Origin of the sequence: Pyxidicoccus caerfyrddinensis, from assembly GCF_010894405.1 — a bacterium.
GTDB classification, from domain to species: domain Bacteria; phylum Myxococcota; class Myxococcia; order Myxococcales; family Myxococcaceae; genus Myxococcus; species Myxococcus caerfyrddinensis.
In genome coordinates, this window is sequence record NZ_JAAIYA010000002.1 from 1 (window position 1) to 55,749 (window position 55,749).

52 protein-coding genes and 2 pseudogenes (1 of these 54 only partly in view) are annotated in these 55,749 nt (G+C 70.5%); 30 read left to right on the forward strand and 24 right to left on the reverse strand.

Going from position 1 to position 55,749, the window contains the following annotated elements; translation table 11 throughout:
- The 5 genes and pseudogenes from G4D86_RS03575 to G4D86_RS03595 form a co-directional block, all read left to right on the forward strand.
- Positions 1-182: pseudogene (locus tag G4D86_RS03575) on the forward strand (outer membrane lipoprotein-sorting protein); the annotation flags it as partial.
- 166 nt (positions 183-348) lie between these two features.
- Positions 349-738 (forward strand): DUF2089 domain-containing protein, encoded by a 390-nt coding sequence (locus tag G4D86_RS03580; protein WP_205519450.1) that lies wholly within the window; start codon positions 349-351, stop codon positions 736-738.
- A gap of 5 nt (positions 739-743) precedes the next feature.
- Entirely contained in the window at positions 744-1,769 is a 1,026-nt protein-coding gene (locus G4D86_RS03585; protein WP_163989420.1) for an SHOCT-like domain-containing protein, read from the forward strand.
- A gap of 39 nt (positions 1,770-1,808) precedes the next feature.
- Complete coding sequence (locus G4D86_RS03590; protein ID WP_163989422.1) at positions 1,809-2,738, forward strand: J domain-containing protein; 930 nt, start codon at positions 1,809-1,811, stop codon at positions 2,736-2,738.
- Positions 2,739-2,801: 63 nt separating this feature from the next.
- Positions 2,802-3,314, forward strand: coding sequence for a DUF421 domain-containing protein (locus tag G4D86_RS03595; RefSeq protein WP_163989424.1), 513 nt, complete (start codon positions 2,802-2,804; stop codon positions 3,312-3,314).
- A 12-nt stretch (positions 3,315-3,326) separates the two neighbouring features.
- Here G4D86_RS03595 and G4D86_RS03600 read toward each other — a convergent pair whose 3' ends face one another.
- From G4D86_RS03600 to G4D86_RS03610, 3 genes are all read right to left on the reverse strand, one after another.
- Positions 3,327-4,307, reverse strand: a complete 981-nt coding sequence (locus G4D86_RS03600; RefSeq protein ID WP_163989427.1) for an endonuclease/exonuclease/phosphatase family protein — start codon at positions 4,305-4,307, stop codon at positions 3,327-3,329.
- Between the two features lie 231 nt (positions 4,308-4,538).
- On the reverse strand, positions 4,539-4,949 hold the full coding sequence (locus G4D86_RS03605) for a DUF3037 domain-containing protein (RefSeq protein WP_163989429.1): 411 nt from the start codon (positions 4,947-4,949) through the stop codon (positions 4,539-4,541).
- Positions 4,927-5,712: a HipA family kinase gene (locus G4D86_RS03610; protein WP_163989430.1), complete on the reverse strand. Its 786-nt coding sequence runs from the start codon at positions 5,710-5,712 to the stop codon at positions 4,927-4,929. The genes G4D86_RS03605 and G4D86_RS03610 overlap by 23 nt, the downstream gene beginning before the upstream one ends.
- Positions 5,713-5,813: 101 nt before the next feature.
- On the opposite strand from G4D86_RS03610, the gene G4D86_RS03615 reads away from it, so the two are divergent.
- The 3 genes from G4D86_RS03615 to G4D86_RS03625 all read left to right on the forward strand — a co-directional run bounded on the left by G4D86_RS03615 (position 5,814) and on the right by G4D86_RS03625 (position 7,486).
- Positions 5,814-6,317 (forward strand): MarR family winged helix-turn-helix transcriptional regulator, encoded by a 504-nt coding sequence (locus G4D86_RS03615; protein WP_163989432.1) that lies wholly within the window; start codon positions 5,814-5,816, stop codon positions 6,315-6,317.
- 17 nt (positions 6,318-6,334) lie between these two features.
- Positions 6,335-6,772 (forward strand): organic hydroperoxide resistance protein, encoded by a 438-nt coding sequence (locus G4D86_RS03620; protein ID WP_163989434.1) that lies wholly within the window; start codon positions 6,335-6,337, stop codon positions 6,770-6,772.
- Between the two features lie 168 nt (positions 6,773-6,940).
- A complete protein-coding gene (locus G4D86_RS03625; RefSeq protein WP_163989436.1) occupies positions 6,941-7,486 on the forward strand; it encodes a GNAT family N-acetyltransferase in 546 nt (181 codons plus the stop codon).
- Positions 7,487-7,537: 51 nt separating this feature from the next.
- On the opposite strand, the gene G4D86_RS03630 is transcribed toward G4D86_RS03625, so the two are convergent.
- On the reverse strand, positions 7,538-7,858 hold the full coding sequence (locus tag G4D86_RS03630; RefSeq protein ID WP_163989438.1) for a DUF4286 family protein: 321 nt from the start codon (positions 7,856-7,858) through the stop codon (positions 7,538-7,540).
- Positions 7,855-9,114, reverse strand: a complete 1,260-nt coding sequence (locus G4D86_RS03635; protein ID WP_240360020.1) for a DUF6068 family protein — start codon at positions 9,112-9,114, stop codon at positions 7,855-7,857. Before G4D86_RS03635 ends, G4D86_RS03630 begins: the two co-directional genes overlap by 4 nt.
- Before the next feature lie 126 nt (positions 9,115-9,240).
- Here G4D86_RS03635 and G4D86_RS03640 point away from each other — a divergent pair, with 126 nt between their 5' ends.
- Both G4D86_RS03640 and G4D86_RS03645 read left to right on the forward strand, forming a co-directional pair.
- The gene (locus G4D86_RS03640) at positions 9,241-11,256 is read left to right on the forward strand and encodes a hypothetical protein (RefSeq protein ID WP_163989442.1); all 2,016 of its coding nucleotides are present in this window, start codon (positions 9,241-9,243) and stop codon (positions 11,254-11,256) included.
- 172 nt (positions 11,257-11,428) lie between these two features.
- Complete coding sequence (locus G4D86_RS03645; protein ID WP_163989444.1) at positions 11,429-11,920, forward strand: hypothetical protein; 492 nt, start codon at positions 11,429-11,431, stop codon at positions 11,918-11,920.
- Between the two features lie 15 nt (positions 11,921-11,935).
- On the opposite strand, the gene G4D86_RS03650 is transcribed toward G4D86_RS03645, so the two are convergent.
- The 4 genes from G4D86_RS03650 to G4D86_RS03665 form a co-directional block, all read right to left on the reverse strand.
- Entirely contained in the window at positions 11,936-12,733 is a 798-nt protein-coding gene (locus G4D86_RS03650; protein ID WP_163989446.1) for a hypothetical protein, read from the reverse strand.
- Between the two features lie 259 nt (positions 12,734-12,992).
- Positions 12,993-13,562 carry a hypothetical protein gene (locus G4D86_RS03655; RefSeq protein WP_163989448.1) on the reverse strand — a complete coding sequence of 190 codons (570 nt, stop codon included), beginning with the start codon at positions 13,560-13,562 and terminating at the stop codon, positions 12,993-12,995.
- A 379-nt stretch (positions 13,563-13,941) separates the two neighbouring features.
- Positions 13,942-15,642 (reverse strand): amidohydrolase, encoded by a 1,701-nt coding sequence (locus G4D86_RS03660; protein WP_163989450.1) that lies wholly within the window; start codon positions 15,640-15,642, stop codon positions 13,942-13,944.
- A 156-nt stretch (positions 15,643-15,798) separates the two neighbouring features.
- Positions 15,799-16,572: a rhomboid family intramembrane serine protease gene (locus G4D86_RS03665; RefSeq protein ID WP_163989452.1), complete on the reverse strand. Its 774-nt coding sequence runs from the start codon at positions 16,570-16,572 to the stop codon at positions 15,799-15,801.
- Positions 16,573-16,753: 181 nt separating this feature from the next.
- On the opposite strand from G4D86_RS03665, the gene G4D86_RS03670 reads away from it, so the two are divergent.
- Positions 16,754-17,278: a hypothetical protein gene (locus G4D86_RS03670; RefSeq protein ID WP_163989455.1), complete on the forward strand. Its 525-nt coding sequence runs from the start codon at positions 16,754-16,756 to the stop codon at positions 17,276-17,278.
- Positions 17,279-17,282: 4 nt separating this feature from the next.
- Here G4D86_RS03670 and rnz read toward each other — a convergent pair whose 3' ends face one another.
- A complete protein-coding gene (gene rnz / locus G4D86_RS03675) occupies positions 17,283-18,206 on the reverse strand; it encodes a ribonuclease Z (RefSeq protein WP_163989457.1) in 924 nt (307 codons plus the stop codon).
- Positions 18,207-18,320: 114 nt separating this feature from the next.
- On the opposite strand from rnz, the gene G4D86_RS03680 reads away from it, so the two are divergent.
- From G4D86_RS03680 to G4D86_RS03695, 4 genes are all read left to right on the forward strand, one after another.
- On the forward strand, positions 18,321-19,022 hold the full coding sequence (locus tag G4D86_RS03680; RefSeq protein WP_163989459.1) for a DUF2293 domain-containing protein: 702 nt from the start codon (positions 18,321-18,323) through the stop codon (positions 19,020-19,022).
- A 185-nt stretch (positions 19,023-19,207) separates the two neighbouring features.
- Positions 19,208-19,981, forward strand: a complete 774-nt coding sequence (locus G4D86_RS03685; RefSeq protein WP_163989461.1) for a TetR/AcrR family transcriptional regulator — start codon at positions 19,208-19,210, stop codon at positions 19,979-19,981.
- A complete protein-coding gene (locus tag G4D86_RS03690) occupies positions 19,978-21,084 on the forward strand; it encodes an efflux RND transporter periplasmic adaptor subunit (RefSeq protein ID WP_163989463.1) in 1,107 nt (368 codons plus the stop codon). The genes G4D86_RS03685 and G4D86_RS03690 overlap by 4 nt, the downstream gene beginning before the upstream one ends.
- A 36-nt stretch (positions 21,085-21,120) precedes the next feature.
- Entirely contained in the window at positions 21,121-24,237 is a 3,117-nt protein-coding gene (locus G4D86_RS03695; RefSeq protein ID WP_163989465.1) for an efflux RND transporter permease subunit, read from the forward strand.
- 616 nt (positions 24,238-24,853) lie between these two features.
- On the opposite strand, the gene G4D86_RS03700 is transcribed toward G4D86_RS03695, so the two are convergent.
- Positions 24,854-25,600, reverse strand: a complete 747-nt coding sequence (locus G4D86_RS03700; RefSeq protein ID WP_240360021.1) for a hypothetical protein — start codon at positions 25,598-25,600, stop codon at positions 24,854-24,856.
- 31 nt (positions 25,601-25,631) lie between these two features.
- Positions 25,632-26,384: a hypothetical protein gene (locus tag G4D86_RS03705; RefSeq protein ID WP_163989467.1), complete on the reverse strand. Its 753-nt coding sequence runs from the start codon at positions 26,382-26,384 to the stop codon at positions 25,632-25,634.
- Between the two features lie 54 nt (positions 26,385-26,438).
- Between G4D86_RS03705 and G4D86_RS03710 the strand changes: the two genes are divergently transcribed.
- The 3 genes from G4D86_RS03710 (at position 26,439) to G4D86_RS03720 (ending at position 28,162) form a co-directional block, all read left to right on the forward strand.
- Positions 26,439-26,987: a DUF2378 family protein gene (locus G4D86_RS03710; RefSeq protein WP_163989469.1), complete on the forward strand. Its 549-nt coding sequence runs from the start codon at positions 26,439-26,441 to the stop codon at positions 26,985-26,987.
- Entirely contained in the window at positions 26,977-27,474 is a 498-nt protein-coding gene (locus G4D86_RS03715) for a hypothetical protein (RefSeq protein WP_163989471.1), read from the forward strand. The genes G4D86_RS03710 and G4D86_RS03715 overlap by 11 nt, the downstream gene beginning before the upstream one ends.
- Positions 27,475-27,625: 151 nt before the next feature.
- The gene (locus G4D86_RS03720; protein WP_163989473.1) at positions 27,626-28,162 is read left to right on the forward strand and encodes an NUDIX hydrolase; all 537 of its coding nucleotides are present in this window, start codon (positions 27,626-27,628) and stop codon (positions 28,160-28,162) included.
- A 76-nt stretch (positions 28,163-28,238) separates the two neighbouring features.
- Here the strand turns inward: G4D86_RS03720 and G4D86_RS03725 are convergent, their stop codons facing one another.
- The 3 genes from G4D86_RS03725 to G4D86_RS03735 all read right to left on the reverse strand — a co-directional run bounded on the left by G4D86_RS03725 (position 28,239) and on the right by G4D86_RS03735 (position 29,714).
- Complete coding sequence (locus tag G4D86_RS03725) at positions 28,239-28,673, reverse strand: hypothetical protein (RefSeq protein WP_163989475.1); 435 nt, start codon at positions 28,671-28,673, stop codon at positions 28,239-28,241.
- 168 nt (positions 28,674-28,841) lie between these two features.
- A complete protein-coding gene (locus G4D86_RS03730; protein ID WP_163989477.1) occupies positions 28,842-29,408 on the reverse strand; it encodes an endonuclease dU in 567 nt (188 codons plus the stop codon).
- Between the two features lie 102 nt (positions 29,409-29,510).
- On the reverse strand, positions 29,511-29,714 hold the full coding sequence (locus G4D86_RS03735) for a cold-shock protein (protein ID WP_163989479.1): 204 nt from the start codon (positions 29,712-29,714) through the stop codon (positions 29,511-29,513).
- Positions 29,715-29,979: 265 nt separating this feature from the next.
- Here G4D86_RS03735 and G4D86_RS03740 point away from each other — a divergent pair, with 265 nt between their 5' ends.
- Positions 29,980-30,534 carry an SPW repeat domain-containing protein gene (locus tag G4D86_RS03740; RefSeq protein ID WP_240360022.1) on the forward strand — a complete coding sequence of 185 codons (555 nt, stop codon included), beginning with the start codon at positions 29,980-29,982 and terminating at the stop codon, positions 30,532-30,534.
- On the forward strand, positions 30,531-30,851 hold the full coding sequence (locus G4D86_RS03745) for a transcriptional regulator (protein WP_163989481.1): 321 nt from the start codon (positions 30,531-30,533) through the stop codon (positions 30,849-30,851). The genes G4D86_RS03740 and G4D86_RS03745 overlap by 4 nt, the downstream gene beginning before the upstream one ends.
- Before the next feature lie 85 nt (positions 30,852-30,936).
- Here the strand turns inward: G4D86_RS03745 and G4D86_RS03750 are convergent, their stop codons facing one another.
- Both G4D86_RS03750 and G4D86_RS03755 read right to left on the reverse strand, forming a co-directional pair.
- Positions 30,937-33,465, reverse strand: a complete 2,529-nt coding sequence (locus tag G4D86_RS03750) for a sodium-translocating pyrophosphatase (protein WP_205519451.1) — start codon at positions 33,463-33,465, stop codon at positions 30,937-30,939.
- A 301-nt stretch (positions 33,466-33,766) separates the two neighbouring features.
- A complete protein-coding gene (locus tag G4D86_RS03755) occupies positions 33,767-35,017 on the reverse strand; it encodes a hypothetical protein (protein ID WP_240360023.1) in 1,251 nt (416 codons plus the stop codon).
- Between the two features lie 948 nt (positions 35,018-35,965).
- Between G4D86_RS03755 and G4D86_RS03760 the strand changes: the two genes are divergently transcribed.
- The 4 genes from G4D86_RS03760 (at position 35,966) to G4D86_RS03775 (ending at position 43,030) form a co-directional block, all read left to right on the forward strand.
- Entirely contained in the window at positions 35,966-37,036 is a 1,071-nt protein-coding gene (locus G4D86_RS03760) for a substrate-binding domain-containing protein (protein ID WP_163989485.1), read from the forward strand.
- A 120-nt stretch (positions 37,037-37,156) separates the two neighbouring features.
- Positions 37,157-38,209 carry a Vgb family protein gene (locus G4D86_RS03765; RefSeq protein ID WP_163989487.1) on the forward strand — a complete coding sequence of 351 codons (1,053 nt, stop codon included), beginning with the start codon at positions 37,157-37,159 and terminating at the stop codon, positions 38,207-38,209.
- A gap of 196 nt (positions 38,210-38,405) precedes the next feature.
- The gene (locus G4D86_RS03770; protein ID WP_163989489.1) at positions 38,406-41,141 is read left to right on the forward strand and encodes a hypothetical protein; all 2,736 of its coding nucleotides are present in this window, start codon (positions 38,406-38,408) and stop codon (positions 41,139-41,141) included.
- Positions 41,142-41,203: 62 nt separating this feature from the next.
- Positions 41,204-43,030, forward strand: a complete 1,827-nt coding sequence (locus tag G4D86_RS03775; protein WP_163989490.1) for a DUF4397 domain-containing protein — start codon at positions 41,204-41,206, stop codon at positions 43,028-43,030.
- Positions 43,031-43,104: 74 nt separating this feature from the next.
- Here the strand turns inward: G4D86_RS03775 and G4D86_RS03780 are convergent, their stop codons facing one another.
- Both G4D86_RS03780 and G4D86_RS03785 read right to left on the reverse strand, forming a co-directional pair.
- Positions 43,105-43,611, reverse strand: a complete 507-nt coding sequence (locus G4D86_RS03780; RefSeq protein ID WP_163989491.1) for a hypothetical protein — start codon at positions 43,609-43,611, stop codon at positions 43,105-43,107.
- 99 nt (positions 43,612-43,710) lie between these two features.
- Entirely contained in the window at positions 43,711-45,054 is a 1,344-nt protein-coding gene (locus tag G4D86_RS03785; protein WP_163989492.1) for a short-chain fatty acid transporter, read from the reverse strand.
- Between the two features lie 828 nt (positions 45,055-45,882).
- Here G4D86_RS03785 and G4D86_RS54245 point away from each other — a divergent pair.
- Positions 45,883-46,005, forward strand: a pseudogene (locus G4D86_RS54245) (helix-turn-helix domain-containing protein); the annotation flags it as partial.
- A 20-nt stretch (positions 46,006-46,025) separates the two neighbouring features.
- Here G4D86_RS54245 and G4D86_RS52560 read toward each other — a convergent pair.
- Positions 46,026-46,178, reverse strand: coding sequence for a hypothetical protein (locus G4D86_RS52560; RefSeq protein ID WP_163991615.1), 153 nt, complete (start codon positions 46,176-46,178; stop codon positions 46,026-46,028).
- An 839-nt stretch (positions 46,179-47,017) separates the two neighbouring features.
- On the opposite strand from G4D86_RS52560, the gene G4D86_RS03795 reads away from it, so the two are divergent.
- Together G4D86_RS03795 and G4D86_RS03800 are read left to right on the forward strand one after the other, a co-directional pair.
- Positions 47,018-47,758: a hypothetical protein gene (locus G4D86_RS03795; RefSeq protein ID WP_240360024.1), complete on the forward strand. Its 741-nt coding sequence runs from the start codon at positions 47,018-47,020 to the stop codon at positions 47,756-47,758.
- A 12-nt stretch (positions 47,759-47,770) separates the two neighbouring features.
- Positions 47,771-49,063, forward strand: coding sequence for a DUF2075 domain-containing protein (locus tag G4D86_RS03800; RefSeq protein WP_163989495.1), 1,293 nt, complete (start codon positions 47,771-47,773; stop codon positions 49,061-49,063).
- Between the two features lie 17 nt (positions 49,064-49,080).
- Here G4D86_RS03800 and G4D86_RS03805 read toward each other — a convergent pair whose 3' ends face one another.
- From G4D86_RS03805 to G4D86_RS03815, 3 genes are all read right to left on the reverse strand, one after another.
- Positions 49,081-49,629, reverse strand: a complete 549-nt coding sequence (locus tag G4D86_RS03805) for a hypothetical protein (RefSeq protein WP_163989496.1) — start codon at positions 49,627-49,629, stop codon at positions 49,081-49,083.
- A 55-nt stretch (positions 49,630-49,684) separates the two neighbouring features.
- Positions 49,685-50,377 carry a hypothetical protein gene (locus tag G4D86_RS03810; RefSeq protein WP_163989497.1) on the reverse strand — a complete coding sequence of 231 codons (693 nt, stop codon included), beginning with the start codon at positions 50,375-50,377 and terminating at the stop codon, positions 49,685-49,687.
- A gap of 170 nt (positions 50,378-50,547) precedes the next feature.
- Positions 50,548-52,128, reverse strand: coding sequence for a PAS domain-containing sensor histidine kinase (locus G4D86_RS03815; RefSeq protein ID WP_163989498.1), 1,581 nt, complete (start codon positions 52,126-52,128; stop codon positions 50,548-50,550).
- Between the two features lie 187 nt (positions 52,129-52,315).
- Here G4D86_RS03815 and G4D86_RS03820 point away from each other — a divergent pair, with 187 nt between their 5' ends.
- From G4D86_RS03820 to G4D86_RS03830, 3 genes are read left to right on the forward strand one after another with little or no spacing between them, the layout of a single operon-like run.
- Positions 52,316-53,788: an ATPase domain-containing protein gene (locus G4D86_RS03820; RefSeq protein WP_163989499.1), complete on the forward strand. Its 1,473-nt coding sequence runs from the start codon at positions 52,316-52,318 to the stop codon at positions 53,786-53,788.
- A gap of 28 nt (positions 53,789-53,816) precedes the next feature.
- Positions 53,817-54,182, forward strand: a complete 366-nt coding sequence (locus tag G4D86_RS03825; protein ID WP_163989500.1) for a response regulator — start codon at positions 53,817-53,819, stop codon at positions 54,180-54,182.
- A 10-nt stretch (positions 54,183-54,192) separates the two neighbouring features.
- A complete protein-coding gene (locus G4D86_RS03830; protein WP_163989501.1) occupies positions 54,193-55,011 on the forward strand; it encodes a hypothetical protein in 819 nt (272 codons plus the stop codon).
- A 15-nt stretch (positions 55,012-55,026) separates the two neighbouring features.
- On the opposite strand, the gene G4D86_RS53700 is transcribed toward G4D86_RS03830, so the two are convergent.
- On the reverse strand, positions 55,027-55,749 hold the 3' portion of the coding sequence (locus G4D86_RS53700) for a hypothetical protein (protein WP_163989410.1). Its footprint extends 198 nt past the window's final position; only the last 723 of its 921 coding nucleotides appear in the window; its start codon lies beyond the right edge, outside the window; the stop codon is at positions 55,027-55,029.

Sequence of the window (55,749 nt, forward strand, 5' to 3'; positions counted from 1 at the left end):
CGCGCTGGAAGAAGCTCTTCAGCGAGTCCAAGGGCGCCGACGTCTGGTTCCCCGAGGAGATTCGCATCTACGACGAGGTGGAGAAGGCCAACTCCACCGTCATCCTCATCAAGTCCATCGACCTGCGCTCGCTGGAAGCCAACCTCTTCACCAAGGCGTGGCTCGAGAGCAAGAGCCGATGAGCCCGAGGACCCTCACCGGGCCGCGGCGCTGACCGCGGCCCTCGCCGGCGCCCCCGCGCTCGCCTGGTCCTGCCCGGGTTTCTTGCAAACGCCCCGGGAACTCAATATTATCAATGTCGATATTGATTTTACGGTGAATATGGCACCTCGGACCTCGATTCATCCCATGCCGACCCGGTGTCCCGTCTGTGGCGAGGGCACGCATGTGGAGCGTGTGCGCTGTGGGGCCTGTGACACGGCGGTGGAGGGGCGGTTCACCACGGGCTGGGTGCAGGGGCTGTCGCCCGAGCAGCTCGCCTTCGTGCGCGTGTTCCTGAGCTGCCGCGGGAAGATCAAGGACGTGGAGCAGGTGCTGGGCCTCTCCTATCCCACGGTGGTGTCGCGGCTGGACGCCGTGGTCGCCGCGCTGGGCGAGGACGTCCCGCCCGCCGCGCCGCCACCCCCTTCGCATCCACCGCGCGGCGGTCAGCGTCGCGCCCAGATTCTCGATGACCTCGCGGCCGGGCTCATCGATGCAGACGAGGCCGCACGGCGCCTGAAGAAGGCCCAGGAGTGAAGGCCATGTTCGAGTCGGAGCCCTCCCCGCAGTCCTCCGAAGCCACGTCGGATACGCCGCCCGGTGCCTCGTCGCGTCCAGGTGAGCGCCACCTGATTCCGTGGGGCCAGCGGGCCGAGCTCGAGCTGCACGCGAGCGCGGCGGCCCTTACGCTGACGCCCCTTCCCGAAGGCGAGAAGCCCTACCTCGTGGCGCACGGGCCGGTGGAAGTCCAGGTGCGCGAGCGCGGCAGCAGCACGAGCGTGGAGCTGAACATCCGCGAGAGCGGTTTCTGGTCCTTCCTGTGGCGGAGCATGCCGCAGGTGGAGCTGTTCCTCCCCGCCAACGCGAAGGCCCGGCTGAAGCTGGATGCGGGCACGGTGCGCGTGGCGGGGCTGAAGGACTGCGAGCTGGACGTGACGACGGACGCGGGCACGGCGGACGTGCGTGACGTGCACGGGAAGCTGACGCTGCGCACCAGCGCCGGCAGCATCTTCGGCCAGCGGGTGGGCGGGACGTTCGACGTCCAGGCGGCGGCCGGCTCGGTGAAGCTGGACGTGGACGCGCTCACGCCGGGCGAGCACCGCTTCGTGTCGCAGATGGGCGCGGTGGACGTGCGGCTGGTGCCGGGGCTGGACGTGTCGATTGAAGCGCGCACGTCGCTGGGCTCGGTGCGCAACAGCTACCCGTCGCGTCCGGGCGCGCCCACACTGCTGCGGCTGGAGACGGACCTGGGCTCGGTGCGCGTACGCGAGTCCCACAAGCCGGGGCGCGAGGCGGACGGCGAGGATCGGCACGGTTGGGAGCACGACGCCCGGCGCTGGCAGAGGCAGACGGAGCGGTGGCAGCGCCGCGCGGAGCATCACGCCGAGCGCTGGGCGCGGAGCGGGGACGGCCGGCCGCCGTGGGCCGGGCATGGCCGTCCTCCGGAGCCCCGTCCGACGACGGCGGGCATCCCCGACGAGGAGCTGCGCCGGGTGTTGCAGTTGGTGAGCGAGGGGAAGGTGAGCGTGGAGGACGCGGAGAAGCTCCTGCGCGCCATGCAGCGCTGAGAGGCGCGACGCGCTGGCAGCGGGTAGGCTCCCGTCACCGTGCAGTCCGTCCTCTTCTTCTCCGACAGGCAGGTGCGTGAGGCGCTCTTCGCCCGGGTGGACGGGACGCGCGGGCTGCTGCTCGTGACGGGGGTGCGGCACGGGCCGGCCATGCGGACACCGGAGGCGCGCGAGCCCTTCGCCACGCTGGAGCGCCTCCACGGTGACGTGCTCTCCCAGGTGCTCGTCGCGGACGAGGGCACCACGGAGGGCATGTGGAGGGACCCGCTCGGCGACCTGGGCGACCGGCTCTACCCGGCCAGCCGCGATGACGCCTACGCCGCGTCCACGGGCTACCTCCTCCTGGAGGACGGCCGCCCGCGCGCGGTGGTGCGCAAGCACGGCACGCCGGCCGAGGACCTCTGGTTCCTCCAGGAAGCGCTGAGCCGCCTCACCCCGCGCGTGCCGGCACCGGACCCGGAGAAGCGCCCCGGCCATCGCAAACCAGAGCCTCCGCCCCGCTCGCCCCGGCGTCCCGCCAGCTCGGGCGCGCGCGAGGAGGAGTTCGCCTGGGACGGTGATGCAAGACGTCCCGGCGCGCGGAGCACTGGCGCACGAGACGCGGACACACGTGACGCCGACGCGCGGAGCACCGGCACGCGAGACACTGGTGCGCGAAACACCGGCGCACGGGCCTGGGACGGCGAGGCCACGCCGCCCCGGGGCACCCGGGTGCCTCCCCCGCGCCCGCCCGCCGCGGTGAAGGACGCCTGGACGGTGCTGGGCCTCTCCCGGGACACGCCGCTGGACGAGGCGCGCAAGGCCTTCCGCGCGCTCATCACGCAGTACCACCCGGACAAGGTCGCCCACCTCGCGCCCGAGTTCCACGAGCTGGCCGAGCGCCGCACGCGCGAAATCCTGGACGCGTGGGACACGGTGGAGCGCGCCCTCTCCGGCAAGACCGAGGACGAGGACGAAGGCGGGAGCTGAACCCCCTGCCTGCCTCACGGCCGGGCGCGCCGAGGCCCGCTGTGCTGTGAACATCTTCGGGGCATGCCGCCCTTCGACTGGCAGAGCATGTGGACCCCGGACCTCAACCTCTTCGAGGTGGTCTTCCGCGCCTCCGCCGTCTACCTCTTCGCGCAGCTCGTGCTCCGGGTCACCGGGCGCAAGGAGCTGTCGCGCTCGTCCACCTTCGACATCGTCCTGCTGCTCATCATCTCGGTGTGCCTGCGCAAGAGCATCGTCGCGGATGACAACAGCCTGACGTCGGCCTTCGTGGCCTTCGGGACGCTGGGGGCGTGGGACCGCTTCTTCTCGTGGCTCGCGATGCGCAGCGAGAAGGCGGCGGAGGTGCTGACGGGCAAGCCGGTGGAGCTGGTGCGCGAGGGCCGCGTCAACGAGGCCAACCTGCGCAAGAGCCTGATGTCCCGCGAAGAGCTGCTCAGCCGCCTGCGCGAGCACGGCACCGAGTCCCTCCGCAAGGTCCGGCTCGCGTACCTCGAGCCGGACGGGAAGGTGACCTTCATGATGAAGAAGGACAGCGAGGGCTCCACGCTCCAGTGAGCGGAGCGTCCCTCAGCCCGCCGACGACACGGAGGCGCCAGGCGCGGCGTCCAGCGTGAAGCGGGCGACGATGGGCATGTGGTCGGACAGCCCGTGGAACCGGCTCTGCGCGTCTCCGAACGGGCAGGTCTCCTGCGTGTCCAGCCAGCGCACGCCGCCCCCGGAGAACATGTGGTCCAGGTGCATGCGCATGTGCATGAAGCCCGCGGTGGGGAAGCCGCGCGACGCGTTCGGGTCAATCTGTCCCACGGCGGCCTGGGCGCAGGTGAGGCACGCCTCGCCCGTGAGGTAGCGGAACACCGGTGACGCGGGCGGTGAGTTGAAGTCCCCGCAGACGATGTACGGCTCGTTGCCCGAGTGCACGCGCATGAACTCCGCCAGCTTGCGCGCCTCGTGCAGTTGGTTGGGGCCGCCGCCCATCTTGTCCTTCGTCGCCCAGAACTCCTTCGCGAACGGCGTAGGCAGGCTCAGGTGGGTGTTGAAGATGTGGAAGCCGCGCCCATCCTCGCGCCGCACCAGGCGCATGTGCGCGCAGATGCGGCTCTGCTTGCGGTCCTTCAGTCGCTGCACGTGGTGGTGGGTGATGTGCTGGGGCGCGTCCACGTTGTGCGTGTCCACCTGGAGGGTGCGCGTGTTGATGAGCACCGCGAGCCCGGTGGTGTAGAGCGACACCTCGCCCAGCTTGTAGTGGTGGGCGCGGAAGTAGAACGCCTCGTAGGGCATGTCCCGCGCCTGGGCGCCGAACGTCTCCACCATGCGGTCCATGAAGGCCGCCAGCTGTGTCTCCCCCGGCTGCTTGGGCCGGTGGGCGATGGTGCTGCGCAGCGAGGAGGTCTCCACCTCCTGCAGGCAGACGATGTCCGGCAGCGGGTCCAGCGAGGACAGCGCGGCGGCGACCCGGCGCTTGGGGCCCACCGTGCTCGCCAGGCCGCGCAGCATGTGGCCGAAGTAGCGGACGTTGTACGTGACGATTCGCAAACCGGAGTCGTTCATACGCAAGTGGGGCCCGTGCCGGGCCGTACGGTGAAACTACCAACCGCGAAGCCGCGTGGCCCTGGCCCCGAGCCCGCTTGTGCACATTCCGGACATCTGCCTGCCTGCTCGCTCCCGCGTCCGGGCGCGCCTGGATGCGCTCCACCCGACACCCGCCGCTCCCGAATCCGGGGCCTGCCCGCCCGGTGGCCCGCCGGGCAACGTCACGGTCCAGCAGCGACGAGCCGCGCCCTACGCGGAGCGCTTCACGCGCACCACGGTGTCCAGCAGGTGCTCCAGCGCCATCCCGGGCTCCGGGTTCGGACCCTTGCACAGGCCCGAGTGCACCGGGCCCGTCTGGATGATGGTGCTGCGCGGGGCGACCAGCCAGTGCCACCGGTCCTTCTGCGGCAGCCGGCCGATGGGGCCCGAGTCCTTCCCGCCGTCGCAGACGCGGCGGAAGCTCTCCAGGTGGCTGCGGACGCTGTCCAGGTCCACGTCCGGCGCGAGCGCCTTCAGCCGCGCCTCGTCCAACTCCACGCGCGCGCCGAGGTAGCGCTGGGTGGTGCAGAAGAGGACGACGCCCGCGTTGATGAACTCCTCGCGCTCCACGCGGGGGACGACGCGGATGATGGCGTAGTCAAACGAGCTGGGCGCGGGCACGGGCCGCCTCCTCGAGGAACGCCGGCAGCGCGTCCACGCGCTTGAGCAGCCAGGTGACGTACGCCGCGCGGTGCGCGTCGGCGGTGGGGAAGGGGGACTCGGTGCCCGTCAGCCACGCCTCGGGAATGGCGGCGATGGTGCGCTCCACCACCTCGCGCGTGAGGGCCGTGCGCAGTGTGGCCTCCACCGCGGACAGCGCGCTGGCCCACGGCAGCAGCACGTGGTCCTTGATGGGGCCGAAGCGGCTCTGGCTGCGCTCCTCCCAGTCCTCCCACGAGTGGTGGAAGTAGAGCGACGCCCCGTGGTCGATGAGCCACAAGTCCCGGTGCCACGTCAGCATGTTGGGGTTCTTCGGCGTGCGGTCCACGTTGGTGATGTATGCGTCGAAGCCGACGATGGCCGACGCCACCACGGCCTCCGGGAAGGGGCCGGCCACCGGGTCGAACGTCACCGAGCCGGGCAGGTAGTCCAGCCCCAGGTTGAGCCCCGCGCTCGCCTTGAGCAGCTCGCGAATCTCGGAGTCCGGCTCGTTGCGGCCCAGCGCCGGGTCCAGGTCCACCAGCACCACCTCCGGCACCCGCAGGCCCACCACGCGCGCCAATTCCCCGGAGATGAGCTCCGCGATGAGCGCCTTGGCGCCCTGGCCCGCGCCCCGGAACTTCACGACATACAGCCCCGCGTCGTCCGCCTCGATGATGGCGGGCAGCGAGCCGCCCTCCCGCAGGGGCGTCACGTAGCGCGTGGCTGTGACAGTCCTCAACATCCCTTGGCTCCCGTCCTCGCCCGGCCCGTCCCCGACGACGGCCGCGCGTCGCCCTGTAACACGCCGTGGCCCGTCGCGGCATCCCGGGACGTCCCGGCTCCATGTTCGAATTGGTTGCGCACAATTTAATTGTGCCCTATTCATTGGCCATGTCGGTGGATGACCCGCTCAGCCTGGACGCGCAGCTCTGCTTCCCGCTCTACGCGGCGGCCAGGGCCGTCACGCAGGCCTACGCGCCGCTCCTGTCGAAGCTGGGGCTGACGTACCCGCAGTACCTGGTGATGCTGGTCCTGTGGGAGACGGATGGGGTGACGGTGAAGGGGATGGGGGAGCGGCTGTTCCTCGACTCGGGGACACTCACGCCGCTGTTGAAGCGGATGGAGGCCCAGGGGTTGGTGAAGCGGGAGCGCTCCACCGAGGACGCGCGCTCGGTGCACGTCCACCTCACGACTCAAGGGCGCGCGCTGAAGCGCAAGGCCGTGTCCATTCCCGAGGCGATGGTCTGCAAGATGGGCCTGTCGCTCGAAGAGCTTTCACGCATGCGCCGCGACGTCCAGCGGCTGTTCGAAGCGCTGTCGAAGTCCCAGTCTGAACCCTCGAAGTGACTCCCAAGGAGCATTCCATGGCCCCCGTTTCCGTCAGCCCCCTGTACACCACCAACGCCACCACCCACGGCGGCCGCAGCGGCCACGTGAAGTCCGCCGACGGCGTCATCGACCTGCAGCTCGCCCTGCCCAAGGAGATGGGTGGCCCGGGCGGCGCGAAGGCCAACCCGGAGACGCTCTTCGCCGCGGGCTACTCCGCCTGCTTCGAGGGCGCGCTGCGCCTCGTGGCGCGCATGCAGGGCAAGACGCTGGGCGAGGGCGTGGGCATCACCGCCGCCGTCACCATCGGCAAGACGCCGGACGGTGGCTTCGGCCTCGCGGTGGCGCTGACGGGCATCCTTCCCGGCATGCCCCGCGACGAGGCCGAGAAGCTCATGCACGCGGCCCACGAGGTGTGCCCGTACTCCAAGGCCACGCGCGGCAACATCGACGTGAAGCTCTCCGTCGCGCAGTAACGCAGTCACCTCGGGCCCGGGGCCACAATCCCGGGCCCGTGCGCCGTGCTCACACACCGGTGCCGGACCCACGTGCAGGTTGCCGTCGGGTTTCAGTTCTTTTGAATAATGGCACGTCCCTTGAAGTCGACAGTGCGCAGGGGGACGAACCCAATGCATGAGCGCCAATTGATTCCCATCGAAGTCGCGGGGAGCGCCATCTCGAGCGCGGTGGACCTGCTGCTCGAGGACCCGGACATCGGCGAGGTCTTCTGGTGGCTGCGGCCCGAGTCGGGCGCGCCGCTCGCCGGCCCCATCCGCGGCACGCGGCTGTTCGCGGTGGCGGAGAAGGGCTGCGGCATCATCGGCCTCGCCGCGCTCTCCAACATCGACAGCGAAGCGCAATACGCACGGCTGAGCTGCGCGGTGGCGGCGCCGTACCGGCTCGCGGGCGCGGGCCACTGGGCCGCCACGGAGACCATCCGCCGAGGCGTCCGGCTGGACGGCCTGCGCCACGTGGAGGCCTTCGTGCGCGCCGGCAGCGACACCGCGCGCCGCGTGCTGGAGTCCCTGGGCTTCCGCGCGCGCGAGTCCTCCTTCTCACCCGTGGACGTGCCGCCGCCCGGTCACCTCTGTCTGCGGCTGGACTTGCCCACCGACTCGAAGGGCCACTTCCTCATGGCCGGCAGCGCCCGGTCGGCTGCCCGGACGTTGTCCGCCGCCCTCTCCGCCTGAGCGGACCGCCGCGAGTCGCGGCGGCCCCATGGGAAACCCATTTCCCGAGAATCAGAAACGTTTGACCTCGGTGAGTACCTGGCGTGAGTAGCGCGCGACAGTGCCGAAGCGCGTCAGGGCGTCTTCCCTCAGGCGCTTCCCGGCCTCGCTGCTCGCGTAGCGGCGCATGGCCTCCAGCTCCGTCAGTTCGTAATGGCACACGTAGCGTGCCCAGCCGTCCGGGGCGGGCTCGGTGTCGCGCCACTTGCGGCAGGAGCGGAAGCCCGGCTCGCGCAGCACCTCGGGGACGTGGATGTCCTCGTGCCACCGGTTCCATGCCTCCTCGGAGGCGGGGTCCACCTCGATGACGACGACGTAGAGCGCGAGCGTCATGGCTTCGTCCCCGGCACCCAGGTGCCCCAGTCCACCAGCCTCGTGCCGTCCACCGGCTCCCGCTTGCCGCGCTGGGGGGCGCGGAAGAGGGTGTCGCTCAGCGCCTGGAAGCGGGCCTCCTGCGCCAGCCCGGCCAGCGAGGCGTCCCACGGGTCGGCGGCATACGTCACGACGCGAGCCCCCCGCGTGCCGCCCACGTCCTCGGGCGTCTCGCGCTGGAGCACCGACACCTTGTGCCCGTTCAACTCCTGCGTCCCGCGCATCGCGGGGCCAGTCCTCGCCGGCTGCGGCGGCCACTGCTGGGTGTCCAGCGCCTCCCACGCGAGCGAGAGCACGGCCTCCTCCAGCGGCACCGGCTCCGCCTGCGAGAAGTCCGGGCAGGGCTCCGCGCCGCTCGCGGGCTCGCCGGGCTCCGCCGACTGCAGGCGCAACACGAAGCCGCGCTCGGCGCCCATGCAGGTGCGCATCACGGACGGGGTGCCGCCCGAGTCCATGTGAATGTCGAACCAGGTGCCCGGGCCCATGGGCAGCGCCATCGTCGGCGGCGGGGCGGAGGCGTCCGCGCCGCCCTGGCGCACCTCCGTCAGGGTGAGCTGCGAGCCGCCGGCCACGCCGAAGCCGGCCAGCGTGGTGCTCGCGTCCAAGAGGCCGTTGGTGAGGTACAGCGGCCCGGGGTCTATCGCGTAGAGGCGGCTTTCCTGAGGCCCGTCCACCATGCGCTGGTCATTGAGGTAGCGCTTCGCTTCCCAGGTGCGGCCGACGGCGGTGAGCTGCTCGGTGCTCTGCACGCCCTTGCGCGCGGCCTCCAGCTTCCGCGTCTCGTCCGAGCGCATGGGCAGCACCAGCGAGCGCGCCAGCCGCAGCTGCGGCAGCGGCGCTCCGCCATCTCCCGAGAACGACACGCCCAGCCACACCCAGGGCGCCTTCACCGCCACCACCTCCACCGTCACCACCCCGGCCACCGCCGCGGAAGGAACGTTCGTTCCACCGCGCGCGCCCGGCTGGCTCCGGTTGGCGGAGAAGGCGTACGTGACGCGGTCCCCCACGCGGGCGCGCTGCCACGGCGACGTGCCCTGCGCGGGCGTGGCCGTCTCCGGGCCGGAGGCGTCCGTCGTGGCGGCGTCCGGCGTGGACACCGTCCCGGCACCCTGGTTCGGGGAGGGCGTGCCGTCGGAGGGTGGGGTGGGTTTCGGTTCCATGCTCTTGCAGCCGGGGCCGAGGGCCAGCGTCGCGCACAGCAGAACGGAGCGCGACAAGAAGGGGGCGGGACTCTTTCTCATACGGGAGACCTCGTATCCGGGCCGGCATTGCGCGACCCCGGGCGGGGCTTGATACACCGGGGGGACTGGACGTCCCCCAACAATTCTGGAGTTCCGCGCCTCATGCCCACGAACCTGCCCATCCGCCGCGTCGTTCTCTACAAGCATGGAGTTGGCTACTTCGAGCGCCGGGGGAAGGTGAGCGGCAGCGACACGCTGAACCTGGACTTCAAGGCGCGCGACATGAACGACGTGCTGAAGTCCCTCACGGTGTTGGACTTGTCGGGCGGCTCGGTGTCGGCGGTGAGCTACGACTCCACCAAGCCGCTGGAGCAGCTGCTGGCGGAGGCCACCATCCGCATTCCGGAGGACGGCAGCCTCACGGCGTTGCTGGGCCAGATAAAGGGCGCGCGGGTGCGGGCGCGCGTGGGCGGCGGTCAGGTGGAGGGCGCCATCATCGGCCTGGACTCGCTGGCCATCGCGGCGGGGGAGACGAGCGTGATGCGCCCGTTCCTGTCGCTGCTGGTGGGTGGCTCGCTGCGTACGTTCGACGTGCTGGAAATCTCCGAGCTGGAGTTCCTCGACGAGGCGGTGCGCAAGGATTTGGAGTTCTACCTGGCCACGGTGCTGTCCTCGTACAAGAAGGACAGCAAGCGGATGGCCATCCTCACCGCGGGCCAGGGCGAGCGCGAGCTGTTCGTCAGCTACGTGGTGGAGGCCCCGGTGTGGAAGACGAGCTACCGCATCCTCCTGGACGAGGGCGAAAAGCCGCTGCTCCAGGGTTGGGCGCTGGTGGACAACACCGGTGACGAGGACTGGGTGGACGTCCAGTTGTCGCTCATCGCCGGGCTGCCGGTGTCCTTCGTGCACGACCTCTACAACCCCCGCTACATGAAGCGGCCGGTGGTGGAGGTGCGGACGGAGGCGGCCGCCGCGCCGGTGATTCCGGAGGAGGGCTTCGGCGGCGCCATGGACATGATGGCGGGCTCGGGCGCGGTCGCCATCGCGGGGCCGCCGTCTCCCGCGCCGGCGATGGCCGCGCCCATGGCGCCCCGCAGGGCCCGGGCGGAGAAGGCGCTCGTCGGAGGGCCGGGCGGAGGCGGGCCGCGGATTCGCGACGTCCTGGAGCAGCAGGCCATGGCGGTGACGACGCTGACGAAGGAGGTGGGCGACCTCTTCGAGTACGGCGTGGACCGGCCGGTGACGGTGCACCGCAACCAGAGCGCGCTGGTGCCCATTCTCCACAAGCCCTTCGAGGGGCGGCGGGTGCTCCTCTACAACCGGGCCACGCGCGAGAAGAACCCCATGGCCTGCATCGAGCTGAAGAACACCACGGGCCTGACGCTGGAGGGCGGCCCGGTGACGGTGTCCGAGGACGAGCGCTACGTGGGCGAGGCGATGCTGGACACGATGAAGCCCAACGACAGGCGCTTCGTGCCGTACGCGGTGGAGCTGGGGTGCGTGGTGTCGGTGGAAGACAAGATGGAGGACGGGCCGGTGTTCCGCGCGGTGGTGAACCGGGGCACGCTGGTGGTGGAGTACTTCCACGTGCGGCAGACGAAGTACCTGGTGCGCAACAAGGCGCCCCGGCCGCAGGTGCTCTTCGTGGAGCACCCGCGCACCGGCTGGGAGCTGATGAAGGACATGCCGGAGCCCGCGGAGACGACGGACGGCTTCTGGCGCTTCAAGCGCGAGCTGGCCCCCAGCGCGCACGATGAATTGGTGGTGGCCGAGCGCACGCGCGGCCAGCGCCAGTACCTCATCTCCAACGTGGGCCTGGACGAGGTGACGTACTTCGTGTCGTCGCGCTACATCGACCGGCAGGTGGCGGACGCGCTGCGCGAGGTGGTGGCCCTGCGCGACAGGGTGGCCGCGCTGGCGCGGGACGAGCAGCGCCTGACGGCCGAGCGCGAGCAGCTCTTCAAGGACCAGGAGCGCATCCGCTCCAACATCGAGTCACTCAAGAGCGGCGCGTCGCAGCGCGAGCTGGCGGAGCGCTTCGTGGGGAAGCTCAACGAGCAGGAGGACCGGCTGGAGGCCATCGGCCGCGAGCTGGAGCGGCTGATGAAGGAGCGGCAGGCGGCGCAGGAGGAGCTCAACCGCCGCGTCCAGTCCATCAGCTACTCGGCGGAGCTGTAGCCGAGAGGCACCGCATCATGGAAGGGCGCGCGTGGGCTTTCGTACGGATGGGCCCGGAGCCTTTCAGGGAATCCGGGATGGGGTGGTAGCTTCGGGCTCGTGGTTGGGGCCGGCCATCTCTGGCGCCGTGTATGTGACGGGCGCCGATGACCCCCATCGAGGGAGGGACTTCATGAGGCTCTGGGCAGGCGTTGCCGTGGTGCTCGCTGTCGGGTGCGGAGGGGCCGAGGATGCGCCGCACCGGCCGGTGCGGGACGCGTTGAGACTCCCGGAGCAGCGCGTCTGCGAGCAGTTCACGCTCTCCCTGGAGGAGGCGTACCTCCCCTGCCGCGAGGGCTGCTACAGCCGCGTCCAGCTCACGGACGACGGGGTCGGCTACGTGGCACTGGCGGATGAGAAGGGGCAGCCCGAGGCCAGGTTCCTCTTCGCGCTCACCGCGGAGGAGCTGGGCTCCCTGAAGGCGACCCTGGCGGAGTCGTTCACCCAGAAGTGGGAGGACGCGTACGGGTGCCCCGGCTGCACCGACGAGCAGCGGTACACCGTTGGGTACCTATGCAACGGGTGGGGATGGATGTCGACCGTGGTGGGCGCGAGGCAGCGGCCGGAGTTCCTCGAGCCGCTGATTTCCCGGCTGCGGGAGCTGCGCGAGAGTCACGCGCCCTGAAGCGGCGCCCCGCGTCTAGAGGCCGTAGTCGTGCTGGAAGTGGTCCTGGCACACCGGCCACATCCGCAGGGCGAACTGTGTCTCGCCGCCCTGGCACCAGGCCGGGGCGTTGCCGCCCGTGTGGCACGCCTCCCGGTAGAAGGCGTGCGCGTCGTCCGGGCCGGTGCAGCTGTCGTACGCCTCCGCCAGGGACACGCCGTACTCGTCCACCGTGCTCTCGACGCACTCCTTGATGGGCAGCGCCACGTCCCAGTCGCACCGGCGATACAGCGCCGGGTCCACCACGGGCGCGCACGCGCCGTTGGCGCAGTCCAGCTGCAGGCGGAACTGCTTGCCCGCGCCGGTGCCGGTGCTCACCACCGCGAGGTAGTCACCGCCCTGCGCCAGCGTGAGTGCGTCCACCCGGCTGAGCTGCCCGTAGCCGGAGTCGTCGTCCTGCGCGAGCGCCGCGCCGCCGTAGCTGCCATCCGCCCGGCGCGGGCCGTACACGAACAGGCCCGTGTCCAGGTACATGCTGCTGCCCAGGTGCGTCACCTCCAGCTTCACCTGCGCGCCGGGGCGCACGCTGAAGCCGAAGGACAGGTACTGCGGGTTCGCCGTGAAGCGCGTCTGAACCGCGCCGCCCAGCTCCACGCGGCCCATGTACTCCGTGCTGTCCAGGACGTTGCCGCTCGCCGACGCGGGCGGTGCGTACAGCAGGGGCTGGGCACTCTCGCCGAGGGAGGAGCCGCCTTCCGGCTCCTGCGCGGGCCCACAGCCCCACAGCATCAGCGCGGGGAGCATCAGCCACGACTGCAACCGCTTGCGAAGCATTGCGCACTTCCTGGGGTGTGGGTCTCGGAACGACGGTCGGTCCGGAAGGGTGGCGGGCGTGTGCCACACCCCGCGCCCCGCGTTCAAGGCACAACGCTTCATTTGCCGTGTAACCACCACTGTTGGCACCGCTGTCACACCCCTGGCGCGGGGGTGAAGCGTCTGCCACCCGGCTGTCATCCGGGCCGGGTGTGGGCGGCGCCTACAGCGCCTTCGCGGGAGGACCCCGGCTCACCCGAAGGAGCTGTGCTGGCGCAGCTCACCCGGAAGAAATGCGCCAGCGCAGGGCGCCGTCGGCCCCGGGGGCGATGACCTCCACGCGGGGATTCTTCGCGCTGGAGCACTCGAGGTACGCCTTGAAGCCGCCGGCCAGCTCGTTGAGGGACACCGGCGTCTGGTACGAGAACTGGCGCAGCGTCAGCACGCCCATGCCGTTCTCTTCCGAGTGCAGCAGCTCGCCCTGGTCGCAGTACGAGCGCCACATGCGCCGCGCCATGCCGAGCACCATGTTGGGCGTGGTGAAGCGCAGCACCATCTTGAAGATGGAGTGGATGTCGCGAAGCGTGACTTCGTAGCCAATCGTCTGCGCGCCCGCGGCCTTGCCCTCGAAGTGCTGGTCCACCACGTGCTGGATGATGCCGAAGTACGTCTCCACCGGCACCCAGCCCACCGCGAGCGTCGTGCGCGGGTCGGTGTGCGTTCTCAGCTCCGGCGCCAGCGACTCCACGGCCAGGCGCGCCGTCTCTTCCCCAAACCGCTCATGCACATAGGCGAGCAGGTTCTGGACGGTGAAGCCTTTGTAATGCACCCCAGACAGTGAAGATGTCACGGCTCGCTGCCCCCCGCGCCAGCCGGTGGGGCTGATGTAGCCCGACCGGAGTAGACGACGAATCTGTATGCTAGAGCACCCCGCAAGCCAGCGAAAATAGCTGGCCGTGAACCGCTCGAGCCCGCCGCGCGCCTGCGCCCGCCCTCTGGGAGAGGCTCCGAGTGCAGCCGCCGCTCTCAGGGTATTCCGGGCTTCGTGGCCGCTGCGCTGCAACACTACAGTGAGACTGCCTTTTCGGGGCCTGACTGAGAAATGTAGAGATGTATTCCCGGAAAGACAGACATGGCCCCGGGCTGAAGAAAGCCATGTCGGGAGCCGCCTGACGGACTGGGAGTGAAACACGCCTCCCAGTCCCGGGCCGCCGGACTTGAAAGGTGATTCAGGTGCCGGGGGCGCGATAGACCTCCGCGCCGGCCACCACCGTCAGGCGCACCTGGGCGCCGGGCAATGCGGCGGGGGGCGCGTCGACCGGGTCCACGGACAGCGCGACGAAGTCCGCGTCCATGCCCGGCTTCAGGCGGCCGCGCTGGCCTTCCGCGAAGGACGCGTAGGCGGCGCCCACGGTGAAGCCCTCCAGCGCCTCCTGGCCGCTCAGCCGCTGGTCGGCGTACCACCCGGCCGACGGCTGGCCCTGCACGTCCTGCCGCGTGCGCGCCGCGTACAGCCCGCCGAGCACGTCCGGGTGCTCCACCGGGAAGTCACTGCCCAGCGCCAGCACCGCGCCGGACGCCTTCAGCCGCTGCCACGCGTACGCGCCACGGATGCGCTCCGGGCCCACGCGCGCCTCGGCCCACGGCATGTCGCTGGTGGCATGGGTGGGCTGTACGCTGGCGATGAAGCCGTTCTTCCCCAGCCGGTCGATGTCCTCCAGCCGCATCACCTGCGCGTGCTCCACGCGGTGCCGGCCGTCCTTCGAGCCGGTGGCCTCGGCCGCGCGGGTGAGCGCGTCCAGCACCAGGGTGTTGGCCCTGTCGCCAATGGCGTGCGTGCACACCTGGAAGCCCTTGCCCATGAAGGCCGCCGCGCGCCGCTCGTACTCCTCGGGGGACAGCAGCAGGAGGCCTTTGTGGCCGGGCTCGTCGCTGTAGTCCTTGTGCAGCGCCGCGCCCCGGCTGCCCAGCGCGCCGTCCAGCATGAGCTTCACCGCGCGCAGGGTGAGCATCTTCCCCTGGAAGGGGCCGTCCTTCAGGTACGTCTCGCGCTCCGCCGTCTGGCCGTCCGCCATGGCGTAGACGCGCAGGGGCAGCTTGCCTTCCGCGTCCCACCGCTGGAGGAGGCGGAAGGTGCGCAGGTCCATGCCCGCGTCATGCACGCCGGTGAGCCCCGCTTTGGCGCAGCGCTCCAGCGCCGCCCGCAGCCGCGCCTCGTGCTGTGCCTCCGAGGGAGGCGGCAGCACCGCGAACACCAGGTCCATGGCGTTGTCCACGAGCACGCCGGTGGGCTCGCCGTCCGGACCCCGGAGGATGCGGCCGCCGGCGGGGTCCTTGGTGTCGCGGCCAATCTTCGCGCGCCGCAGGGCCTCGCTGTTGACCCACAGCGCGTGGCCGTCCACGCGGGTCAGCGCCACCGGCGTCGTGGGGTACTTCGCGTCCAATTCCGTGCGCGAGGGGAAGGCCTTCTCCGGCCAGTCGTTCTGGTCCCACCCGTTGCCGATGAGCCACTCGCCCTGGTACGCCGTCTGGGGCGCACCGGTGACGCGCGCCACCGCCTCCGCCTTCGTGGGCGTGCCCTCCAGGTCCACCGACACCAGCCCGCCGCCCAGCCCTGCCAGGTGGCCGTGCGAGTCGGTGAGGCCCGGCACGACCGTGGCGTCGCCCAGGTCCACCACGCGCGCGCCCTCACCCGCGGCGGCGAGCACCTCCTCCTTCGTGCCCGTGGCCAGCACCTTGCCCTCGCGCACCGCGAGCGCCGTCACCACCGGCCGGTCCGCGTCCAGCGTCCGCACGCGGGCCGCCACGTACACCGTGGTGCCCGCCGCCTGGGAGGCGTCCTGCCCCGCCTCGGGGCCGCGCCGCGCGCAGCCGGCCACGCCCGTCAGAAGGAGCACCGCACCGAAGAGTCCACCGATTCGTCGCAGCATCGTGTCTCGCACCTGCCGTTGGAGGCCCGCCCCGGGCCTGGGGCGGGCGGCGGGGGGCACTCTGGCGCAGTCAGGGGACACGGGCCAGTGACTTGCCGCGCGGCATGCCCTGGCATGCAAGGCATTGCGCGGTGCGTCTGGCTTTGCCTCAGGGGTTCACGGGTGGTCCGCGTGCAGCCGGTGCCGCCACGAGGTGCGCTGCGTGGTGTAGCGCGGGTTCTGGAACAGCTTGATGAGCACCACGCCGGCCGCGAAGCCGCCCACGTGCGCCCAGAAGGCCACGCCGCCGGACACCATCTCTTCCATGGTCATCAACTGCGGCAGGCCGCTGATGACCTGCACCACGAACCACCACAGCAGCACCGCCCAGGCGGGCACCGGGATGATTTGAATGAAGATGAAGATGACGAAGATCATGTTCACCCGCACGCGCGGGTAGAGCACCAGGTAGGCGCCCATGATGCCGGAGATGGCGCCGGAGGCCCCCACCGTCGGCATCGTCGAGGACGGGTCCACCAGCACGTGCGCCGCCGCCGCCGCCAGCCCGCACAGCAGGTAGAACACGACGAAGCGCAGGCGCCCCATGCTGTCCTCGACGTTGTTGCCGAAGACCCAGAAGAAGAGGCAGTTGCCGATGAGGTGCATCCACCCGCCATGCAGGAACATGGAGGTGAGCGGGGTGAGCTTGTCCAGGGACGGGCTGGTGACGCCGCACGACAGGCCGTCGCCCAGCTTCAGGATGGAGTTGTAGGGCAGCATCCCCGTCAGCTTCGCGGGCACCATGCCCAGGGAGCACACGCTCTCCGCGAGCTTGAGGGCATCCAGCCCCGCCCCCTGGATGACCACCCAGGTGAAGAGGATGGCGCCGAGCAGCAGGTACGTCACCACGGGGGTGCGCAGGGTCGGGTTGTCGTCGCTGATGGGAATCATCGCTGGGCCCCATCTTGAGCACGGCTCGCCACGGGTGGCACGTGAATGGACGGGGCGGAGGCCACACACACGGAGCGTGGGCGATAGACAGTTGCCCTGGGCAACTGTCTGGCCGGGCACTTGGCGCCGGGCGACGGGTGAGGGATGGTTACCCACCTCACACTCCCGCGGAGTCTTGAGAATGAACCTGTCGTTGACCCGTCGCGGCGCCACGGCGCTGCTCCTGCTGGCCGCTGTCTCCCTCACCACCGCTGGCTGCGCCGGCCACCGCAAGGAGGCCTTCCTCCACGAGAAGTCCCGCGCGCACGTCTACCGCAAGCCCATTGGCGAGGTGTGGCCCCAGGCCGTGGCCCTGCTGAAGGAGAAGGGCTACTCGTTCCGCGCCGGCAAGGAGGGCTTCGAGGCACAGACCGAGTTCAAGATGGAGGGCGCCCCGTCCTCCCTGGGCACCACCTACGTGGCCTACCTCGTGCGCGGCGTCCAGAAGGGCCCCGGCCAGTGCTCGCTGGAGTACTGGAAGCGCATCTCCACCGAGGCGCGCGGCGCCGACAACACCACCGGCCGCGCCAACGAAATCACCGAGGCGGGCCCGCGCACGGACACCGGCAACTTCAACCGCGACGAGGAGCTGGAGTGGGAGCTCATCCAGCGCGCGGACACCGAGTCCGCCACCGCGCTGAAGGCCGAGGCGGAGAAGATTCAGTAGCGCTTCAGTCGCGCAGCGGCAATTCGACGGTGAGCCCGTCGAAGGCCACCTCCACCGGCCCCTTGTACTCCTCGCGTGCCTGCGCGAGGAGCTTGCCGGGGTCGGTGTCGTGGCGGCTGGACAGGTGGGTGAGCACCAGCCGCCGCACCCCCGCCTCCTTCGCCACGCGCGCCGCCTCGCGCGCCGTGGAGTGGCGCGTCTCCAGCGCCCGCTCCTGCTCGTCGTCGGAGAAGGTGGACTCGTGGATGAGCAGGTCCGCGTCCTTCGCCGCCTTCACCACCGAGGCGCACGGGCGCGTGTCCCCGGAGATGACCAGCCGGCGCCCGGAGCGCGCCGCGCCCAGCACGTCCTCCGGCTTCACCTCGCGCCCGTCCGGCAGCGTCACCGGCTCGCCCTTCTGCAGCTTCCCGAAGCTGGGCCCCTCCGGCACGCCCAGCGCGCGCGCCTTCTCCAGGTTGAAGCGCCCGGGCCGGTCATCCTCCACCAGCGCGTACGCGAGCGCGTTGATGCGGTGGTCCACGCCCACCGCGTGGATGGCGTAGCCGCCGCGCGGCATGATGTCGCCGTCCTTCACCTCGTGGATTTCGATGGGGAAGGCCAGCGACTCCAGCCCCAGGTGCACGGCCTGGTGCAGCAGGCGCTTCGCCGGGGGCGGCCCGTACAGGCGCATGGGCTCGGTGCGGCCCATCATCCCCAGCGTGCGCAAGAAGCCGATGATTCCCAGGTAGTGGTCCGCGTGGAAGTGCGTGAAGAACACCGCGTCCACGGTGAAGCCGGTGCCGAAGCGCACCATCTGCCGTTGGCTGCCCTCGCCACAGTCGAAGAGGAGCAGGTCCGCGTCCGCCTTCACCGCGAGCCCGGACAGGTTGCGGTGCAGGGTGGGCTGCGCGGCGGAGGTGCCGAGGAAGGTGAGCCTGAGGAGGGACATGCCGGCGCTTCCCACGCGTGAGAGGACCTCCGTGCGCCAGGGCCGCGGGCGCGAGGCGGCCATTTACCAGGGTTGGACGCCCGCGTGTTATGAGGCCGCCCCCCTGACAATCGCATGTCTGACTCCCTGACTGTAGGCCCCACCGCAGACCCCCGCCGCGTGCGCACCCAGGACGGCCGCGTCCTCGCCGTGCCCGACGGCTGGGCCCTGCTCCCCCCCGGAGACGCCGGACTCACCCGCCGCGTGAAGGCCGCCGGCCCCACCTGGACGGTGGTGGAGAAGGTGGGCCGCAAGCTCTTCTCGCGCGGGGTGTGGGCGCCGGAGGCCCACATCGTCCGGGCCCGCGCGGTGCTCGACGCCGAGCGCGCCACCCCCGCCTACGAGAAGAAGCTGGCCGCCGGCCGCGAGCGCCGCGCCCGCGAGCAGGAGCAGTACGAGGTGGACTTCGCCAACTCCGTGCTGCGCTTCCTCGCCTTCTCCCCGGCGTGGCTCGCCCATGCGAAGCGGCTGGCCGTCCTCGTGGCCGCCCACGCCACGCCCGTGGGCAGCGGCACCGTGGCCCGCACCGAGCGGATTCCCATTGAGCGGCGCGCCGAGGCCGCCGTCATCGCCTGGATGCGCCACCAGACCACCACCTACGACGACATGCGCATCGCCCGCGTGAAGGGCGCCCGCCGCGAGGTGCGCCGCGAGCTGGCCGAAATCTCCCGCGCCGTGCTGGACCTCCACCGCCGCGACGTCCCCCACGGCCCCAGCGCCTGCCCCCTCTGCACCGCCCTCGTCGCGCCCGTGAAGCCCCGCCCCGACGGCCCGTGAGCGCGAGGTGGGTGTCCGGGAGTCCCCGGGCCTGTGGGGCCAGGACTCCTGGGGACGCACACGCCGCGCGGGCAAGGCCACCGCTTGCGACTTCACAGCCGGATAAGCCGCGCCGTGTGGGTTTCTGACCCGGCGTTCAGCGATATTTGCGTTGTTTCTGACCGGCGGGTTAGTAACGGCCCGTCATGCCCCGCCCCGCGGACCCTCACGCTCGCAGCGCCCTGGTGGCCGCCGCCCGGGCGGAGTTCGCCCGCAAGGGACTGCGGGGCGCGCGCATCGAGGACATCACCGCCGCGTGTGGGCTCTCCAAGGGCGCCTTCTACCTGCACTTCCCGTCGAAGGAGGCCCTCTTCGGGGAGGTGGTGGGCGCCTTCCAGGCGGGGCTGGACGCGCTGAACGCGCGGCGCATGGAGGCCGTTGAGCGCTTCTTCGAGGAGCACGGCGTGCCCGGCCCGAAAGACAGGCAGTCGCGCAGCGAGCGCTTCCGCCAGCTCATCGAGCTGGAGTCCGCGAGTGATTTGGAGGCCATGGAGTGGGTGTGGGCCCACCGTGACGTCTCGCTGGTGCTGCTCAGCGGCAGCCAGGGCACGGAGTTCGAGTCGCTCCTGTGGAACGTGACGGACGCGCAGGTGGAGCGCGTGGCCCGGAACTTCCGTCGCCTGCAGGAGGCCGGCGCGGTGGACCGGGACATGGACCCGCACCTGTTCGGCTCCGTCATCGTCGGCGCGTACCTGCTGCTGTCGAAGCAGATGGCGCGCATGCGCGAGAAGCCAGACCTGACGGCCTGGGCCCGCACGCTCCAGCGGCTGTGCCAGGAGGGCACCATGCCCCGCGTGGCCGCCCCGGCGGAGGCTCCCGTGCGCGCGTTGTCCGCCCGAGCCCCCCGTCCTTCATCCCCTTCCACGCGCCGGCCCCGTGCCCGCGCGAAGACCCGTAGCACCTCGAGGAAACCCAAGTGAACTCCACCTGGAAGCCGTCCGCTCTCCGCGCGCTCGCCGCCTTCGGCCTCGCCGCCGCCGCGCTGTCGCTGTCCGCCTGCCAGAAGGCGGACGCCTCCTCGGCGCCGACGGTGCCCGTCGCCACGCCCGAGGCCACGCCCGCCGTGAAGGTCGTCGCCGCGCGCACCGTGCAGGCGGCGCCCAGCGAGCAGGTGACGGGCACGCTCTTCCCCGCGCAGGGGCTGCAGGTGGGCTTCGAGGTGGGCGGCCGGCTCGCCGCGGTGAAGGTGACGAAGGGGCAGGTGGTGAAGAAGGGCGACGTGCTCGCGCAGCTGGACTCGGAAATCTCCGACGCGCAGGTGGCCGGCGCCGAGGCCGCGGTGGCCGCCGCCGAGGCCGCCGCCGGCATGGCCGCGGACGTGGCCGCGCGCAACGTGAAGCTCCAGCAGGAGGGCGGGGTGAGTGACTTGCAGAACCGCTCCTCCACCGCCACCGCCGCGCAGGCCCAGGCGCAGGTGCTGGCCGCGAAGGCGCAGCTCGCCCAGGCCCGCGCCGCGCGGCGCCGGCACGAGCTGCGCGCGCCCTTCGCGGGCACCATCATCGACGCGCCGGAGCAGACGGGCGCCACGGTGGCCCCGGGCACGCCGCTCTTCACGCTGGAGCACCTGGACACGCTGCTGCTGAAGACGACGGTGGCCGAGTCCATGCGCTCGCGGCTCAAGCCCGGCGTGAAGGTGCGCGTGGAGTCCATTGGCGCGCGCGCGTCCACGGAGGAGGCGGTGGTGCGCACCGTCCTCCCGTCCGCGGACGCCGCCACCCGCCGCGTGCCGGTGGAGCTGGCCGTCCCCAACGCGGACGGCCGCTTCGTGGCGCACACGCTGGCGCGCGCGGTGCTGCCCATGGGCGAGTCGCAGTCGGCCCAGGTGGTGCCGGGCACCGCGCTGTCCTCCAGCAACGGCGACCATGTCTGGGTGGTGACGGGCGGCGAGGTGCGCCGGGTGGACGTGCAGGTGCTGGAGCGGCGTGAGCGCGAGGTGGTGGTGCTGGCCTCGTCGCCGCTGGAGTCCGTCATCGACTACCCGACGCCGGGCCTCGCGCAGGGCACCCGCGTCTCCGTGAAGTAACCGCTCCCTTTCGCAAGGCCCACCTGGAGCCTCCCCATGCTTCTCAGCGACGTCTCCATCCGCCGGCCCGTCTTCACGGCCATGCTGTCGCTCTGTCTCATCGTCCTGGGCCTCATGGGCCTGGGGCGCGTGGGCACGGACCTCTACCCGGACGTGTCCTTCCCGGTGGTCATCGTCAACACCGTCTACAAGGGCGCGGGCCCGGGCGAGATTGAAACGCAGGTCATCAAGCCGATTGAGGACGCCGTCGCCGGCATCAGCGGCGTGGACAAGATCCACTCCTTCAGCCGGGAGAACCTGGGCACGGTGGTGGTCCAGTTCAAGCTGACCGCCCCGTTGGACCGGGCGGTGCAGGACGTGCGCGACAAGGTGGCGGGCATCGCCAACAAGCTGCCCCAGGACGCGGACGCGCCCGTCATCGGCCGCGTGGACCTGTCCGCCACACCCATCCTCACCTACGCGGTCTCCGCGAACCTGCCCTCGCAGGAGCTGCGCCGGCTCATCGACGACCGCATCACCCCCGCGCTCGCGCAGCTGGAGGGCGCCGCGGAGGTGCGCGTCACCGGTGGCGACACGCGCGAGATTCAAATCGACATCGACCTGGACAAGGCGCGCGCGGCGGGTGTGTCCCCGCTGGCCATTGCCCAGCGCGTGGGCGCGGAGAACCTGGACCTGCCGGCGGGCCGGCTGCAGCTCGGGGCCAGTGAGCTGACGGTGCGCTCGCTGGGTCAGTTCAAGGACGTGGAGGAGCTTCGCGCGCTGCCGGTGGCGCGCAGCAAGACGGGCGCGCAGGTGCGCCTGGAGGAAATCGCCACCGTGACGGACGGCGTGGCGGAGCGGCGCACCCTGGCGCGCCTCAACGGCCAGGACGCGGTCATCCTCGAAATCGTGAAGCAGCCGGGCTCCAACACCCTGGCGGTCAGCGCCGCGGTGAAGAAGGTGATGGCGGGCATGGCGCCCGCGGTGGGCAACAACTTCGCGGCCACGCTGCTCATCGACCAGTCGGTGCTCATCAATGCCAATGCCCACGAGGTGTGGATTGCCCTCGTCTTCGGCGGCGCCATGGCGGTGCTCATCATCCTGATGTTCCTGCTGGACGCGCGCGGCACCTTCATCTCCTCGCTGGCGCTGCCCACCTCCGTCATCGGCACGTTCTTCGTGATGTACGCGCTGGACTACACGCTCAACCAGATGACGCTGCTGGCGCTGTCGTTGGCCATCGGTCTGCTCATCGACGACGCGGTGGTGGTGCGCGAGGCGATTACGCACCGGCTGGAGCAGGGCGAGGACCCGGTGAGCGCGGCGTCCAAGGGCACGCGGGACGTGGGCCTGGCGGTGCTCGCCACCACCATGTCGCTGGTGGCGGTGTTCGTCCCGGTGGCCTTCATGCCCGGCATCGTCGGCCAGTTCTTCAAGCAGTTCGGCATCACCATCTCCGTGGCGGTGCTCGTCTCGCTGTTCATCTCCTTCACGCTGGACCCGATGCTGTCCGCGCGGCTTGCGAAGGCGCGCGTGCCGGGCGAGGCGCACCGCGACAACGCGGTGGCCGCGGCGCTGCGCCGCTTCCTGGAGGGCACCGAGCGCGCCTACGAGGGAATCCTGCGCTGGGTGCTCGCGCACAAGTGGGCCACGGCGGGGCTCACCGTGCTGGCGCTGGTGCTGTCCTTCGGCGCGGCGAGCCGGCTGGGCGTGGAGTTCATGTCCCCGGAGGACCGCTCGCAGTTCCTCGTGGACCTGACGCTGCCGGACTCGGCCAACCTGCTGGAGACGCAGGCGCGCACCGCGGAGGCGGAGGCGCTGCTCAAGGGCATCCCCGAGGTGGTGGACATCTACGCCATCGTCGGCATCAACGGCGATGTGAACAAGTCCCGCCTGCGGGTGCTCACGGTGGGCAAGGACGCGCGTGAGCGAGGCATCCAGACGCTCAAGGAGGAGGCCCGCGCGCTGCTGGCGCCGGCGCTGGTGGCCACGCGGGTCAACCTGAGCGACCCGCCGATGCTGGAGGGCCTGGGCGACTACTACCCCATCATGGTGCGGATTACGGGCCCGGACATTCCGCGCGTCACCCAGGAGGCCGAGCGCATCGCCGGCATCCTCCGCGAGCTGCCCGGCACGGCGGACGTGCGGGTGGAGGCGAACCCGCCGAAGCCGGAGATGCAGGTGCACATCGACCGCGCGCGGGCGAGCGACGCGGACGTGAATGCGGCGGGGCTGGCCACGCAGCTGCGGCTGGCCATCAGCGGTGACGTGGTGGCGAAGCTGCGCGAGGGCACGACGGAGACGGACATCCGCGTGCGCCTGGCGGAGAAGGACCGCGCCACGCCCGAGCGCGTGAGCCAGCTGGAGGTGTACACGCCGCAGGGCCTGCGGCCGGTGTCGGACCTGGCGGATGTGGCGCTGCGGGACGGGCCGAGCGTCATCGAGCACGACAACCGCGAGCGGCAGATTGCCGTCTACGCGCAGCTGGGCAAGGGCGCGGCGCTGGGTGACATCGCGAAGGCGCTGAAGGCGCGCGTGGCGGCGCAGCCGCTGCCGCCGGGGTACGCCATCCGCTACGACGGGCAGATGAAGAACCTGGACGAGCAGAACGACGCGTTCGGCCTGGCCTTCGGCCTGGCGTTCGTCTTCATCTACATGGTGCTGGCCAGCCAGTTCGAGTCCTTCAAGCACCCGTTCACCATCATGGTGTCGCTGCCGCTGGCGCTGGTGGGCGCGCTGCTGGCGCTGGTGGTGACGGGCTACAACCTGTCGATGGGCGCGATGATTGGCATCATCCTGCTGATGGGTCTGGTGACGAAGAACGCCATCCTCCTCATCGATGGTGCGCTGCAGCACCTGCGCGAGGGCGACACGGTGGACCAGGCGCTGCTGAAGGCGGGCCCGCGCCGGCTGCGGCCCATCCTGATGACGAGCGCGGCCATGGCGATTGGCATGGTGCCCACGGCGGTGGGCAAGGGCGTGGGCTCGGAGTTCCGCGCGCCCATGGCGATTGCGGTGATTGGCGGCGTGATTACGTCCACGTTCCTCACGCTGCTGGTGGTGCCGGTGGTGTTCGCGGGCATGGAGCGGATTGGCTTCCGCCGCCGTGTCACGCAGACGCCGGCCGTGCCCTCCGTGCCCGCGGTGGAGCAGGGGCCGGGTAGGGCGGCCTGAAGAAACCTCGGGCCCGCGGCTTCAGGCCGCGGGCCCGGTGCGCTCAGGGGCCGGGTTCGGAACTCTCTGGCGGAGGCGTGGGGGCGGGGAGCGGAGCTGGCTGCTGGGCGGGTGCTGGCGTCTCGCCTTGTGTTTCCTGGGGCTGGCCGGCGCTCGGTGGTGCCTGCTCGGGAGTGGGTGGGTTCGGAGGGCTTGATGGCGCTGGAGCCTCGCCCTCTCCCGGTAGAGCCTCCGCGACCACTTCACCTTGAGGCGTGACTGCGTACTCGTACCACCAGTCGAGTACCCGCCCGCTCGGGCCTCCGCAGCGGTCGAAGCGTTGCTCGAGGACGACGAAGTACAGGCCTGATGGCGGGTGCTTGAAGACGACGGCATTCAAGCCTTGCTCGGGACTAGAACAGCCCCTGAACAGGCGTGGGTCTGTATTGGTCTTGAGTAGCTCACGGATGGCGGCCGCCGCCGCGAGCGCGGCCCCTGCCTCCATGGAGGGCGCAACGAGATGCGTCGAAGCCTCATCGGGCCACTCAATCTGCCTTCGGCTTGACGAGTGCAGGTGGCATCCCGTGAGCGTTCCGATGAGGAGCGCCAGCGCTTTGTGTCGCCACATGTCAGTCGCCTACTCCCTCAACAGCGGTAGAGGTTCGGTACTGCAGCGCGGCGTGCGACTCCGGCTGTTACTGCGAGGCGCACAGGTTCCGAGAGTGACCCAGCCGGCCCTGGCATTGCTCCACTGCTGGACCTCACCCGTTGAAAAATAGCGCAGGAAGAGGCGGGTGCCGTCCTGCCGCTCCGCGACGATGGCCGAGGCCATTTCAATGGCCGTGTGTCCGTAAAGGGCGGGCGCGGGGTTGCCTGGCACCAGACGAACCGAGGCCATGGCGACATAGGGTTTGAAGACGTCCGTTGGCCATGCCGCGAGGTCGTTGGATGACGGCGGCGCGCCACACGGATGATTGTGGACGTACCCCACCACCCATACCTTCGAAGTGGGATGGTCCTCATCCTTCACCTCGAAAAACGGGGTGCATGAGCTGTGGTCGCTGCTGACAGGCTCGCTCACCCGCCAGGACAGTGAGCCGCGCTCGCCCGCGACGTAAACGGTCGAGCAGTACTCCGTGGAGAGCCCTGCGATGGGCCGTTGCGTCAGTGGGTCACACACCCTGGCGCCAGGGCGCTTGAGGAGCGCGTCCGCCACGTCACGAAGTAGCGCGATGGGGATGGAGCTATCTCCCGAGATCATTTCGACGGCGGGAACCTCTGACCATGGCCCCCGTGTCATGGTTGCGTCTCGCGCCGTGGTGTTGGGCGGAGGCGTGGTGGCACACCCTCCAGTGAGAAGCAGCAGCGGAACCACACGCTTCATGGACGTCTCCAGTCCCATGATGGAAGACGCCTCACCTCACCGCGTACAGCGGCGTCATCGCGTCGATGATGGTGTGCATGAGGCGCTGGCCGTCGGGCGTGTCCGGGCACAGCCCTCCCCAGACGAGCGTGAGGCGCTCGGCCACGGGGCGCCAGTACATGCGCCCGCGCATGCGCACCGGCTCATAGCTCTCGCGCCCACCGGCGAGGTAGTCCTCCTCCGGCACGCCGAACACCGCGTAGTACGTGAGGTCCGGCGCCTCGGCGTCCTCCACCCGGTGCAACCCGCTGGGGATGAGGCAGGCCACGTCCGCCGTGTGCCATGGACCCTCGCGCCCCGGCGCCACCTCCAGCACCTCGAAGCACATCCGCGAGGCGGGACAGCCCAGCTCCCCCGCCGTGAGGAAGTTGTAGTCGAGTTGCGGCACCTCCAGCATCTCGTCCACGTCCGGGCGGCCGTCGCGCTTGAAGCCCCACGGGCTCCCGTTGCGCTTGTACGAGCGCACGCCGTACGCGCCGTAGAAGACGTTGTACCAGGGGCTGTGCGGGTTGAAGTACTCCGAGCAGCCCACGCCCGACGGGAAGTCGCCGATGGTGAAGGCCACCAGCAAGTCCATCGGCCGCTTCGTGTCGAACGCCAGGAAGGGCTCGTGCGCCACCGCGCCAATAGAGCCCGGAATGGCAGGCACCGGCGTCGCCAGGCCCGCCTCCTCCAGGAAGTTCTTCTTCCCCGGCAGCGGCGTGGCGTTCATGGCCATGATGGCCAGTTGTCGTTGCAGTCCCATGGGATTCGTTCCCCCTCCCCGCACAATCCTACCGGACCGGGGTAGACTCCGAGCATGCCGGAGAAGCTGGTCTTCGAGCACACCTTGGAGGGCCTCTTCGTGAGAGGACTGGTGGGGCGCGTCACCCCCACCCTCCGGGAGCGCTTGAAGGAAGTGGGCGTGGACCTGGAGCGCAAGCTCCAGCCCGCCTACGGCTTCGACACCTGGTGCTCCGCGGTGCGGGTGGCCGCGCGCGAGCTGCACCCGGACGTGCCGAATGACGTGGGCTACGGCCTGCTCGGCGAGCGGATGGTGGACGGCTACCGCGAGACGGTGTTGGGGCGCGCGGCCTTTGGCGTCATCCAGTTGCTGGGGCCACGGCGTGGCGTGGGCCGGGCGCGGCAGATGTTCCGCTCGGGGAACAACTACACCGAGACGCGCCTGGAGGACGTGTCCCCCACGGAGGTGGACCTCTGGATGAACGAGGCGGGGACCATCCGCTACTTCACCCGGGGCGCGCTGCTGGCCGGCCTGCGTGCGGTGGGCGCTCGGCAGCCGGAGGTGCACGTGCGCGACTACAACGACGACCACGTCACCTACCGGCTCACCTGGCGTGGCTCCTGAGTCCGGCGCCAGCGGGGAGGGGCCGCGGCTGCTCGCGGTGGACCTGGGGCTGCGGTCGGGACTGGCGGTGTACGGGCGGGACGGCCGGCTGCGCGAGTACCGCTCGCAGAACTTCGGCTCCCAGACGCGGCTGAAGCGGGCGGTGCCGTCGGTGCTCAATGGGGTAGGGCCGCTGGCGTGGCTGGTGCTGGAGGGCGGCGGGCCGGTGGCGGACGTCTGGGAGCGCGAGGCGGGGCGGCGCGCGCTGCCGGTGTTGCGGGTGGCGGCGGAGGACTGGCGGGAGAAGTTGCTCTACGCGCGGGAGCAGCGCAGCGGCACGCTGGCCAAGGACGCCGCGGACGTGCTGGCGCGCAGGGTCATCGTCTGGTCCGGCGCGGCGAAGCCCACGTCGCTGAAGCACGACGCGGCGGAGGCGATTCTCCTGGGCCTGTGGGCCGTGCTGGAGGTGGGCTGGCTGGACAGGGTGCCCGCGGAGTTGCGGCGCTGAAGTGCGGGCGAGCGAGTGCCCGCGCCGCTGAGTGCGGGCCGGGGGAGGGGCTCATGCTGGGGGAGGGCGGGCCGCTCCGCCCGGACTCCGCGCTCCGTCGTGGAAGCACCTCGCGGGACACGGGCCCGTCCGTCCTCCATGATGCGGGCCCATGGCCCAGCCGCGCGACGACCGCCCCGTGCATGAGACCGACGTGCCCCGTGGCGAGGGGCTGAACCGGTGGGTGGACCCGCTCGCCCGCACGGCGTACCGGGGCGCGTATGCGTTGGCGTGCGTGTACTGGTTCGTGCGCCACCCCCGGACGCGCGGCGTCTTCGTGGGCGTGTGGCACGCGGGGCGCGTGCTGCTGCTCCAGAACTCCTACAAGCACCGCCTCAGCATGCCGGGCGGCGGCTACCACCGGGGCGAGTCCGCCCCCGAGTGCGGCGCCCGTGAGTTGCGCGAGGAGGTGGGCGTGTCCATGGCGCCCGCCGACCTGCGCACCGTCTTCGAGACCGTGGGCTCGGAGGAGAACAAGGACGACCACGTCACCTTCGTCGAGGTGGACGTGGACGCGGAGCCGACGGTCACCATCGACCGCCGCGAGGTGACGTGGGCCGCGTTCATCGACCTGGACACGGCCCTGCGGTTGAACCTCTCGGCGCTCGTGCGCGCCTACCTGGAGGACGCGAAGCGCCGCCGCGGCTGAAGCACCACGCGGCGCCAGCACTGCTGGCGCCGTGCCTCAGGTCCGGCGGGAATGGGCCCTTGGGGCCCGGCCGCCCTCAGCGCCCGGCCGCCTGCGCCATCTTCATGGGCACGGGCTCCGCGCCGAGGAAGAACTTCGCGCGCGCCTTCGCCAATTGCGTGTGCGCCTCCTCCAGCGACACGCAGTCGATGGTGATGTCGTCGCCGGGCGCGGCCTCGGACGCCACCCGGGCCGTCTGCAGGCGGGAGATGGTGGAGTCCGACACGTGCGCGCACATCAGGCAGCCCTTCTGCCGGCCGTACGCCACCACCTCGCCGAAGATGGCCGCCGACTCCGGCTCCAGCGTCCGCAGTCCGCGCATGTCCGCGAGCACCAGGTGCCTGCCACCTCCGTAGGTGTCCGTCGCGGTCTTGTAGGCCGAGGCGAAGTCCTTCATCTCGGTCGGCCGGACAAACCCGCTCAAGCGGACGGTGACGGTACGACGATTCGTGTCATTGGTGACTTCGAACATGCGTGCGCCCTCCCCACGAGGGCAAAGATTAACAAAGTTAGACATTGAAAAGCACGCCACCCCCCGGACGCTCTGGCCCGGCTGGAATTATGGGAATGGATTGCGCAGTCAAGTCCCGCGCGGGTGCAATCCTCGCGTGGCACCTGATGCGGGGGGTAGGCCCGGGTCCTACGCCCGCTGCCCGCTCTCACCCGTGACGACAGCCGACCCGATGAGGTGTGCCAGCCGCAGCGCCTCGGGCACGCGGCCCCGGTCCGTCACGCGGGTGAGAGCCTCGGCCACCTCGTCGGGTTGTGCGCCCTGCACCTGGAAGGTGAAGCCTCCCAGCTGGTGGATGGGCCCCGCGCGCTTCAGCTTCGCCCAGCGCGCGTCCGCGCGGGGCAGGCGCCGCAGCGCGCGCTCCACCGCGTCCATATCCGGCGGCCGCCGCATCACCGCCACGCAGGGCTTCTTCAGCCGCGCCGCCAGCTCCGGCAGGTCCACCACGTTGAAGCCGCCGAAGGCGATGCCGTCCAGCAGCACCAGGTGGAGCTGGGGCAGGAACTTGCCGCCCTCCAGCAGCCGGCACACCTCGTCCGTGGCATTCCAGCCGTCGCGCCGCACGCGCCCCCAGACGAGCCCCTCGAAGCGCGTGCCACCGCACACCACGCCGGCCAGCGGCACGGCGACGCCGGGGCGGCGCGCGAAGGGCCCATCGTCGAAGCCGATGACTCGGGGAAGGCGGGGCAGGCGCATGGGCCTGTAAGCCTCTCAAGAGGGAGCCGTCGCCCGCAAAGAGAAAGCCCGACCTCGCGTGCGACGAGACCGGGCTTCCGTGACGTCTACAGCCGGCTCTGCTCAGCCCGCGCGAACGTTCTGCGCCTGCAGGCCCTTGGGGCCGCGGCCGACCTCGAACTCCACCTTCTGGCCTTCGGCCAGGGTGCGGAAGCCGTCCATGTTGATGGCGGAGTGGTGGACGAACACGTCCTCACCGCCGCCGTCCTGCACGATGAAACCAAAGCCCTTCGCATCGTTGAACCACTTGACGGTACCAGTTGCCATGAATCGCGTTCTCTCGTTTCAGAGCGGCTCGCGCCGCGGCGTTTCGCCCTCTGAGAAACCGAAGGCCCCTACTGCGGCCCCTAGTCTGCCCGGGGCGGGCAGCCGAGTGGAAGCCCCCCTACCTGCTGACCGGGCGGGAAGGCTTGGGCAGAGGGGCTTCTCCGCCCCGGAGTCCGGGCAGGCGAGGGTCCTGGCGCCCTGCGTCGAGGGCCGCGTGCCTACCTTGGCGGCAGCGTCACGAACGGATGTCCGGAAGGAGCGCGCCATGGCCGAGCCGCAGACCCCCCACCTCACCACCTCCATCCTCCCGCCACCCCTGGGCCCGGACACCGGCCTGCGCCGCGTGGTGCACCGCGCGCTGGACAAGAGCGCCGCGGCGGGAATCCTCTCGCGCCCGCTGTTCGACCGGCTGCCCCTGCGCCGGTGGATACCGCAGGACGTGCACTCGCTGCTGGACTACAAGGGCGGCACCGCGTCGGCGCTGGCGGGCCTGCTGTCGGATGACCCGGTGGCGAAGGCGGCGGGGCTGGCGCTGGGCTCCTCCATCATCGGCGTGTCGCTGCTCACCGACTACCGCATGAGTCTCACCAAGCTCATCCCCATCGAAGCGCACGAAATCGCGGACTACGTCTACGGCGCGGCCGCCATCCTCGCGCCCTTCGTGCTGGGCTACGCGCGGCGCAGCCCGGTGGCCGCGGCCATCCACGTCGTCATGGGCCTGTCCACGATTCTGGCCTCGCTGGTGACGGACTACCGGTGCCAGACGGGCATGCACCTGGGCGGCGAGCTGATGACGGACCCGGAGGCGATTGGCGCGTGAGCGCCCCCGTCCCTCCCTCGCGCGGCAGCACGGTGCGCGGCGCGCTGGAGGCGGCGCTGTCCTCGGCGCCCGAGCACGGCCTCACCTCGAAGGACCTCTCCGCCCTGGTGGGTATCTCCGAGAAGGACGTCGCCGACCACCTGGTGCATCTGGAGAAGTCCCTCAAGGCGCAGGGACTGAAGCTGGAGGTGGTGCCCGCCAGCTGCATCCAGTGCGGCTTCGCCTTCAAGGACCGCAAGCGCTTCACCCGGCCGGGGGCCTGCCCCCGGTGCCGCTCGACGCGCATCGACCCGCCCGCCTTCCGCGTCACCAGCTGAAGCGCGGCGCCTGAAAAGCGAAGCGGCAGGGCGCCCTGGGGCACCCTGCCGCTCGTGTCACTTCAGCGAGGCGTGGAGGCGGCCTTTAAGCCGCCTTCACCGCGGCGTCGGACTTCACGTCCGAGGTGCCGCCCGGGCTCTGGATGCGCATGCCGTAGAAGCTGCGGTACACGAACACCGTCGAGGCCACGAAGAACACCGCCGCGAGGATGGTGGTGAGCTGCTTGCCCGAGGCCGTGGTGTTCAGCTCCACCGCCAGCTCCACGGCCAGCAGGCCGAAGAGGGTGGTGAACTTGATGACCGGGTTGAGCGCCACGGAGGACGTGTCCTTGAACGGGTCGCCGACGGTGTCGCCGACGACGCAGGCCGCGTGCAGCTCCGTGCCCTTGGCCTTCAGCTCCGTCTCCACCAGCTTCTTCGCGTTGTCCCAGGCGCCGCCCGCGTTCGCCATGAAGACGGCCTGGTACAGGCCGAAGATGGCGATGGAGATGAGGTAGCCGACGAAGAAGTACGGCTCGAGGCAGGCGAAGGCGAGGGTGCTGAAGAACACCGCGAGGAAGATGTTGATCATGCCCTTCTGCGCGTACTGGGTGCAGATCTCCACGACCTTCTTGGAGTCCGCCACGCTGGCCTTCTCCACGCCCTCCAGCTTGATGTTGGCCTTGATGAACTCCACCGCGCGGTAGGCGCCGGTGGACACGGCCTGCATGGACGCGCCGGAGAACCAGTAGATGATGGCGCCGCCGGTGATGAGGCCCAGGAGGAACGGGGCGTGGAGCAGGGACAGGAACTGCGCCTTGTCCGCGTTGAGCATCTGCTCGCCCGCGGCGTTGGTGGTGATGCCCACCAGCAGCACGATGATGGAGAAGATCATCGTCGTGGCGCCCACCACGGCGGTGCCGATGAGCACCGGCTTGGCAGTGGCCTTGAAGGTGTTGCCCGCGCCGTCGTTCTCCTCGAGGAACTGCTTGCCCTTCTCGAAGTCCAGGTCGAAGCCGAAGTCGCGCTTCACCTCTTCCTTCACGTTGGGGACGTTCTCGATGAGGGACAGCTCGTAGACGCTCTGCGCGTTGTCCGTCACCGGGCCGTAGGAGTCGACGGCGATGGTGACAGGGCCCATGCCGAGGAAGCCGAAGGCCACGAGGCCGAAGGCGAACACCGGCGCGGCGAGCATCAGCTGGCCCACGCCCGCGCCCTCGACGCCCGCGCCGCTGAACCAGAACGCCAGGCCCATGAGGGCGGCGATGATGAGGCCCATCCAGTAGGCGGAGAAGTTACCCGCCACCAGGCCGGAGATGACGTTGAGCGACGCACCACCCTCGCGGCTGGCCGTGACGACCTCGCGCACGTGGCGGCTCTCGGTGGAGGTGAAGGCCTTGATGGCCTCGGGGATGATGGCGCCGGCCAGGGTGCCGCAGGTGATGATGGCCGACAGCTTCCACCACAGGCTGCTGTCGCCGCCCAGGTTCGGGATGAGCAGGTAGCTGACCAGGAACGTCAGGGCCACGGAGATGATGGACGTCACCCACACCAGTGCGGTGAGCGGGTGCTCGAAGTTCATGTGGTCCGCGTTGCGGTACTTGCCACCCTGGTACACGTTGTTCAGGCCGTAGGCCGCCAGGGACGCGAGCACCATCACGATGCGCATCATGAAGATCCAGACCAGCAGCTCGATGCGGTAGGGCACCTCGACGGCCAGCAGGATGAAGGTGATGAGCGCCACGCCCGTCACGCCGTAGGTCTCGAAGCCGTCCGCGGAGGGACCCACGCTGTCGCCCGCGTTGTCGCCGGTGCAGTCGGCGATGACGCCCGGGTTGCGCGCGTCGTCTTCCTTGATCTTGAAGACGATCTTCATCAGGTCGGAGCCGATGTCGGCAATCTTGGTGAAGATGCCGCCGGCGATGCGCAGCGCGGACGCGCCGAGCGACTCACCGATGGCGAAGCCGATGAAGCAGGGGCCCGCGAAGTCCGCCGGGATGAAGAGGAGGATGGCCAGCATCAGCAGGAGCTCGGTGCTGATGAGCACCATGCCGATGGACATACCGGCCTGGAGCGGAATGGCGTAGGTGGGGTAGGGCTTGCCGCGCAGCGACGCGAAGGCGGTGCGGCTGTTGGCGAACGTGTTGACGCGGATGCCGAACCAGGCGACGCCGCAGGAGCCGGCGATGCCGACGAGGCTGGCGACCAGGATGATGGCCACGCGGCCCACGTCCATGTGCCGCAGGAAGCCGAAGTAGCCCACCATCACCACCGCGATGAGGGCCCAGAGGATTCCGATGAACTTCATCTGCGTGGCGAGGTACGTCTTGCACGTCTCGTAGATGAGCTCGGAGATGTCGAGCATCGCCTTGTGGACGGGCATCTTCTGGAGGCTGGCGTACTGCAGGAAGCCGAACACCAGGCCGATGACGCACACGGCGATGCCGGACAGCAGCAGCTGATAGCCGTTGAAGCCACCGAGGAAGGTGACCTCGCGGAAGTTGGGGAGGACGAGGTCCGCCTCGCTGGCGTGGGCGGCGCTGGCGGCGAGGACCGTCAGGAGCCCCAGGGCTCGAGCGGCCGCGCCGGTGACGCTCTTCCGGAGAGCGTCCATCGGTGAAACGGTGGATGTCATGGGGGTGCAACTCCTCACAGAGACTCAAGTCCAGGCGCGCGGATTGGGTGCTCCGCGTGCCATGGGAAACAGGGAGTGGTGTCGAGGGGTTGGCCGCCTGCGAACGGGGACACCGCGCGCCTGCGCTTCAGCTCAGCCTCGCCCTTCACGGCGCAGAGTCGCACGCCCTGAAGGCGGGCCCGCGAATAGCATGGACGCGACTGTAAAGTCGAATTTCCGAGGGAGTTGGCGCTCCCAATACGCCCGACTTCTCGGGGAATGCGGGTTTCCGCCCACCCCCGAAGTCGGCTCCGGGCCGGACTCAGGGTCTCAGCCGGAGGAGGAAGCCGTCCTGCGGACGCGGGTACGGGGTTTCCTCGGGGAGGGCGCGCGTCAGGGCGCCGGCCACGAGCGTGTGGCCGCCCGGGTCCACGGATACCGCCCGCGCCAGGGCGGCGCCGGGATGGGTGAAGCCGCGGACCCAGAGTGAAGCCCCGTCCTCGGGGAGCAGCCGGGCGACATAGAGGCCGGCGGGCGTGCGGCCCCGGCCGGGGCCCAGCTCCAGGCCGCCGTCATGGGTGCCGGCCAGGGTGAGCTGGCCCGACTCGTCCGTGGCCAGCGCGCTGGCGGTGGCGGCGAAGGAACGGGCCCAGCGCTGCTGGCCCCCGGCGCTGAAGGCGGCCAGGAAGCCCTGGTAGCCGCCCGCGGCGTGGGCCTGCCCGTGGAAGTAGAAGCGCCCGGAGAAGTTGCCGCCCACGAAGACGCGGTCCGGCCCCACGGCCACGGCGTTCGCCATGCCCTCGGCGCCGCGGAAGTCGCGGCTCCACGCGTGGTCGCCCTCGGGCGACAGCTTGAGGACGAAGGGCGTGCGCTGGCGCACGGTGACGAAGGTGGAGCCGCCGAAGCTCACGGCGCCCGCGTAGCCGCCCGCGACGTGGATGCCGCCGAACAGGTCCACCGCCACCGCGCGCGCCGTCACCAGTCCTTCCGCCCCCGCGGCCCAGCCCCGGCTCCAGCGCGTGGCGCCGTCCGCGTCCAGGCGCACCGCGAAGGCGGCGCGGCCACCGGGGCCCGCCTCGCGCGTGGCGTCTCCGAAGTCCCGGCGCCCGGTGAAATCGCCCACCAGCACCACGCCGCCGGCGCCATCCGCCGCCACGGCCTGCACGCTGAGCGCGCCGTCTCCGGCAAAGCCTCGCACCCGCTCCACGGCGCCTTGAGGTGACAGCCGCGCGACGAAGGGGCCCTCCGGCAGCCGCTCCGAGCTCAGCTCGAAGCCCGCGGAGGTGCCTCCCAGCCACGCGTTGCCGTCACGGTCCACCGCGAGCCCGCCCACCCGCGCGCGCGCCGCTCCCTCCCGGGGCACCCAGCCATGCGCCCAGCGCAGGGCCCCGTCCGGAGAGAAGCGCGCCACCATCAGGTGGGGCTGCTTCGAAACATGGTTGAAGGGCAGGGGGCCTCCCCCGACATCCAGAGGCTCCCGGTACGTCGCCGCGACGAGAACGTCCCCGTCGGGGGCCACTACGGTGTGCGGTGCCTCGCTGTCCCCGAGCACCAGCGACCGCGACCACGCCATGGCCCCCTCGCCCTCACCGCCGACCGACCCCGCTACCTCCAAGCCCGGAGCACGCGATGACGCATGCGCCTTCTCCCCGCACCCCACGAGGAGAAGTCCTGTTGCGCACACCGCGAATGCCCACCCTCGCCACCCCATCACCGCCCCGGCCTCTCCCCCACCCCTGCCCGACAGCCCCCTGCCCCTCAACCGCGGAAGCTCTACTGCAAGGGTATTGCCAGGACGCACCGCGGCGGGCCTTCCCTCTGACGCGGCGTTGAACCCTGGCCCCCGGGGACGAGGCGGCTGTCCGGAGTGCTGAAAAAACTCCCTGTCCTCTGGAGAACGCCGGAGAAAAAGCGACGGACTCCCCCGCCACCAGGGCAGACCGGCAGGGCACGGCGAGCGGGCGTGGCCTCCGCGCCTCACGTGTCCATGCGCTGACAGAGAAGCCCCACCGTGTGCGACGGCGGCTGCTCATGTGGTCGGGTTGCGATTGCTACAGGGTTGTTTTGGCTCCGGCGGGCCTCGCGGCAAGGTGCGTGCGTGCGCCTGGGCGGGCACTCGGCCGCCTTCCAGCACGGCAGGCAGGGGCGCGCCGCGAGCGGAGTGGCGTCACCTTCGGCTGGAAATCACGGAGGTGAAGCGTCACGCCCGGGCAAGCCCTGGCATGGATTGTCACGGCCGTTGTCATGCAATGAATTGCGGAAGCGTGACACTCGCGCGCGGGAAGATTCGCGCGGAGCGGTGTGACCCTGTGCTGGCAGAGATTTGACGCAACTGAGTCACCGCATGTCTGGCCATTGAGGCACCTTGCGTCCCGTCGAATCCGGGATGAGCCGGGTCCGATGGTCCTCCCCCTCCGCAATTGCTTCCAGTCCAGTCCCATCGCGGGGAGGCATCGCTTTGCCAAGACATCACGGGCGGCGAGTGGCGTGTCAACCCAGTGCAACACCTGAGGAGTCGTCCATGAAGATGATGAAGAGGGTGATGTCCGCCGCGGTCATGGCGGTTTCGGTCGTGGGTTGTGGCGGTCAGTCGTCCGCCGACGAAGTCATGCCGGCTTCCCTCCAGGCCGAGCTGACGGATGGCAACAAGTTCTTCGGTTCCGACACGCTCAAGGGCGCGATGATCAGCACCAACACCGCCTCCTTCGCCGGCCTGTCCGTCGAGGGCAAGGGCTCGAGCGTGGGTGAGGGCTGTGTGCGCACGGGCTCCGGCACCTTCTGCAGCGGCCGTCAGCAGACGCTGGCCCCCATGTCGCGCGAGTACAAGGTGACGGCCACGGCCTGTGCCGGCGGCACCGCGTCCGGCGGCACGGGCCGGGATTCGGTGTGCTGCCCCGGTGAGAAGAGCAACATCATCGCGCTGGACGCGGTGAACGCGTTCGTGAAGTCCGACAACGGCCTCACCAACATCAGCAAGGCCAACCTGGCCAACATCTTCTTCTCCAACAACGGCGCCTGCTGGACGGACTGGAGCCAGGTGCCGGGCAGCATCCGCACGGGCGCCATCGTGAAGTACCGCCGTGACGACCTGTCCGGCACCACCGAGGTCTTCAAGGAGAAGGTCGGCGGCAGCTCCAGCGCCACCTTCTGCTCCGGCATCACCATCATCACCGACGGCTCCGCCACCAACCCCTCACCCTGCACCACCTCCGACAGCGCCACCGTCTGCATCGGCAAGCTGACCGCGAACGACGTGAATGCCATCGCCTACGCCGGTGACTCCGCGAAGACGACGGGCAACGTGGCCCTGAGCGTGGACGGCATCGCCCCCACCGCCGCCAACATCCGCCTGCTCCTCACCAACCCGGCCAGCGCGTACCCCCTGGCCCGCCCGCTCTTCCTCAACGAGAACGTCAACTTCGTGAAGGATGCCAAGGAGCAGACGCTGTACGACTGGGTCTACAGCAACAAGGCCTCCTTCGAGAACATCCTCAAGGGCCAGGGCTTCATCGCGTGCAGCACCACCGGCGCGCTGCGCTGCGGTGGTGCGGCCAACGACGGCCGCGGCGCCGGTCTCTGCAAGGGCAACTGAAAGCCGCACCGTCGTCAGCCCTTCCATCCCTGAATCCTGAAGCCGGGACGGACGCACCGGGAAGCACCGGTGCGTCCGTCCCCTGTCGTCGTTCGCGGTCCACCCTGGAGTCACCCCACCATGTCTGTCTTCACGCGCTCGTTCTTGAAGAAGTCGCTGCTCGCCGCCTCCACGCTGCTCCTGGGCACTCCCGCCCTGGCCCAGGAGGCCGCCGCCTCCCCGGCCAACCCCTTCGTGTGCCGCCGTCCGTCCGGCGTCGCCGGCACCCTCACCGAGTTCCCCCTGCCCACCGAGGAGGCCAACCCCACGAGCATCACCGTCGGGCCGGACCTCAACCTCTGGTTCACCCAGACGGGCTCGGGCACCATCGGCCGCGTCACCCGTGACGGCGTGGTGACGGAGTTTCCGCTGCCCACCGAGTACTCGATTCCGCAGAGCATCACCCCCGGCTTCGACGGCAGCCTCTGGTTCACCCAGCTCGGCGTGGACCAGGTGGGCCGCATCACCCCGAAGGGCGTGGTGACGGAGTTCCCCCTGCCCAACGCGGGCTCGGCGCCGTACGGCATCGCCGCGGGCCTGGACGGCAACCTCTGGTTCACCCAGGTGGCCGGCAACCGCATCGGCCGCATCACCCCCGCCGGCGTCGTCACCCAGTTCGCCGTGCCCACCCCGGAGGCCCAGCCCACCGCCATTGCGCTCGGCGCCGGGGGCAAGCTGTGGTTCACCGAGCTGCGCGGCAACAAGGTGGGCACCCTCGCCACCGACGGCACCCTCACCGAGTACCCGCTGCCCACCGCCAACGCGGGCCCGTCGAGCATCACCCTCGGCTGGGACGGGGCCATGTGGTTCACCGAGCAGTTCGCGGGGAAGATTGGCCGCATCACCGTGGACGGCGCCGTCACCGAGTACGCCCTGCCGGACGCCAGCAGCGCGCCGGTGGACATCACCTTCGGCCCCGACGGTGCCCTCTGGTTCGTGGAGCTCCGCGGCAACAAGGTGGGCCGCATCACCGTGGGCGGCGCCCTCACCGAGTACGCCGTCCCCACGGCCAGCGCGCAGCCGGCGGGCATCGTCTTCGCGCCGCCGGGCTTCCTCTGTCTGGACGCGCACCTGTGGTTCACCGAGCGCGCCGGCAACAAGCTGGGCCGCATCCGCGCCGTCACGGTTCCGTGAAACCGTGACAGTGAAAACGTGACACAGTCTGGCTTCACCTCGCTGTCCTGGTAGGAATTGGCTGTCACGGTCAGGTGAAAACAGACAGCAGGCCCCTTTCCGAGGGGCCTGCGCTCTCGCCTTCCGTGAAGCAATCGCGGTACAGACCGCCGCGCTCGCGGAATGCCTGACATTGGATTCCCAGGAGGGGCAGCACATGCGGTTGGAGAGGAATTGGCACGTCCGGCGTCGGGCGCTCTGGGTCGTCCTGCTCGCGCTGCCGCTGGCGGTGGGCTGCTCGTCGGGAGAAGCGAAGGGCCCCGAGGTGGCGGCGGTGGTGGACGCGGACGCGCTCTGTGACGCGCCCGCGCGCTCCGGCGAGCACTTCTCCGTGCGCATGGCGACGCGCGTGCGCGCCGTGCCCAAGGAGGTGTTCCGCACCTTGAAGGAGCGCGTGGATGCGCAGTGCGGCTCCTGCCACCGGGCGCCGGAGACGCGCGGCGGCTTCCAGTACACCTCCGAGCTGGAGGGCCTGAAGGCGGCGGCCCCGCGCATGGCCGCGCTGGCCTCGCAGGGCGCCATGCCGCCGCTGGCCACGGCGGACCAGGCGCGGGACTCCGCGGCCCTGGGCTGCGCGCTGGAGGCCTGGCTGGCGCAGGGCGCCCCGGAGACGGAGCCCTTCGACGTGAAGTGCGAGCAGGAGGAGCCCGTGGGCGGCGCCTCGATTTCCTTTCCGGTGGCCCGGGGGATGACGGACCTGGGGCACTGCATCCCCGGCGTGGACCGCCTGGGCACCGACGCGGAGAAGGACGCGTACTTCGCGGGCCTCACCGAGCTGCCGCGCTCGCTGTCCGAGACGGACACGGACATCACCACCTTCAACACGCTGAAGCTGGCGCGGCACGGCACCTTCGCCTTCGCGCCCACCTATCCGCTCTTCGCCGACCACGCGAAGAAGCTGCGGCTGGTCCACGTGCCGGCGGGGAAGTCCATCGAGTACGACGCCGCGACGAAGCGCTTCAAGATTCCCCCCAACACCCGCTTCTACAAGACGTTCTTCAAGGCGGTGACGGACGCCCGCGGCGACGTCGAGTACCGGCGAATCGAGACGCGGCTCATCGTCACCCGGGAGCGCTGGCAGGACGCCCTCTTCGGCACGTACCTCTGGAATGACGCGGGCACGTCCGCGGAGCTGCACGACTTGCGCTACCGCGACGGCTCGCCCTTCTCCGACCGCGTCCTCGTCTACACCTTGCACGAGGGCCGGGGGGACACGCGCAACTACGCCGTCCCCGGCCGCCACCGCTGCGTCAACTGCCACAGCGGCTCCGAGGGGCAGAACTTCGTCCTCGGCTTCACCCCGCTGGAGCTCAACCGGCGGGCCAGGGGCGAGGGCGGCGTGGACCCGCGCGTGGAGGTGCTGGAGGACGAGCTGTCCCAGGTGGACCGGCTCATCCGCTTCGGCGTCATCACCGGCCTGCGCTCGGCGGCGGACCTGCCGAAGCTGGAGGCGCTGAAGCCCGCGGGGAAGGAGTACCGCAACGCGCACGAGCTGACGCTGCAGGGCTACTTCGTCGGCAACTGCGCGCAGTGCCACAACCCCAACGGCTTCGCGGTGCAGAGCAACCCCTCGCTCGCGGACCTGGACTTCTCCGCGGGCGGCGTGCTGCCCGGGTTCGACACCAACCGCATGGAGAGCAACAAGCAGAAGTACTACGCGGACGTCCGCGCGGGCGTGGACTTCGAGAAAGACCTCCGCGCCGGCGCGCCCAACAGCACGCTGTACCAGCGCGTCACGCAGGAGGCCCACGAAGTCTACCTGCACATGCCCGCCAACGTGCCGGGCCGGGACTGCGGGCTGGTGCTGCTGGTGGCGAAGTGGCTCGGCTCGCTGGAGCGGCCGGGGGACGCCGCGCTGACACCGGCCGAGCGCGACGCGGCCCGGAGTGCCCGCGTGAAGCTGGCCGAGGACGTCGTCTGGGAGACCTGCAAGGACCCCAAGGACGTGCGGTGGATTTCCGAGGACTTCACCGACAGGGTGCCCTACGAGCCGCGCAACCTGGACTGGCGGCTGTCCATCCAGGAGGGCTCGCACCGGCACCTGCTGGACCAAGCCATCAGCGAGCGCCACGCGCAGCTCGCCACGAAGCTCTTCCCCACCAGCTTCTGGGTGGCCCGTCCCGAGTGCGCCTTCGAGGACGCGCCGCCGCCAACGCCGGTGGAGCCGTGGATGGTGGACGAGCTGGGCAACCCCCGGCAGCCGTGGGGCGAGCTCTACTTCACCACGCCCGGCGCGATGGTGTTCCAGGGCATCTGCGCCAACTGCCACGGGCGGACGGGCAACGGCCAGAGCGGCGCCGCCAAGGCGCTGATGGCGACCAGCGGCGCGCGCGTGGCCAACCTCGTCGCCGGCTTCGCCGGCCAGGGCACCAGCGGCGCGAGCCACCTGCGGCCCTTCGAGGACGCGCTCGGCCCCCACGGCGGCGCGAAGTACCTGGTGTTCATGGGCACGGGCGGCACGAAGGTGGAGTTCCGGGATGCCTTCATGCAGGCCTGGGTGAAGTACGGCGAGGTGGACATCGACTTCTCGGGTGACGCCGTCGACTGGGCGCGCTGGGGGGCCAACATGCTCGGCGCGGCGCGCGGTGCGTGCGACCTGGTCCGCGTGGGCCGCTTCGGCACCGGCACCTCCTCCGAGCCCAAGAGTGGCAACCCGCGCGCCATCGGCGGCGCCACCCTGTGGAAGGACATCTGCACCGTCGACAACCCGCTCACCGACGCCGTGCGCAGCGGCGCCTCGCCGGCCTACGAGACGTGGCTGCGGCGCGCGGAGTTCAACGCGGGCGTCATGGCCTACTTCTACCTGAGGGACCACCTCGCGCAGGGCAGGCCCCCGGCCCTGCTGCGCAGCGAGTGCCACAAGCGTCAGGCCACCGCGGTGACGCCACCGTGAGCCCCCGGCCTGGAGCGCCCACCTTTCTTCCTGGAGCGGGAGTACGTGCGATGAGACATGCCTTGAGAGGATGGCTGCTGGCGGTGGGGCTGTGCCTGGCCGTCGGCGGCACCGGCTGCGGCGACGACGACCCCAAGGACGACGCCGGGGTGGATGCCGGCAGGGACGCGGGCCCCCGCGAAGATGCGGGCCGGGATGCCGGGCCGGAGACGGATGGCGGCTGTGGAGACGGCGGCATCTGCCCGCCGCCCACCTGCGCGGATGGGGGCACGCCCGGCCCGGATGGCAGCTGTCCTCCTCCGCCCACCTGCGCGGATGGGGGCACGCCCGGCGCGGACGGCGGCTGCCCTCCGCCGCCCTCGTGCGCGGATGGTGGCACGCCCGGTGCGGACGGCGGCTGCCCTCCGCCCACGTCGGCCGTGGCCTATGTCCGCTTCGTGAATGCGTCCCTGGGATTGAAGAACAACCCCAGTGACAGCGACAGCGCACCGTGGAGGCCGTACGCGCTGGATGTCTACCAGGGCGGCGCGGAGCTGTTCGACTCGGTGGTGCCGGGCGATGCGGCGGTGACGGAGTACAAGACGGTGCCTGCCGGCACGGCCCTGGAGTTCACCACGCGCAACGCGGAGGCCGGTGCCTCGGCGGCGGCGCTCGCCACCTCGGGCTCCGTCACCTTGCAGGAGGGTGAGCGGCTCACCCTGGTGGCCATGGGCTTCTCCGACCGCACCGAGCCGGACCGCGTGGAGCGGGCCCGACTGCTGGCGCTGAAGGAGTCCTTCGACGCCGCGAGCGCGGGCCGGGCCCGGGTGCGCTTCGTCGCGGCGGACCGGGTGACGCTCATTCCGGAGCAGGGGCGCACGCGCCGGCTCGGGCTCGAGTCGGCGGCGGCCTCGCCCGTCTCCACCGTCAATCCCTACGCGGCGGATGCGGCCGGGGGCGTCTCCATTCCCGCCACCACCCAGCGGCTGGTCATCTCCTCCTCGGGAGACACCGGCTTCGCGCCGTCGGTGAGCAAGCGCCTCTTCTTCACCGTGCCGGCCGGCACCCTGGCGGACGGCAGCGCGTGGTTCGCCATCCTCACCGGTGATGACCGGCGCCCGCTCCCGGACGACGGCCAGCCCGCGATGCTGCTGGTGCGCGCCGGGCAGGCCCAGGCGCTCCGCCTGGAGCGAGACCCGCTGGTCTACTTCTTCAACGCGCTGCTGCCGCCGACGCCTGACAATGACCCGCTCGTGCTCCAGGCGCTCCAGGGCACGACGAAGGTGGCGGTGGGCATGGAGTTCAACTACTCGCCCGGCATTGGCGACCTGCCCGTCACCGCGGCGGGCCACACGCTGCGGATTGCCCGGAACGACGACGTCGACGCCACCGTGCTCGCGAGCGCGGACACCGGCCCGCTCCAGGCGGGCGGGCGCTACCTCGCGGTGGTGACGGGGCGCGCGGGCCAGACGGGCGCGCTGGCGCCGCGGCTCATCGTCGCGAAGGACCGCTTCGCCGACGGCGCGGCGGACGCGCGGCTGCGGCTGCTCAACGCCATTCCCAACGCCCCGGCGCAGGGCGTGGACTTCGGCTACTTCGACGTCGCCAATGGCACGGACAAGGGGAGCACCTTCACGGCCACCGCCCTCGGCGTGAAGTACGGCGACCTCACCGGGCCCGAGGAGGGCGTCGCCTTCCCGGCGCCCGTCACCACGGGGACGTCCCTGAGCTACTACGGCCTGCGGGCCTCCGGGAGTGAGACGGCGCTGAGCGCGGCGGGCAACGCCATGCAGCGTCCCCACTTCCTCGTGCTGCTGGGCGACTGGGACACGGGCTTCTTGCTCTTCCTCGGCTTCAACGTCCGGGAGAACACCTGGTCCGGCGTCGCGCCGTTCGACGTGTTCCAGTGAGCTGAAACACCGACGCCCGCTCGGGCCTTCTCGGGCTCGGAGCGGGCGTCGTGGACTTCAGGGTGCTTCGCGCTTCAGTTGACCTTGACCTGGACTTCCTTGAGGACCTGGTCGCCGCGCATCACCACCACCGTCCAGTTGCCCGGCTTGTTCAGCCGCACGCCGGTCCACTGACGGGCGCGCCAGCCGTCGCCCTTGACCTTCACGTCCTTGGTCTCGCGCACGACGTTGCCCTGCTTCGTCTGCACCATGATGTCCTCGATGGAGTCACCCTGCGGCACCAGGTAGGCCTGCCACAGCATGACGGTGGTGCCGGCCTTGATGCCGTCGGCGCCGACCTCGGCGGTGCACTCGAACTTGTTGGCACCTTCCTTGGCCACCTCGGTGCACAGCTTGGCCTCCACCAGCACCGGCCCCTGGCCCTGGCCCTTGTAGAAGTAGTTCCAGGTGTCGCGAATCGCGTCCGCGCTCGGCACCTTCGCGGGCTCCTTGGCGGGCGCCTCGGCGGCGTCCTGCGCCATGGCCAGCGACGACATTCCCAGCACCGCGCACACCACGCTCCGGGTCAGCATCTTCTTCATGTCTCGGGGTCCCCTCGTTTGTGTTGGTGACGGGCCTGCCTCCCGGGCCTGCCTGTCTGCCCGCTGTCTAGCACGGAACAGCCCGTGTGCGCCCGTGCCTCACCCGAAGAGGAAGAAGGCCAGCGTCACCAGCGGCAGGTAGGCCAGGAAGGCCACCAGGAGGAAGCCGAGGATGTCCTTGAACTCCAAGCGCGCCACGCCCAGCAGCGGCAGCGCCCAGAAGGGCTGGATGAGGTCGGTGGCCATGTCGCCCCAGGCGTACGCGAGCACCACCTTTTCCGGCGCCACGCCCAGCGTCTTCGCCGCGTCCAGCAGGTAGGGCGCCTCGATGGCCCACTTGGAGCCGCCGGACGGGACGAAGTAGTTCACCACGCCGCTGTAGAGGTAGACGATGGCGGGGAACGTCTCGCGGGTGGAGAGCGACACGAACAGCTCGCCAATCTGGTCCGTCAGGCCGGTGGCCTTGAAGATGCCGTAGATGCCGGCGTACAGCGGGAACTGGAGGACGATGCCGTGCAGCACGCCGGCGGCCTCCTCGCTGGCCTTCAGCAGCCGCGCGGGCGTGCCGTGCAGCAGCACCGCCAGGATGAGGAAGGTGAAGTTCACCACGTTGAGGTTGAGCGCGCGCCAGCCGCCGTTCATCCACAGGTGACGCCCCAGCCACAGCAGGCCGAGGCCGCCGAAGATGAGGTTGAGCAGCCGCGAGTGGTCCATCCATAGGGCGGGGCTCGTCTCCTTCGGACGCTCGGGCGGGACGAAGTCTCCGAGCTTCTCCAGCACCGCCGGGTCCACCCGCACCACGTTCTCCGGCTTCGGGTGGAGCGCCCACGCCAGGAGCGTCAGCCCGGCCACGACGACGACGGTGAGGCCCACGTTGAACGGTGAGAAGAGCGTCCTGTCGATGGGCAGCACGCCGATGCTCTTCTCCAGGAAGTGGCCGGGCGTGGCGACGAGCAGCGGCGCGGAGGCGGACAGGCCCGCGTGCCACGTGGCGCCGAGGCCGAAGTACGCGCACGCGACGAGCAGCCGGTAGTCCACGTCCGGCCGGCGGCGCGCCATGAAGCGCACCAGCATGGCGCTGGCCACCAGGGACAGGCCCCAGTTGATGTACGCCAGCGCCATGGAGACGAAGGCCATCAGCGCCACCGTGCCGCGGGGCGTGCGCGCGAGCCCCGCCACGCGCTCGAGCAGCATGCGCACCGGGCGGGTGAGGGCCAGCAGGTAGCCGGTGAACATCACCAGCGCCATCTGCATGGAGAAGGTCAGCAACTCCCAGAAGCCGCCGCCCCACGCGTCGAGGACCTTCGGAGGTGCCGCGCCCGCCCAGCCCATCGCGAGGCCCATGGTGAGCAGGCTGAGCAGGACGGCGATGGCGAAGGCGCTGGGCACGAAGCGCGCGGAGAAGCGGCCGAGTCCTTCTGCGATGCGGACGAGGGTCTCCACGCGGCGGACGCTCCTGTGCGGTACCCGTCCCGGGAATGGGCAGGTGAGGGCAGTTCTACACTCCGGGTCTTCTGCGGTGGGTGTGGATTCGGAGGGCACCACGAAACCGGGCCCATGCCCATCATGGGTGGTTCATCCAGGACATGGTCAGGCCCGGATGGCTCGGGCCGCGGGGATGGCGGGCCATTGCTCTGTGCAGGGGCGCCGGAGTCAGCGTCCGCGCGCCACTGGCGACGCCGCGAGCTGGTGGGGCACGGCTCCAGGCAGGGGCGCCGGAGTCAGCGTCCGCGCGCCACTGGCGACGCCGCGAGCTGGTGGGGCACGGCTCCAGGCATGGGCGCCGGAGTCAGCGTCCGCGCGCCACTGCCGACGCCGAGAGCTGGCGGGCCAATGTTTGTGCAAGGACGCCGGAGGCGGCGTCCGCGCGCCAGTGCCGACGCCGCGAGCTGGCGGGCCAGTGTCTGTGCACGGGCGCCGGAGTCAGCGTCCGCGCGCCAGTGCCAACGCCGCGAGCTGGGGGCACGGCTCCGGGCATGGGCGCCAGCGCCATTGCACGCGCGCCAGCGCCGACCCTGCCAGGTGGACGATGCGCCGGTTTGAATTCTGAGAACGTGCTGCCGCGCTGTGCACGCGAGCTGTGCGGAATGCCGGCCCCGGCCGCACAGGCACGCCTACCGAGGAGGTGGGCCGTCCCCGTCCAGACCATGTCAGTCCCCTCCGGTAGAAGGTATTGGCGGAAGGAACGTTCCTTCCGCGTGAGGGTCCGCCCGGCGGGGTGGGGGAAGGGGACGGGGGATGGGGCTGCTAGAACTGCACCACGGCGGGATGATGTTCGACGTGGCGGAGGTGCTGGGGCTGCGCGGCTACGACCACGTGCCGGCGGAGGAACTGGCCCGGGTGGCGCGCATGTCGGTGGGCTCCTTGTACCGACGCTACGGCAGCAAGGAGGCCTTCGCCCAGGCGGCGCAGGCCTACAGCGAGGACGACTTCTGCCGCTCGGCGGAATGGACTCCCTCCGCGGAGCTGCGTGCGGCCGCGGAGATAGACTTCCGCGAGGCGTTCTTCACCTTCTGGTACAGCCTGGTGAACTGGGCGTTCGCGCTGCCGGGCCCCTTCTGCTTCACCTTCCTGCACCGGTACCCGGAGACGTCTGGGCGGCAGCAACCCGGCAGTGCGGCCCGGGCCCTGGTGCGCGAAGTCCTCCTTCAGGGGGAGCAGGAAGGTGCGCTGGTGCCGGGCTGCGCCCGAGCGGGCGAGGTGCTCGTCTGGGGGACGCTGACCGAAGTAGTGCGTGGGTGGGCCGAGCGACATGAGCCGGTGTCCGAGGACGACGTCTTCGCCTCCGCCCAGACGCTCTGGCGCGCGCTGGCGAAGACGGAAGACTCTGGTAGGCCTCGTGGAGGCGGCACTCCTCCTGGCGTCGCTCAACCGGAGTCGCTGGGGCGAGCTGAAGACTCCAGTGGTCCCCAGTGCGGCACTCCTTCGGCAGGCGCAACGGGGTCGGACGCTCTGCCACCCGAACGCTCCGTGTTGGCTCTTGCCTCCACGCGACTGGACTCACCGACGTCCGACTCAATCAGAGCAGTCGAGACCTCGCGGACGGGGCCGGGCTCGAAGGGCGAGGCCTTGCGAGCATCGGAGGCGGGTCTGGCTCCAGGGTCCACCAGCGTGGCTCGTCCCAACCGGCGGTGTTCACCACGACTGCCGTTTCACTCAGTGTCTCGGTTTTCGCCCGGAGGAGTCGTGGCTTGCCGTTTGCGCGTCGGGCACGCCCATAGGCTATCATGTCCTGACAACCAGGCCGCGCAATCCCTCTCATGGCAGGAACGCGCGGGTTTCATGGGCACGCCGGAGTCGGCGGCTCCCAGGCCCGCAGGCTCTGGCAGGAGAGTCATCCGTGGCAGGCAGACGCAAGCGTCCTCCGAAGCAACCGACGGAATCCTCATCCGGGGCGGTGCCCCTCATGGGCGTCGAGGGGCAGGCGGGGGTGGAACTGCCGCTGGAGGTCGCCGACAGCGGACACGAGCCGTACTCGGCCTCGGGCACGCAGCACCTATACCGCGCGCCCGTTCCCCGGTTCCTGGATGAACTGGACGCTGGTGGCCTGCCCGAGATGCTGGCCACTCGCTTCAACGTGCTCGAGGGGGAACTGCCTTCGGACGGCGAGCTCGCCTCATGGAAGAAGTCCCTTCCCGCGCTGGCCGAGGTGCTCCGAGATGAGCGGCTGCGTCGCTCGGAAATCTTCGTCGAGCTGTGGATGCCCATCCGCGGCCGCCGCTGTGATGCGCTCCTGACAGGGCGAAACCTCGACGGAGAGCCCGCCGCGGTCGTCGTGGAGTTGAAGCAGTGGACGACCGTTGGCAAGTCGCCCTGGCGCGAAGAAGTCTCGGTCGTACACGACAGCCGCGCGCATCCGTCGGCCCAGGTGCGGGACTATGTCGGCTTCCTCCGCTACTACCACTCGGCCTTCGTGCAGGAGGGGGTCCACCTCAGTGGATGTGTCTGGATGCACGGAATGGAGGACGCCCGGTCCATCAGCCTGCTGAGGGACCCTGATGCATTCGGGGACCTCTTCCTTCAGTACCCGCTCTTCGTGAAGCGGGAGCACCGCCGCTTCGCGGAATGGATTCACGACCAGCTCGGACATGGAGAGGGGACGCGGGCCGCGACCCTCATTGCCACCGGACGGCCGCAGCCCTCGTAGAAGCTCCTCGACATGGTCGTGCAGACCATCCACGGCGAGTTCGAGTGGCGGCTGCTGGATGTCCAGCGCCAGGCCTACCTGCGCATCGTCACTGCCGTGGAAGAGGGGCGTGCGAACGGGACGCGAACGGTGGTGCTGGTGAAGGGCGGCCCGGGCACGGGCAAGAGCGTGCTGGCCCTCCAGCTCCTGGCGCATGGCGCCAGCAAGCACTGGCGCGTGGTCCATGCCACGGGCTCACAGGCCTTCCAGACGAACCTCCAGGGGAAGACGCTCGCGTTCTCGGCGGACCTCCACAAGCGGCTCCAGGGGGTGCGCTTCAAGAAGGAGCTGCCCGTCGACCAGCTCTTCTGCACCTTCTCGGACGTCGCAAAGGCCGGCTCTCGCGAGGCGGACGTGCTGGATCTCGTGGTGGCCGACGAGGCCCACCGGCTCTGGGACTTCCGCCGATTGAAGTATCCGAATGGGAAGATCCGCCACCTGTCGGAAACGCCGATGATTGAAGAAGTCATCCGCGCCAGCCGCGTCACCGCGTTCTTCCTCGACGACAATCAGGCGGTGCGTGCCGGGGAAATCGGCCACTCGTTGGTCGTGCGGGATGCAGCGAAGCGACTGGGGGTGCGGCTCGTGGAGCTGGAGCTGGACCTTCAATTTCGTTGCGGCGGAAGCGAGAGCTATGTCCGTTGGGTGGATGCGCTCATGGGCTTCCGCCCCCATGCCGACCTCGCGTGGAAGGACAGTGGCGCCTATTCGCTTGGCGTCGAGCAGGACATGGCCCGGATGGACCAGCGGCTTCGCGCGCGAAGGAACCAGGGGTATCGCTGCCGGCTCGTCGCGGGGTATTGCTGGCCCTGGTCGGAACCCCTGGGGCCGGACCGGCTGGTGCACGACGTGAAGGACGAGCGCTTCGGCAGGTGGAGCGCTCCCTGGATCGAGAAGACGGGGCAGGGCCGCAAGCCGCTGGAGAACCAGTACTACCGGTGGGCCAACGAGGACCGTTACTACGAGCAGGTCGGCTCCATCTACTCGGTGCAGGGCTTCGAGTTCGATTACGTGGGCGTCGTCTGGGGCGAGGACCTCGTCTGGCGCACGGACCGCTGGGTGGCGAACGTCACGAAGAACAAGGACCGGACCTTCAAGCGAGACCTCCGCCAGAGCGGCGAGGACCCCGTGACGAAGTTGCGGAACATCTACCGGGTGCTGCTCACGCGCGGCATGCGGGGGACCCAGGTCTTCTTTCTCGACGCGGAGACGCGCGCCCACGTCGAGGCGCTCCTCAAGAGCCAGCGTGCGATGAGCGTGGCCTGAGCCGGGCCAAGTGCCCCTCACCCCAGCTCGGCTTCGATGAGGGAGAGGAAACACGAGCCCACGTCGCCGACGTCCTCGGGCTCCAGCCCTCCGTCCTGGTCGAAGTGACGCAGCTCGCCGGTGACGGGGTGGAAGACGTAGACGCGGCCGAGCCCGACGTCGATGGGCGCGCACAGCTCGGGCGCGTATTCAAAGCCGTCCCGCTCCGCGTCCAGCCCCAGGTCCCTCCCCAGGGCGTCCAACGTCCCCGAGAAGCCGTCATGCAACACGAGGGCGTCCGCCGTTCCGGGCTCTCCCATCCACGAGCCTCCGCAGCGCTCCAGGATGCGCCTCAGCGTGGGCGGCACTCGCCGGTCGATATGCTCGCTCGGCGGGAGGAGGGTCCACGTCAACGTCTCGCCCTCCTCGTTCGGGGACTCGAACCGCAGGGTGCGCTCGCCGTTGGCGTCTCGTGTCGCCTCCACCACGCGGCCCAGCACCCTGTCCAGGGTCGCCTCTCCGTCCGCGTCACCCGCGAGAAAGGCCAGTTCACGTCGCAGCGCTTCGACTTCTTCGGAAGGCAGCATGGGCCGGATGAGCCTATGCCACCTGCTCTTCCATTCGAGGCCCGCGTCCCGCCGCTCAGCGCCCGCTACCGCCGTAGGCCTTCACCTGCGAGTCCAGCTGCTGCCACCTTGCCTGCGATTGCCGCTGGGCCTGGAGCAGTGCATCCACCTCATTTTGAGTCTCCCGCGCCTCGCTCCGCGCCTTCGCCAGCTTGTCCTCGAAGGCCTTGCCGTCGAGCTCCTTGGCCCGGACGTCGCCGCTGCGGAGGAGCGCCTGGTACTCCGTCTGCGCCAGCTCCGCGTCCGCCACCGCCAGCTCGCGTGCCCGCATCTTCTCCATCGCCTCCCGCGTCGCCACCACCTGCTCGCGGAATTCGACTTCGGCCTGGGCCGCCCGGTGCTCCAGGTCCGCGTCCCTCAGCCCCTGCTGCGCCCGGGTGATGTCGTTGGCCTGGGCTGTTTCCCGCGCCGCCAGCAGCGCCTTTTCTTCCGCTTCCCGGCGCGCTTTCGTGGCCTTCTCGTCGGTCTTCGCCACCTCCAGCGCGCTCTTGGCGTCCTCCAGCGACACCCGGGCGCGCGTCGTCTCGTCCACCGCCTTGTTCTGGGTGATTCGCGCCTTGTGTACCGGCTCCATCTCCGCCGGAGGCACGCGTGCCAGCCACGCCTCGTCCACCTTCGTGCTGGCCCGCCCCGAGCTACAGCCCCCCAGCCCCAGCAGGACCGCGCCCAGCAGTCCCGCGAGGACCCGATGCCCACCCGCCTGGACCATGTCTTCCTCCCATGCCGTGTGCCCTGTCTCACGGTAGGCATGCGCCAGGCGCCGGACACCACCTCCCGGTCCGAGCCGCCCGTCGACACCGGGCGCCCGCAGGCCCGCCTCCGTGTCTCACCGCGTGCTCACAGGCCCGGACACGTCAGGCGCTCTCCGGGCGGCCTGCTTCAGACGCGCTCCTCCTGCTGCATGCGCGTGGCCAGCTCCGGCAGGGAGACGTGGAACGTGGAGCCGTGCCCCAGCTCGCTCTCCACCCAGATGTGCCCGCCGTGCCGCTCGATGATGTCGCGGCAGATGTAGAGCCCCAGCCCCAGCCCTCCGAAGCCCGACACCGGCGCGTTGCGCGCACGGAAGAAGCGCTCGAAGAGGTGCGCCTGCTCCTCCTTCGGAATGCCGATGCCCGAGTCCGCCACCGTCACGACGGCGTCCCCTCCGGAGTGGGTGAGCGACACGCGCACCGCCCCGCCCAGCGGGCTGTACTTCAGCGCGTTCTCCAGCAGGTTCGTCAGCACCTGCGACAGCCGGCCCCGGTCCCCCTGGATGAGCACGTCCTCCTCGGGGCCCTCGTACGTGAGCGGGTGCTGCGCATCGCTGGCCGCGCGGAAGTCGGAGAACACCTCGCCCACCACCTCCGGCAGCGACATGGGCATGCGCTGCAGCTCCATCCGCCCCGCGCCCACGCAGGACGCGTCCAGCAGGTCATTCACCAGCGCCGAAAGCCGGCGCACCTGTCCCAGCGCCTTGTCCACGCGCCCGGGCGTGACGGACTGGCCCGACTCCAGCGCCTGCTTCAGCAACTGGAGGTTCAGCCGCAGCGGCGTCAGCGGCGTCTTCAGCTCGTGCGAGGCGATGGAGAGGAAGTCGTCGCGCACCTGGATGGCCTCGTGCGCGTCGCGTAGGAGTTGCTCGCGCTCCCGCTCCGCCCGCACGCGCGCGGAGATGTCCCGGAAGCTCCAGACGCGGCCGGTGATGACGCCGCGCTGCCGCTGAGGCAGCGAGTAGCGCTCCAGGGTCCTCCCGTCGCGCAGTTCGACGATGTCGAAGCTCTCCTCCCCCGGGGTGTCATACAGCGCCTGCACGCGCGCCATGAAGGCTTCCGGGTCCTTCAGCTTGCCTTGCACCTCCCGGAGCAGCGGCGCGTCCCGCGCGCCCACCTGCGCCGGGTCCAGCCCCCAGATTTGATGGAACCGGCGGTTGCAGGCCCGGATGCGGCCGTCGAGCCCCACCACCAGCACCCCGTCCGCCGTCGACTCGAGCGTGGCCTCCAGCAGCGCCACCGTGCGCTCCAGGTGCTCCTTCGTCCCGCGCTGCGCGGTGACGTCCACCATGATGCCGCGCAGCCGCTCGGGCCGCCCGTCCGCGCCGGTCAGCACCGTGACGAGGTCCCTCAGCCAGACGACGTGCCCGTCGGCCGCCAGCATCCGGTACTCGAACTCGTGGGGCAGGCACTGCTCCGCCGCTTCGCGGCAGTAGGACGCCGCCCACTCCCGGTCATCCGGGTGCAGGTGCTCCACCCAGAAGCCCGGGTCCTCGTACCAACGCTGCACCGGGTACCCGAGCAGCCGCTCCGCCTGCTTGCTCACGAGCGTGAAGCGGAAGGACGGGTCGGCCTCCCAGACGATGCCGTCGATGCTGTCGATGAGCTCCTCGTGCTCACGCCAGGCCCGGGACAGCTCCCGCGCCGTCTCGTGGCCGTCCGGGGGACCTGACGCAGGGGGGCCCGCCGGGTCTGGCTGGATGTCCGCCATGGCACGCGTCCTCCATGCACCAACATTCCATCGGTGAGGCAGGCGCCGCATGGCCTCGTTTCACGGGCGCCGCCCCGAGCCCCAGGCGACCAGCGGAGCGCGCGGTCCACGCACGCCCGCCGGTGGTCGACGTTTCGGCCTCAATAGGACGGCGCGGCGGGGGCGTTTTACGGTATGAGCGGGCATCATGTCCTCTTCCGAGCAGCCCGCGCGAGCGGATGCGCGTGTGTCCACGGGTGTGCCAGGGCTCGACTCCGTGCTGGGCGGCGGCCTCGTTCCGTCTGGCGTCTACATCGTCGTGGGCGAGCCCGGCGCGGGGAAGACGCTCCTCGCCAACCAGCTCTGCTACCACCAGGCGCGCGGGGGCGCCCGCTGCCTCTACGTGACGCTGCTGGCCGAGTCCCACTCGCGCATGCTCGCGAACATGCGCGACATGGCCTTCTTCGACCCCGCGCTGCTGCCCGAGGGCGTCTACTACGTCAGCGGCTTCCGCACGTTGGAGGAGCAGGGGCTGCCGGGGCTGCTGGAGCTGCTGCGGCGCGAGGTGCGCACCCACAACGCCAGCATCCTCGTGCTGGACGGGCTGGTGCAGGCGCAGGAGGCGGCCGGCAGCAACCGCGACTTCAAGAAGTTCATCCACGAGCTGCAGGTCGCCGCGGGCCTGGCGCGCTTCACCTCGCTGATGCTCACCAGCGACGGCCCCACCGTCCACCCCGAGTACACCATGGTGGACGGCATCCTGGAGCTGCGCGAGCGCACCGCCGGTGTGCGCTCGTGGCGCGAACTCCAGATTCGCAAGTTCCGCGGCAGCCCCACGCTGGCGGGCGTCCACAACTTCCGCGTCACCAGCGCGGGCCTGGAAGTCTTCCCGCGCCTGGAGGCGCGCGTGCGCCGCTCGCCGCCGCCGGACCCGGGCGCGCACCGCATCCACTTCGGCATCCACTCCCTGGACGCGCTCTTCCCGGAGGGGCTGGCGGCGGGCTCCACCACGCTCGTGCTCGGCCCGCCGGGCGTGGGCAAGACGATGATGGGCAGCAGCCTGCTCGCCGAGGGACTGAGGCAGGGCGAGCCGTGCCTCTACATGGGCTTCTACGAGCCGCCCAACCGCCTGCTCAACAAGGTGGCGTCCGCGGGCATCGACCTCAAGGGGGCGGTGGCGGATGGGCGTTTGAATCTCATCTGGCAGCCGCCCGCGGAGTGCATCCTCGACGTGCTGGCGGACCAGCTTCTGGAGGACGTGCGCAGGCGCAAGGTGAAGCGCGTCTTCGTGGACGGGCTGAGCGCGATGAGCCAGTCCACGCCGGAGTCGTCGCGGATGGCGTCGTTCTTCGCCGCGCTCACCCAGGAGTTGCGCTGTGAGGGCACCACCACCCTCTTCGGCCTGGAGACGCCCCGGCTCTTCGGTTCGGTGCTGGACGTGCCGCTGGAGACGGGCCCTTCCGCGGTGGCGGAGAACCTCTTCTTCCTGCGACACGTCGAGCTCGAAGGGCGGCTGCGCAGGCTGCTGTCCATCTTCAAGCTCCGAGACACCGACTACGACCCTACCCTCAGGGAGTTCGTCATCTCCCGACAGGGCATCGAGGTGCTGCCCCCCTTCAGCGTCAACGTGGACACCCTGCTGACAGGCCTTGCCCGGCATCCGGGCGGTGGCCATTCCTGAACAAACCGCGAGGAGTAGCGCCGCCCGTATGGAGACGGTCCTGGTGGTGGATGACGAGCAGGGCATCCTCGAGGCCCTGGCGGACCTCCTGCGTGAGGAGGGCTACCGCGTCGTGACGGCCTCCCATGGCCGCGAAGCGCTGGAGCGGATGGCGGAGCTTCGTCCCGACCTCGTCCTCACCGACTGGATGATGCCGGTGCTGGACGGCCCGGCCCTCATCGGGCGCATCCGCGCCGAGCCGGCCTTCCAGGGCGTGGCGTTGCTGGGCATGAGCGCGGTGGACGTGTCGGCCCTGCGCCGCCTGTACCCGGACGTCCCCTTCCTCCAGAAACCCTTCGACATCAACGCGCTCATGCATCAGGTCCGCAAGGCCCTGGACTCGCGGCGGCTCTGAAAGGCCCCCCATGCTCTACCTGCTCAAGCTCGGCCCCGTGCCCCTCAGCCAGGGCACCACCCAGGTCTACCTGCGCATCTCCGACACGGGCGAGCCGTCCGCGCCCGTCTTCGAGGCGGACGACGAGACGGGAATGCGGGCGCTGCTGGACGGAGTGGACGCCGAGGACGTGCGCTGCGAGCCGGCCCTGGCGGAGGCGGGCGCCGCACTCGGCGTGGAGGTGGAGGAGCCGCCCCAGGCGGCGCTCTCGTCGCGCGCGGCCATCGCCACCTTCCTCGCGTGGGGCCAGCGCGGGTTGTCCGGGCTCGGCTCGGACAAGGCCCTGCTCTTCGTGCAGGCCTCCACCGAGTACTGGGAGGCGAGGCCGTGGACGCACTGGGACGACAGCCAGCCCTTCGAGGTGGCGGTCTCAGGGCCGCTGACGCACACCTTCGAGGGCTGCGTGTTCCACACCGGGGACGGCCGCGCGGGGCTGGCGCTGTACTACAAGCCCGGCGCGCTGCAGATGCTGATGGAGATGCAGGCGCGCGGCCAGGGTGACGCGGCCACGCAGCTGCCCGCCATCGCCGTCACGCTGGACACGTCCCCCGTGTACGCGGTGGAGGCGCTCTCCGCCGCGGGGCGCGTGCCCCGCCTGCCCATGCCGCTGAAGACGGGGCCGGACGGCATCAGCGTGCCCAACCCCATGGAGGCGGTGCTGCTGGTGGCCGCCCTGCGCGCCGTGGCGCGGCTGTCCCCCGCCCAGCAGGAGGTGCTCAGCACCGTGGTGGCGGGCGAGGCGCAGATGGAGGTGCGCGTGCGCGCCCCCGCCCCGCGCGTGCGTCACTGAGTCACCGGGCGCCGTTCACAGGGAGCACTGACCGCTCCGGCAGGTGAGGAGGCCGCAGGGGGCACTGGTCCCGCAGCGACACCCGCCGTTGGTGCAGTTGTCGGCCTTGTTCGCGTCGCAGGCGTCGCAGGTGGCGCCGTTGAGGCCGCAGGCCGTTGTCGTGTTGCCGTTCCGGCAGGCCGTGCCCTGGCAGCAGCCGGCGCAGGTGTCCGGGTCACAGACGCAGGTGTCCGCCTCGCAGCGCTCGCCCTCGCCGCAGGGCGTGCCCCGGGTGCCGCACGAGCAGGCCCCGCTCGCGGTGCACTGATTCGCTCGCCCGTCGGCGACGCAGTCGACACACGCCACGCCGCTGCCACCGCAGGCCCGCGCCGAGGTGATGGGCACGCATGTGCCGCCGGGCTGGACGCAGGTGGTGCAGACGCTGCCGCCCGCGTCCGGAAGCCCCGCGTCTGGAAGCCCCGCGTCCGGTTCCCCGGCGTCCGGGTTGCCTCCGTCCGGTGTTCCCCCGTCGGGCTCTCCGGCGTCTGGCTCCCCTCCGTCCGGCGTGCCTCCGTCCGGCTGGGGGCCGGGCTCGTCGGGAATGGGCGACAGCCGCAGTTGGAGCTCCAGCTCCTCGCCCTTGCGCGGCGTGGCCTCCACGCGCGTGCGGGCGATGGGCACGCCACCCAGGAGCGCATCCACCTGGAGCTCGAAGGGAACGCCGGGCGGCGTGTTGAAGCGCAGGCGCAGCGTCTGCTC

Bases quoted from the DNA above. Each gene is read 5' to 3' on its own strand.
- G4D86_RS03580 (WP_205519450.1), top strand. From the start codon at position 349: ATGCCGACCCGGTGTCCCGTCTGTGGCGAGGGCACGCATGTGGAGCGT.
- G4D86_RS03585 (WP_163989420.1), top strand. From the start codon at position 744: ATGTTCGAGTCGGAGCCCTCCCCGCAGTCCTCCGAAGCCACGTCGGAT.
- G4D86_RS03595 (WP_163989424.1), top strand. From the start codon at position 2,802: ATGCCGCCCTTCGACTGGCAGAGCATGTGGACCCCGGACCTCAACCTC.
- G4D86_RS03600 (WP_163989427.1), bottom strand. From the start codon at position 4,307: ATGAACGACTCCGGTTTGCGAATCGTCACGTACAACGTCCGCTACTTC.
- G4D86_RS03610 (WP_163989430.1), bottom strand. From the start codon at position 5,712: ATGTTGAGGACTGTCACAGCCACGCGCTACGTGACGCCCCTGCGGGAG.
- G4D86_RS03615 (WP_163989432.1), top strand. From the start codon at position 5,814: ATGTTCGAATTGGTTGCGCACAATTTAATTGTGCCCTATTCATTGGCC.
- G4D86_RS03620 (WP_163989434.1), top strand. From the start codon at position 6,335: ATGGCCCCCGTTTCCGTCAGCCCCCTGTACACCACCAACGCCACCACC.
- G4D86_RS03630 (WP_163989438.1), bottom strand. From the start codon at position 7,858: ATGACGCTCGCGCTCTACGTCGTCGTCATCGAGGTGGACCCCGCCTCC.
- G4D86_RS03640 (WP_163989442.1), top strand. From the start codon at position 9,241: ATGCCCACGAACCTGCCCATCCGCCGCGTCGTTCTCTACAAGCATGGA.
- G4D86_RS03645 (WP_163989444.1), top strand. From the start codon at position 11,429: ATGAGGCTCTGGGCAGGCGTTGCCGTGGTGCTCGCTGTCGGGTGCGGA.
- G4D86_RS03650 (WP_163989446.1), bottom strand. From the start codon at position 12,733: ATGCTTCGCAAGCGGTTGCAGTCGTGGCTGATGCTCCCCGCGCTGATG.
- G4D86_RS03660 (WP_163989450.1), bottom strand. From the start codon at position 15,642: ATGCTGCGACGAATCGGTGGACTCTTCGGTGCGGTGCTCCTTCTGACG.
- G4D86_RS03665 (WP_163989452.1), bottom strand. From the start codon at position 16,572: ATGATTCCCATCAGCGACGACAACCCGACCCTGCGCACCCCCGTGGTG.
- G4D86_RS03670 (WP_163989455.1), top strand. From the start codon at position 16,754: ATGAACCTGTCGTTGACCCGTCGCGGCGCCACGGCGCTGCTCCTGCTG.
- rnz (WP_163989457.1), bottom strand. From the start codon at position 18,206: ATGTCCCTCCTCAGGCTCACCTTCCTCGGCACCTCCGCCGCGCAGCCC.
- G4D86_RS03680 (WP_163989459.1), top strand. From the start codon at position 18,321: ATGTCTGACTCCCTGACTGTAGGCCCCACCGCAGACCCCCGCCGCGTG.
- G4D86_RS03685 (WP_163989461.1), top strand. From the start codon at position 19,208: ATGCCCCGCCCCGCGGACCCTCACGCTCGCAGCGCCCTGGTGGCCGCC.
- G4D86_RS03695 (WP_163989465.1), top strand. From the start codon at position 21,121: ATGCTTCTCAGCGACGTCTCCATCCGCCGGCCCGTCTTCACGGCCATG.
- G4D86_RS03700 (WP_240360021.1), bottom strand. From the start codon at position 25,600: ATGAAGCGTGTGGTTCCGCTGCTGCTTCTCACTGGAGGGTGTGCCACC.
- G4D86_RS03705 (WP_163989467.1), bottom strand. From the start codon at position 26,384: ATGGGACTGCAACGACAACTGGCCATCATGGCCATGAACGCCACGCCG.
- G4D86_RS03710 (WP_163989469.1), top strand. From the start codon at position 26,439: ATGCCGGAGAAGCTGGTCTTCGAGCACACCTTGGAGGGCCTCTTCGTG.
- G4D86_RS03720 (WP_163989473.1), top strand. From the start codon at position 27,626: ATGGCCCAGCCGCGCGACGACCGCCCCGTGCATGAGACCGACGTGCCC.
- G4D86_RS03725 (WP_163989475.1), bottom strand. From the start codon at position 28,673: ATGTTCGAAGTCACCAATGACACGAATCGTCGTACCGTCACCGTCCGC.
- G4D86_RS03730 (WP_163989477.1), bottom strand. From the start codon at position 29,408: ATGCGCCTGCCCCGCCTTCCCCGAGTCATCGGCTTCGACGATGGGCCC.
- G4D86_RS03735 (WP_163989479.1), bottom strand. From the start codon at position 29,714: ATGGCAACTGGTACCGTCAAGTGGTTCAACGATGCGAAGGGCTTTGGT.
- G4D86_RS03740 (WP_240360022.1), top strand. From the start codon at position 29,980: ATGGCCGAGCCGCAGACCCCCCACCTCACCACCTCCATCCTCCCGCCA.
- G4D86_RS03750 (WP_205519451.1), bottom strand. From the start codon at position 33,465: ATGACATCCACCGTTTCACCGATGGACGCTCTCCGGAAGAGCGTCACC.
- G4D86_RS03755 (WP_240360023.1), bottom strand. From the start codon at position 35,017: ATGGCGTGGTCGCGGTCGCTGGTGCTCGGGGACAGCGAGGCACCGCAC.
- G4D86_RS03760 (WP_163989485.1), top strand. From the start codon at position 35,966: ATGAAGATGATGAAGAGGGTGATGTCCGCCGCGGTCATGGCGGTTTCG.
- G4D86_RS03765 (WP_163989487.1), top strand. From the start codon at position 37,157: ATGTCTGTCTTCACGCGCTCGTTCTTGAAGAAGTCGCTGCTCGCCGCC.
- G4D86_RS03770 (WP_163989489.1), top strand. From the start codon at position 38,406: ATGCGGTTGGAGAGGAATTGGCACGTCCGGCGTCGGGCGCTCTGGGTC.
- G4D86_RS03780 (WP_163989491.1), bottom strand. From the start codon at position 43,611: ATGAAGAAGATGCTGACCCGGAGCGTGGTGTGCGCGGTGCTGGGAATG.
- G4D86_RS03795 (WP_240360024.1), top strand. From the start codon at position 47,018: ATGGGCGTCGAGGGGCAGGCGGGGGTGGAACTGCCGCTGGAGGTCGCC.
- G4D86_RS03800 (WP_163989495.1), top strand. From the start codon at position 47,771: ATGGTCGTGCAGACCATCCACGGCGAGTTCGAGTGGCGGCTGCTGGAT.
- G4D86_RS03805 (WP_163989496.1), bottom strand. From the start codon at position 49,629: ATGCTGCCTTCCGAAGAAGTCGAAGCGCTGCGACGTGAACTGGCCTTT.
- G4D86_RS03810 (WP_163989497.1), bottom strand. From the start codon at position 50,377: ATGGTCCAGGCGGGTGGGCATCGGGTCCTCGCGGGACTGCTGGGCGCG.
- G4D86_RS03815 (WP_163989498.1), bottom strand. From the start codon at position 52,128: ATGGCGGACATCCAGCCAGACCCGGCGGGCCCCCCTGCGTCAGGTCCC.
- G4D86_RS03820 (WP_163989499.1), top strand. From the start codon at position 52,316: ATGTCCTCTTCCGAGCAGCCCGCGCGAGCGGATGCGCGTGTGTCCACG.
- G4D86_RS03825 (WP_163989500.1), top strand. From the start codon at position 53,817: ATGGAGACGGTCCTGGTGGTGGATGACGAGCAGGGCATCCTCGAGGCC.
- G4D86_RS03830 (WP_163989501.1), top strand. From the start codon at position 54,193: ATGCTCTACCTGCTCAAGCTCGGCCCCGTGCCCCTCAGCCAGGGCACC.